We start from the raw sequence: 56,979 nt of genomic DNA, 5'->3' as shown, positions 1-56,979 counted from the left end.
GGGCACGCCGGTCGCGGGCACACCGACCGCAGCTCTGGCGGATGAGGAATCCCTGCTGTGGGTGCGGTCGGGCAGTATCGTGGCCGAGTTGGCGCGGCGCGGCGGCCGCTATGCGGTCCGGACCAGGGATTCACAGTCGCCCACGCTGCGGGCGTTCGACGGCGTTCCCGCCTTCGCTTACCGGCCAGACCTAGTGCTCCCCGGCAGATTCGAGCCGTACCCGGTGGCGCGGCCGGTTCCCCGTAACACCGCCAATCCCCAGGTCACCGCCACCGCCGCCGTGACGGGTGAGGTGACCTTTGACCTGAACGGCCGGACGCACCGTCTTCTGACGGAAGATGGCGGCGACGGCGCGCTGGAAGTTACATTCCATGACTCCACCAACGGCAGCAGCACGGCCGGCTGGCGCAAGCTCACCATCCCGGTCCCCGCAGCGGACGGAAGCGTGCTGCTGGACTTCAACCGTGCGGTCAACTACCCCAGCGCCTTCACGGCCTTCGGCACCTGTCCGATGCCGGTCCGCGGAAACATCCTTGACACCTCCATCGAAGCCGGTGAAAAGACCCCACCCGCCTAAGCTGGCTTCCGCCGCCGCGAAAATGCAGACGCGCTGAACCGGCCCACTGCGCTCCCGCGGCCCCCACCGGCTCAGACGATCGCGGAAACGCCCGTGATCGCCCGGCCGGTGATCAGCGTGTTGATTTCGTGCGAGCCCTCGTAGGTGTAGATCGCCTCGGCGTCGGCAAAAATCTTGGCCATTCGGTAGTCGGTGACAATTCCGTTGCCGCCCAGCAGCGATCGGCCCATCGCCACCGTTTCACGCATCCTGGCCGTGGTGAAGGCCTTCGCCAGCGCGACCTGCCCCATCCGCGCACCGGCACTTCCGCCCGCATCGGCCGCATCGCGAAGCCCAGCAATCCGCACCATCATGGCCAGGCTCGCCGTCGCATTTCCCAGCATTTGGACCAGCTGCTGCTGGATCAGTTGGAAGCGCGCCAGCGGTCGCCCAAACTGTTCGCGTTCGACAGCGTACGCGCGGGCGACGTCGAACGCGGCCAACTGCTGCCCTACCGCCTGCCACGCCACCATCACCCGGGAACCCAGGAGCAGCTGATTGGTATCGGCGAACGCATCGATCCCCGCAAACCGATCCGCCTCCGCAATTGTCACGTTTTCGAGCAGAATATGGGCATTCTGCACCGTCCGCAGCGCAATCTTGTGCTCAATCCTGGTCCGCGTCACGCCGGGCAACTGAGCATCGAGAATGAAACCGCGGATCTGACCGGTGTCGGTGTCCTTGGCCCAGAGCAGCATGTAGTCGCAGAACGTCCCATTGCCGATCCAGCGTTTGGACCCGTTGACGACCCAGCTGTCCGCGGCGCCGCCGGTCCCGCGGAACCGGGTTGCCGTCGTCGTCATTCCACCCGCCACGTCACTGCCATGATCCGGCTCGGTGAGGGCAAAAGCGCCGGTAATCCGCAGTGCCATCGCATCCGCCAGCAGCCGCGATTTCTGCTCGTCCGAGCCGAACTCCTGCAACGACTGAACGAACAAGTCATGGTGGACCAGGAAGAACGTGGCCAGCGAGGTATCCACCCGGGTCATTTCCGCCACCACGAAACCGGCAAAAAGGTGACTGTACCCCTGCTGTGCAGGTGAGCTCAGACCCAGCCCGGCCAGCTTGGGCAGAATATGGGCCGGGAATTCCGCGGCATTCCACCAATCAGTAGCATAGGGCGCCACCTCTGCGGCCAGGAACTCCCGCAGCTGCGCCAGCTTGGCCCGCTCCGCGCCAGAGAGCAGAGCCTCAAAATCGTAGAAATCCGCCGGGGGCAGATCGTCGTGCGGACTCCCCATTATTTGGGCTGCATCCGGATCGCGCCGTCCAGCCGGATCGTCTCGCCGTTCAGCATTTCGTTCGCCACAATATGCTCCACCAAGGCCGCATATTCGGCCGGCTTCCCGAGCCGGGACGGGTGCGGAACCGCAGCTCCCAGCGAATCCTGAGCCGCCTGCGGCAGCCCCGCCATCATGGGTGTTTCGAAAATTCCCGGCGCGATGGTCACCACCCGGATCAGCGAGCGCGCCAGCTCCCGCGCCACCGGGAGCGTCATCGCTGCCACTGCGCCCTTGGATGCTGCGTAGGCGGGCTGGCCGATCTGCCCGTCAAAGGCCGCGACGGACGCGGTATTGATGATGACGCCGCGCTCGGACGTACCGAATCCGCCCTCCAGCGGATCTGTGGCCGCCATCGCCTGCGCGCCCAGCCGCAGCACATTAAAGGTGCCGATCAGATTAATTTGGATGACCCTGCTGAAGTTCTCCAGCGGCAGCACGCCATCGCGCCCCAGCACCTTGCCCGGCGTCGCGACGCCCGCGCAGTTCACCAGCACACGCAGCGGGCCCAAGCGGGTCGCGGCGTCCACGGCGGCCTGCACCTGCTCCTCGTTGCTGACGTCAGCGGCCACAAAAACCGCCCGGTCGCCCAGTTCTGCGGCCAGATCCGCACCGGCAGACTGCGGCAGATCAACCAGCACGACGGCGGCGCCAAGCCCATGCAGGCGTCTGGCCGTTGCGGCGCCCAGGCCGGAGGCTCCTCCGGTAATTAATGCGACGGCATTGCTGATGTCCATAATTCCTCCACGTCGAGGTTGCGATGGTCCGTACTGAAACTGTTAATGAAGCCTAACTGAAATGCCCGTGGGCGGGAACCCGGCGCTGGGGCCCCACCCGCTAGGCCGTCTGCCTGCTGTTGACCAGTAAACGCTTCGTCGGACCCAATATCGGAGTCGCCCCGCTGGCGAGCCGCGCTCCCAGCTGCCGGGCGCCACCCTGCCACTTAGCCACATTTCCGCGGCCCGGCGCCGGGCCGATCATCTGGGGCAATAGAAACGAAACACCGCAGTCCGGGGTCAGCCCAATTCCTGCATCGACGCTCAGAAACGATGCCGTGGGCGAGGCAAGCACGAAGTCGGCATTTAGGACCAGGCCGAGACCGGCACCTGCTGCGGGACCAGCCAATCAAACGTGCCGATGTCGGCCGGAGTGGTTCCCGTCTGTGCGAACAACTTCTCCAGCGCGAGCACGGGCGCGTCGGGTTCCCGGGGAATCACGAGGTGCCGACTGGTTTCGGTTGGGACCACCAGCACGCTCCGAATGCCACGGTAATGTTACGGCCATGAGAACCGATGCGGCGCAGTGGTCATTGCGGGCCCAGGTGGCCGCGGACGCGATTAACACCGGATTTGGACATCGGCTTCTCGGGCTGCCGGGCACGTGGCTGGCCCATTCCCACTGCCCGACCCGTCGCAACTTCTCGCCGTGGGCCGAATGGAATTACTGGTGGCAGGCGCATTATCTGGATGCCCTGGTGGATTCGGCCTGGCGGCAGAGCACGGAACAGTCGGCACGTACCGGCCGGGCAACGCGTGGGGCGTTCCGTGCCGCGGGCCGACCGACGGATCGAGCAGATCCGTTCCTGCAGGCCCGGCGGCTGCTGCGGACCATTCGCCTGCGGAATTTCCTGCGCCTGACCAACAACTATTACGACGACATGGCGTGGCTGGCGTTGGCGGCAGGTCGCATGGACGCCATGTTCAGCATCGTCAATTCACGCTCCCACAATCCCGGCGCCCGGGGCACCGACGGCATGCGCTGCGGCCGACGAGCCGGCAGGGTGCTGGGTACCCAGCTGGCCCGAGCCCACACCAATGATCTGGGCGGGGGCATCTTCTGGTCCCGGAAACGCGACTACAAAAACACACCGGCCAGCGGCCCCTCTGCCCTCTATTTCGCCCGCAACGGCCAGCCCGATCGCGCACAAAGCCTGGTCGATTGGCTCCGGGACACGCTGTACGACCCGGGCCAGGGCCTCTACCTGGACGGAGTCCACCCGCAGGCGGCCGGACCGGAAATCGAACGAACCATCTACAGCTACAACCAGGGTCCCGTGCTCGCCGCGATGCTGGAGCTTGGCGGCGAGCGCAACCTGGCGCATGCTGCCGACTTGATTGACGCCGTCGCCCGTCAGCTGACCGCGAAAACAGTGGAACACGAGGTACTGGAGAACGAGAGCGGCACCCGAAGCCCGCTACGGCTGCACGGCGGAGGCGACGGTGGCCTGTTCACCGGAATTCTCGTCCGGTACCTGGGTTTCGCAGCCCGGCATTCGGCCCTGCCCGAACGAACCCGACGGCTGGCTGCAGACCTGGTCCTGGACACGGCCGACGAACTCTGGGAGGGAAGGCGAACCGATCCAAAGCCTGCTTTCAGCAGCGATATCGGTCTTCCGGCGGAAGTAAGCTATCGGGCCGGGCAGCCGGTGGAATTGTCCACCCAGCTCCAGGCGTGGATGACGTTCGAATCCGCCTTCCAGCTCAGCAGACCGCTCGCTGGCAACTTTGTTGGCGTAGTTGGCTAACTTGGCGTACATCGCGGCAAGAACGCTGAGTGGTCCGTGTCGCAGGCGAGATAAATTTTCCGGTGCGGTCAATCGTGCCGCCTTCGGTGGTGAAGTCACCTATGTGACCCGGGGCCGCAGCCCTGAGAGACCGCCGCCATCGTCCCGCTGAATGGGTTATGAAGAAATGGTTGACTGCGAAGACGGCGGCGTCGCTACTGAAGTTGGAGAGCGCAGCTTAACCCGAGGTGCAGGTGACTCCGGATTTCACATAGTCGTCGTTGAAATGGGCACCACCGCAATGAAATAAGAATTCCGCAACGGAAATGTGCTGTATTTAACGTGATCCTGATCACAAAGGAAGACTTTTGCTTGGATAGTTAGGATTGGCTCACCTAAAGTCGGTTGAGGAAGCCGGGTGACCGACCTTCCCCCCTCCACTTCCCTGATCCACTATGGAAAGGCCCTCCTGACGTGAAGTTCCGCCTTAAGATAGCATCCAAATCTGCGGCCGGCATCGCCGCCGTCACCGTTGCCCTGCTGACGCTGTCTGCCTGCGGGAGCGGCAGTTCCACCGGTTCCGGAAGCAGTGGAGGCGCCGACGGGATCACCGTCTACAACGCCCAGCACGAGACGCTGACCAAGTCCTGGGCCGACGCGTTCACCAAGGAAACCGGCATCAAGGTCACGCTTCGCAGCGGCGACGACTCCGAGCTGGCCGCCCAGCTGACCCAGGAGGGCAAAAACTCGCCGGCGGACGTGTTCCTGACCGAGAACTCCCCTGCCATGACGCAGGTGGAAAACGCGGGCCTGTTCGCGGACATCGACAAGGACACCGTGGCGCAGGTTCCTGAGCAGTTCCGCCCCTCCACCAACAAGTGGACCGGCATTGCCGCCCGCAGCACGGTCTTCGCCTACAACAAGACCAAACTCTCCGCGGACCAGCTGCCCAAGTCCATCATGGATCTGGCCGATTCCGCCTGGAAGGGCCGCTGGGCAGCCTCCCCCTCGGGCGCGGATTTCCAGGCCATTGTCTCCGCCATGCTGGAGCTCAAGGGCGAGGACGCCACACTGAGCTGGCTGAAGTCCATGAAGGAAAACTCCAAGGCCTACAAGGGCAACAGCACGGCCATGAAGGCGGTCAACGCCGGAGAGGTGGAAGGGGCGATCATCTACCACTACTACTACTTCGGCGATCAGGCCAAGACCGGTGAGAACAGCAACAACGTGTCCCTGGAATACTTCAAGAACCAGGACCCGGGCGCATTTGTCAGCATCTCCGGCGGCGGTGTCCTGGCGTCCAGCAAGCACCAGACACAGGCCCAGCAGTTCCTGAAGTTCATTACCGGCAAGGGGGGCCAGACGGTCCTGCAGACGGGCACGTCGTTCGAATACCCCGTGGCCAGCGATGTTCCCGCCAATGACAAGCTCACCCCGCTCGCGGACCTTGACGCTCCCAAGATCGATCCTGCCAAGTTGAACTCACAGAAGGTCAACGAGCTCATGACCAGTGCAGGGCTACTCTAGAACCTGTGGAAAAAACGACGGCGGCGCCGCTGACAGCGGATCCGGCCAAGGTACCCGGACCGGCGGGGGGCAGGGGCAACAGCTCCAGCCCCCCGCCAGCCGTGGTGCTGATCTGCGTTCTGATAGCGGCATTTGCGCTGCTGCCGCTGGGCTATGTGGTGGACATGACCATCGGCGCGGGCTGGGATACTATTTCCACCCTGGTCTTCCGTCCGCGGGTGGCCGCGCTGCTGATGAATACCATTGCCCTGGTGGTCATCGCCGTGCCGCTGTGCGTGGTCCTCGGTGTCGGCGGCGCCTGGCTGGTGGAGCGCACATCCCTGCGCGGGCACAAGGCCTGGTCGCTCCTGCTGGCGGCCCCGCTGGCCATTCCGGCCTTCGTCAACAGCTATGCCTGGGTCAGCGCGGTGCCGTCGCTGAGTGGGATCTTCGGTGGCGTGCTGATCTCCACGCTCTCCTATTTCCCACTGGTCTATATTCCGGTCGCCGCCACGCTGAGCCGGATGGACCCGGCACTGGAGCAGTCCGGCGCCTCCCTGGGCCTGGGATCCTGGCGGGTGTTCGCACGCGTCGTGCTGCCGCAGCTGCGGCTTGCGGTCGCTGGCGGCGCGCTGCTGGTGGCCCTGCATCTGCTGGCCGAATACGGCGCGTTTGCGATGATCCGCTTCGACACCTTTACCACAGCCATTTACGAGCAGTACCAATCCACATTCAACGGCGCCGCGGCCAATATGCTCGCCAGCGTGCTGGTCTTTTTTTGTCTGTTGCTGCTGCTCGCGGAGTCCCGAACCCGTGGCAACGCGAGGTATGCGCGAATTGGCTCCGGCGCGCAGGCCGCACCCACCCGACTGGAGTTAGGACGGTACAGGTTCCCCGCACAGCTGGGCCTGCTCGGCCTCACCGCGCTGGCCCTCGGCGTGCCACTTTTTCACGTGGGCCGTTGGCTGATCGCCGGGGGCGCCGGGATCTGGGTGCGCCCGGAGTTGCTGACCTCGCTGCTGCAGACGCTCGGTTACGGTGTGGCCGGGGCCCTGCTCACCACGGTGCTCGCGTTCCCGTTGGCCTATCTCGCCGTCCGGCACCCGGGTTGGCTGAGCAAAACCCTGGAGGCAGTGAACTACATCAGCAGCTCCATGCCAGGCATCGTCGTCGCGCTGGCGTTTGTGACCATAACGGTGCACGGGCTTCCCGTCATCTATCAGACCTCCGCCGTACTGGTCGGCGGCTACGTGCTGCTGTTCATGCCGCGCGCCCTGGTCAATCTGCGCGCCGGGCTGGCGCAGGCACCCAGGGAGCTGGACGAGGCCGCCCGGGCTCTGGGCAAGACACCGCTTACCGCCTTCCTGAAGGTGACGCTGCGGCTCAGTGCCCCGGCCGCGGCGGGCGGCGCCGCTCTGGTCTTTCTGGGCATTGTGAACGAGTTGACCGCCACCCTGCTGTTGGCACCGAACGGGACAACGACGCTCGCCACCGAATTCTGGACCCTCAGCAGCGAGATCGACTATACGGGAGCGGCCCCCTATGCGATGCTGATGATCCTGCTGTCGGCCCCGATGACCTATCTCCTCTTCTCGCAATCCAAGAAAGCAGCCGGACAGTGACTGAACCGCACCAGACTCAGCAGCGGCCGCGTCACCCTCGTGGTCCGCGGGCCCGGCGGACGTCCCCGCCGGTAGCCGCCACCACGGATAACCATCTGCTGGTTGAGGGGGTCCGCAAGACGTTCGGCAGCACGGAGGTCCTCAAGGGTGTGGATTTGGCCGTCGCGAAGGGACGGACGACGGCGATCGTGGGACCTTCCGGGTCGGGCAAGACGACGCTCCTGCGCTTGATCGCGGGTTTTGAGGCTCCGGATGCGGGCACTGTTTCGCTCGACGGGCAGGTCGTGGCCGGACCGGCGGACTGGGTGCCCGCGCACCGGCGCAACGTTGGCTACGTGGCGCAGGACGGTGCATTGTTCCCGCACCTGACGGTGGGACAGAATGTGGCGTTCGGCCTGGCATCCCGGGGGAAGGGCGCGGCGGACCGCGTCGCGCACCTGCTGGAAATGGTTTCGATGGACCCGTCCTACGCCAAGCGCCGTCCGTATCAGCTCTCCGGCGGCCAGCAGCAGCGCGTCGCCCTCGCCCGCGCACTGGCCCGGGAGCCCGAACTGATGCTGCTCGATGAACCGTTTTCCGCCCTGGATGCCGGCCTGCGGGTGGCAACCCGGCGCGCCGTGGCCCAGACACTCTCCGCGGCCGGGGTCACGACCATCCTGGTCACGCACGACCAGGCGGAGGCGCTCTCCTTCGCGGACCAGGTAGCCGTGATGCGGAACGGCGCGCTGGCGCAGATCGGTAATCCGTTTGTGGTCTACACTCGGCCGGCGGACCGGGCCACCGCGGAATTCCTTGGCGACGCCGTCATTTTGGAGGCCTGGATGGAAGGCTCACTGGCCACCTGTTCGCTGGGCGGAATACCGGTCCGCCGCCCACCGTCCCAGGGCCGCGTGCTGCTGATGCTGCGGCCGGAACAGATCCGCATTGCCGAGGATGGGCCGATCCACGGAACCGTGGTGGACACGGATTACTTTGGGCCCGAAACCACTGTCCGGCTGCAGCTGGAACCGCTCGCGCCCTCCGGTGATCCGCATCAACCCAAGGGCGGAGAGATCATCAGCATCCGGCATTGGAACGCCATGCTGGCCCGACCCGGTGTGCGGCTGAGCCTGCGCGTTGTGGGCGAGGGAGTGGCATTTCCGTTCGACTGATCGGCCTTGCTCGTGCCCCAATGCGGAACTCCGGGTGGGAGCGTTCCGGTAACTGCCCAGGCACCGGCATCAGCGCAAGCACCGGCACCGGCACCGGCACTAGTTCGGCATCCTCTTCTGCGGAAACGGAGTTTCCCCGCGTGCCAGCATCTGCACAAGTCCGTTGATTTTCCTGGTTCGCGCAGCCTCCGATTTCACCGCGTTCACACGATAGATCAGGGCATACCGGTTGCTGGCCGTCAGCACCTCGAACATGGCCTGCGCCTGCGGCTCCGCGGCAATGGCCGCGGCCAGATCCGCCTGAACCTCCGCCGATCCCTGACCCGCATAGGCTCTTTCCCAACACCCATCCGCCCTCGCCGCGGCCACAGCGGCCTCCCCTGCAGTGTGCATTCGGCCGTCGGCCTGCAGCCGGGCAACGTTGAGCACATTGTTCTGGGACCAGACGCTACCGCGGCGCCGCGGAGTGAACCGGGTCAGATAGCTGCCCTCGTCCCGGCGCCCGATTACGCCGTCGATCCAGCCGAAGCAGAGGGCCTCGTCGAGCGCCGCCGCGTAGGTCAGCGCGGTTACGGTACTACCCTTCTTATGCAGCACCAGCCGGATGCCGGGGCTGGTGCTGTGGTTTTCCGCCAGCCATCGGCGCCAGGCTGCGGCATCGGGCAGGAGTAGTTCGGGCAGTTCTGCAACCATGCGCACACCCTAACGCGCCACCCATTCCCCCGCCACCCCTCACCCAACACCCCCTCTCGCCATCGATGTCGCACTACGCGCCCAGTCCGGCCGCGACCATGGGCGCGAAGTGCGTCGCCGATCGCTGTGGATGGGGTAGAACAGAAGGATGAGCGTACGAACACCAGACCCTTATCCAGGCTGGCTTTCCGAGGATGACCTCTTCGAAGCCCGCAACCGGCTGCCGATGGTCTACGTGGAGGCGGTGCCGGTCCGGCTGGACCCGCTGGGCTACGTGAACGAGGTGGGGCTGCTATTGCAGGCGAACGACGACGGCGCCATGGTACGTACGCTGGTTTCCGGCCGCGTGCAGTACCGCGAAACCATCCGCGCGGCGCTGCTGCGGCATCTTGAGAAGGATTTGGGCACCTTCGCGCTGCCCCAGTTGCCCATCAGTCCCGTCCCATGCACCGTCGCCGAGTACTTCCCGGCTCCTTCCCAGACGGGATTCACCGACGAGCGCCAGCACGCCGTCGCGCTGGTGTACGTCATCCCAGTGACAGGCGAATGCAATCCGCGGCAGGACGCCCTGGAACTGAGCTGGATGACCCCGCAGGAGGCACTGAGCCCGATGGTGCAAAGCGAATTCGCAGGCGGACGCGGCGATCTGGTGCGTCAGGCTCTGGCCTTCGCCGGCGTCTGCGGCTGACGAACAACCATCGCCGGCTTCTGCGGCTGACGAACGCGCCAGTCCGGGCTGGCGGTCTTAACCACGCACCGCTTTCCTATACTGGGATAACCACGTGCAACGATTTGAGGGCCATAACATGACGGATTCCGCAGCGCCCGGCACCGGGGAGACCGGTGCCGGGGAGGACTCGAAGACGGTTCCCGTCTCCCTGGTACGACCGGGTCATCTGGTGGCAGCCCCGGATGGGTCCAGCACCAAAATCCTCTCCGTCAGCTGGGAGCAGGACGACTACGGCCAGGCGGCCGTCGCCATCCTCGGCTGCGGCGGCGGAAAAACGATCCGGGTTTCGGCCGCGTCCACGATCCGATTGGCCGGACCGCCGGCCCCGCATGTCTCTCCCGGCGCCCGGACCGGCGGCACAGGGCCGCGTTCCGGCTCCGCTGGCACAGCACCGCGTTCCGGCCCCGCTGGCACAGCACCGCGTCAGCGCGTGGGAACCGCAGTGGTCTCCGGCAACGACGGCACGTCGCGGCCCGGGGCCGGGCGACCCGCGCCGGAAGCCGCACCGAAGATCCCCGCGGATGCCGGAACTCCGGAGGCCGTCGTTGCTGCCGCCGCTGCCGCCCACGGCGGGCACGAGACGGTCCAGCGGCTGGCCGGGAGGCTGGCCAAGGGTCTCAACTACAAGTCCGGGGCGAATCTGCAGGTTGTCCGCGATCTGGTCCAGGTGCTGTTTGTCGAGCTGCAGGACGACAGCAACGCCGTCGCCGTCGCCGGCCTTATTGTGGATCTGCCCTACGACGCCAACCCAGGGCGCTGGAATCCGATCGAGCACTGCCTGGCGGTGAGTTATTACCTTGCACGCAGCAACGGCGACGCGCACCGCGCCGAACAGCTGGCCGAGGCGCTGCGGGCACCGGACCGGGCGGAGCTGGATGCGTTCCGGGCGAAAATCAACGCCACCGTGCGGCAGCGCAGCCTCGATGAGCCGAATCTGTACGACAAGGAAATCAACCGCAGCATCGCCAACGGTGAACGCGATCAGGAGCCGCAGTGGCGTGAGCTGCGCCTGAACACGTTGCTGCATCTGCTGGCCCACGGCGGCTCCCGGACGCACGACGACGCAGAGCTGCTGCGCCGGATCAACAACGAACTGACCGAGATCCGAACCCGCACCAGCCGCTCCGAGCACTCCGGCTGAGCCGGTATTGCCGGAAAGGCGCGCATACGCGTCCCTGCCCTCGGACAGCCAGGCACGGCCGCCGCCGCCGGAACCCTAGCCGCCGGGCGCCGCCTCGGGTAGATTCGGGCCATGGGCAATAACGAGCTTTCAGTGCACATCAACGCCGACGCCGAGCAGGTCTGGCGGATGCTCCGGGAGCCGGCCCGAATCGCCCAGTGGCACGGCTGGGAGTCGGATAGCCTGTCGGATGAGATTGCGGAGATCTACTATGCCAAGGTCAGTGAGAGCACCGATCATCTGACGCTACATTTGGAGATGGGCGACGTCTTCACGCTCACGCCGATGGCAGATGGCACCGTTCTGACCATGACCCGCGGCAAGGCCACCGGGCAATGGGCCGCCTACGACAGCGACATCACCGCAGGCTGGGCGATCTTCATCCAGCAGCTCCGTTTTGCGCTTGAGCGGCACCCGCACGGCACCCGTCGCACGATTTTCGCCGACGGCATGACCGCCTCGTCCCGCTCCCTCTGGGAAGCGCTGGGCATCGATACCGGCTGGCTGCCCGAATCCGGGGAGGACTATGAGCTGACGCTGAGCACCGGAGCCGAGCTCCAAGGCAAGGTCTGGTACCGCTCAGAAACGCAGCTGGGGCTTACCGTACACGGCTACGCCGAACGCGGCGACGGCCTCCTCGTGCTCGCGGAACAGGCACCGCTCGCCGGGATCCGGCCGGCAAAAGGGGCGCAGGTCATCGCTTCCACTTACGACCTCGGCGCCGCCGCCCTCGAGGAAATTTCCGAACAGTGGGACGCTTTCATGGAGCAGAACTTCCCCGAGGGCTGAGGGGCTCACCCCCTTGGGGGTGACGGGGAGTGCGACGGAGAGGTCGACGTGGAGAGGGAGAGTCTCAGGCGATCGGTTCCTTGGGCAGTTCGCGCGCCACCTTCTGCACCTTGGGATCGTCTTCATCCGCACCGTAATCCGAGGCGCGGGTAAGGTCCCGCCCCTCCGCAACCTTCAGCGCCCGCAGGACCAGGGTCAGCACCACCGCCACAATAATGTTCACTGCAAAGGCCACGATGGCGATGTAGACCTGAACGTTTGTCCCCGGAATCGACGCGATGGAGCCGCCGAAGTGCGCCTTCGTCACCGGATTGACCACGCCGTAGGCGGCCACAGTGCCGTAGATAATGCCCGCAGCCCAGCCGGTAAAAAGCGCCCATCGGTGGAACCAGCGCGTGTAGAGACCGGCCACGATGGCGGGGAAGGTCTGCAGAATCCAGATTCCGCCAAGGAGCTGCATATTGATCGCCGCGGACTGATCCATCGCGATCACGAAGATCAGGGCCCCGAACTTCACCACCAGCGAGACGAGCTTGGAGACCTTCGCCTCCTGCCGGGCGGTGGCTTGCGGCCTGAAAACCTCCCGGTATATATTGCGGGTGAACAGGTTAGCCGCCGCGATGGACATGATCGCCGCGGGCACGAGCGCTCCAACGGCGATGGCCCCCAGAGCGATCCCGGCGAACCAGGACGGGAAGTTGTCCAGGAACAGCTGCGGGACCACCAGCTGGGGGTTAATGCTGCCGTTGAGCTCCGTCGGCTTGGTGCCAGCGGCGATGGCGACGTATCCCAGCAGCGCCAGGAATCCCAGCATGAGTGAGTACAGCGGGAGCAGCGCGGCGTTCTTGCGGATGGTGTTGCGGCTCTTGGAGGCCAGCACTCCGGTGACCGAATGCGGGTACATGAACAACGCCAGGGCCGAGCCGAGGGCCAGCGTCCAGTAGGCGGAAAAACTGGAGGCGCCCGGAATCACCGATCCCACAGGCTTGCCGGTGGCAGCGCTCACGGCGCCCAGTTTGGTTTCCGCCGCACCGAAGATGTGCCCCCAGCCGCCGAACTTACCCGGCAGGTAGATGATGGCCACCAGCACGGCAAGGTAAATCAGCACATCCTTGACGACGGCGATCATCGCCGGAGCGCGCAGACCGGAGGTGTAGGTGTAGGCGGCCAGCACCACAAACGCCACAATTAGCGGCAGGTCATTGAGGAACCAGTTCGCACCGCTGCCCACCCCGAGCACCGTTAGCACCGACTTGATGCCGACCAGCTGCAGCGCGATGTACGGCATAGTGGCCACGATGCCGGTCACGGCGATGGCCAGCGTGAGCGTCCTGCTGCCGTACCGTCCGCCCACAAAGTCGGCGGTGGTGACAAAACCGTGCCGGTGCGAGACGGACCAGAGCCGGCTCATCAGCAGGAACACGATCGGATACAGCACCACAGTGTACGGCACGGCAAAGAATCCGCTGACCGCTCCGGTGGCCCACATGGCGGCGGGTACCGCGACAAAGGTGTAGGCCGTATAAAGGTCCCCGCCGAGCAGGAACCAGGTGATCCAGGAGCCGAATTTCCGGCCACCCAGACCCCACTCATCGAGGGTATGCAGCCCCTCCTTGCCCCCGCCGCGCCAGCGGGCCGCATAAAAACCAAGCACGCCGACCAGCACAAAAAGTACGACGACGACGGTCAGCGCCACGCCGTCGACCGGTTTCACCGCGCCCGCCGCCAGGACCGCGGGCGCGGAGAGTGGAGCGGACACAGGAGAGGACAGAGGAGCAGCCAGGGTTGCGGGCAGAGCCCCGGGCAGGAAGCCGGTCGCCAAACCGGTCAACTCGCTCATCGGACTGCGCCGCCGTCGGTTGTACCGCCGCCCGCACTACCGGCAGCTGGCCGCTTCAGAACTTCCCGGCGCCGACGGTCCTCCCTGCTCGTCAGGGCGTAGCAAATGCCGATCAGCACCGCATCAATGGGAACCCAGAGCATTTGGTACCAGTAAAAAAACGGCAGACCGCCTACCCGGGGCGTGGCCCGGGCATACATCGGCACGATCAGCGGGAAGACGATGGCGATGATCAGCAACACCCCGCTGATCAGGTAAGGGACGGGTTTCGCCGGCCCCCGGGTCGGGATATCCTGCGGAAGTTCCGTGTTGTACATGAACGTCTCCTGGATGAGGGGTGCAGCTGAGGGAGTCCAATGCGTTCTGACATACCCAGCGTACTTATCTTCCGGCGCGCCGCCACCCCTGCGGGGCAGGAATTTTCCGGCGACGGGCGTGTGTCGGCGATGCTGGCAAAATGGGGAGGTGCCTTCCTCCGCTAAGCAGTCCCAGTTCTCCTTTACCATCGACCAGCGCCTGAGCGATTCCTGCAGCCCCACGGCGGGGCAGACCGGCGCCAACGGGGGCCGCTTTCACGGCCGCACCGGCACCATGGTGACGCCGCACGGCGAAATCAAGACCCCGGCGTTCATCGCCGTGGGCACGAAGGCCACCGTGAAAGCCGTGCTGCCCGAGTCGATGCAGGAGCTCGGCGCGCAGGCGCTGCTGGCGAACGCCTACCATTTGTATCTGCAGCCGGGGTCCGATCTGGTGGACGAGGCCGGCGGCTTGGGCAGGTTCATGAACTGGGCCGGCCCCAGCTTCACGGACAGCGGCGGGTTCCAGGTGATGTCGCTGGGCTCGGGCTTCAAGAAAGTCATCACCATGGACACCGCGCAGGCCGGCGGGTCCGGTGCGGACAGCGGTTCGGACGATAGGGTCGCGGCGGGCAAGGAGCGGCTGGCACATATTGACGACGACGGCGTCTGGTTCAAGTCGCATTTGAACGGCGACCGGCACCGCTTCACCCCGGAGGTGAGCATGCGCGTGCAGCACCAGTTGGGTGCGGACGTCATGTTTGCTTTTGACGAACTCACCACGCTGATGAACTCCCGCGGCTACCAGGAGATGTCGCTGGAGCGGACCCGGCTCTGGGCCGAGCGCTGCGTTGACGAACATTTCCGGCTGACCGCCGAGCGGGAGGACAAGCCGTACCAGGCCCTGTTTGGCGTCATCCAGGGTGCCCAGTATGAGGATCTGCGCCGGAAGGCCTCGCGCGATCTTGGCGGCATGAACTTTGACGGCTTCGGCATTGGCGGGGCGCTGGAGAAGGAAAACCTGGGCACTATTGTGCGCTGGTGCAACGAGGAACTTCCGGAGGACAAGCCGCGGCACCTGCTGGGCATTTCGGAACCGGATGACATCTTCACCGCCATTGAAAACGGTGCGGACACCTTCGACTGCGTCTCCCCCACCCGGGTTGCCCGCACCTCCGCTTTCTACACGCCGCGTGGACGCCGCAACCTCTCCAATGCACGCTTCAAACGGGACTTCGGGCCGCTCGTGGACGGCTGCGACTGCTACGCCTGCGCCAACTACAGCCGCGCCTACATCCACCACCTGTTTAAGGCCAAGGAGATGGTCTCGGCGACGCTGGTGTCCATCCATAATGAGCGCTTCGTGGTCAAAATGGTCGACGACGCCCGGCTGGGCATCGAGGACGGCAGCTTCTTCGAATTCAAGGCCCGGACGCTGGCGGATTACTACGCCGTCCGCTGACAGGCGTCCTGTCGGCTTGGACGGAGCCGGTATGCCGGTCCAAGATGGAGGATGTCCTCACACAGCTCTGCCCCAGCGGCCCTGCACCGACCGTCCATCGCCCTGACCATTGCCGGCTCGGAAGCCACCGGAGGCGCGGGGGCGCAGGCCGATTTGAAGACGTTTCAGCAGTTGGGCGTATTCGGTATCGCGGCGCTGACCTGCATCGTGTCGTTTAATCCGAAGGACAACTGGAATCACCGGTTCATGCCCTTGGATGCCGAGGTGATCGCGGATCAGCTGGAGGCCTCCTTCGCCGCCTACGGTCCGGATGACCTGGATACCGTGAAAATCGGCATGCTCGGCACGCCCGCCACTATCGGGACCGTTGCGCAGGCCCTACAGGCGCGCCCGTCGAAGAATCTGGTGCTTGATCCGGTGCTGATCTGCAAGGGTCAGGAGCCGGGAGCTGCGCTGGCTACGGACGCGGCGCTGAAGAACCAGATCCTTCCGCTGGCCACCTTTGTCACACCCAACCATTTCGAAGCCCTGTCCCTCTCGGGCATGGAAGCGATCGACGACGTTGAGGACCTCAAGGAAGCGGCGCAGCGCATCTATGCGATCAGCGGAGCCGTGGTGCTGGCCAAGGGCGGCGTCCGGCTGTACGGACCCGACGCCGTCGACGTTTATTACGACGGAGGGACCCTGGAGGTGCTCAGCTCAGCCAAGGTCGGCGAAGCGGCCGTCAGCGGCGCCGGCTGCTCGCTGGCAGCCGCGGTCGCGGCGGAGCTGGCCAAGGGTGCGGCGACGTTGGACGCGGCAAGGACCGCCAAGGAATTTGTTACGGCAGGGATCAAGGCCCGGGTGTCCTCGCACGCACCCTTCGACGCCCTCTGGCAGGGCGGCGTCCGTTAGAAACTTCCGCCCGGCACCGCGGCGGATCCGTCCTCTAAAACGCTCCCGTCCGGGCGTGCGCCGGAAATTCCATACGTCGGCTCGCGCTTCTTGATCCATTTGATGACGACGGTGGTCAGCGGCACGAAGAGGTACTCGACGAGCGTTTTATAAACGAATCCGACCAGAACATAGTTGGCAAACATCCCGAACCCGGTGATGCCGATAATGGGCGCCGCGATGGAACAGAAAATCAGCGTGTCCACGAATTCGCCCACTCCGCTGGAACCCATCAGCCGCACCCACAGCCGGCGTTCACCCTGGCGGGCCTTCAGCCGGACCATCACCAGGGAGTTGATGGTCTGTCCGGCCACGAATCACAGAAGGCTGGCCAGCACAATCTGCGGCACCGGTCCCAACGCGCCCTCCAGTGCCGTCTGCTTCGTCTGGCCGAATTCGTCCGTGAACCCCGGCAGGATGATGATGATCCAGTAGGTCAGCGAGGCGAAGACGGAGAGCGCAAAAGTGGTCAGAATGGCCCGGCGCGCGACTTTGAATCCGTACACCTCGCTGATCACATCACCGAGGATGTAGGCGAACGGGAAGAGGAAGAAACCGCCGTCCGTGGTTATTGGCCCGAATTGGACTCCCTTGGCGCCGCCGATGTTGGACAGGATGACGATGACCGCCATGAAGGCCATCATGATGCCGAAGTAGGGGCTGCCGATCGAGGCGAAGCAGGCGGCGGTGGCGGCTGGCTTGTGCCGGGCAGCGCGATGCGCGGCTGACTCGGCCGGGGAATTTTGCAGTGTCTTTTGTTCCGGTGATGGCATGACAAATCTCAATCTGGAATAGTGGTTGGCTGCCTCGACGGTTCGGTACCGTCCGCGGCGCTGTATTAGCACTGGATCCGTCTGCACCCGGATCGGAATCAATCCTGCCACGCCTTAGTCGTGAATGCCTCCGAGGCTGGCTCTGGCTGGACTGCCGCTGATATGGACGGAGGCCTTGGAAATTTCACCGGCATCTGTCCAAAACGCCGGCATGACGCTCAGCTAAGGGGTGGAGTGCGCCTGCAGGAACCGGTAGACCTCGGTCTCGTCCACCCCAGGGAATGCGCCCTGTGGCATGGCCGCGAGCAGGTGCGAATTGGCGCGCGTGCTGGGCCACGCATTGCCGGCCCATTGCGCGGACAAGCCGGCCGGCGGGCGCCGGCAGCACGACGCGTCCGGGCAGCCGGACTTCGAGCGCTCCGTCGTATCGCGGCCGCGGAACCATTTCACATGCGCATACGGCACGCCAATGCTCAGCGAATATTCCCCCGACGAATGCCGCTCCGTGCGGGCCGTGCACCAGTAGGTTCCGACGGCCGTATCCGTGTATTGATTGAACGCGCGGAACTTGTCCGGGATATCGAACACTGCCCGTGATGTCCAGAACCGGCACACCGCCTGCCCCTCGATGGCGCCGGTGTGATCGGCGGGAAAGTTCACGCCGTCGTTCTCATAGGCCTTATGGATGATCCCGCTCTCATGAACCTTTTGAAAGTGGCAGGTGATGCCCAGATGCTCCGTGGCCAGGTTGGTGAAGCGGTGCGCGGCCGTTTCATACGAGACCGCAAACGCGTCGCGGATATCCTCGATGGCGAGCTCCTTGGCTGCCTTCGCCTCTTTGAGGTACTCCACGGTGGCGCGCTCGGGCATCAGCAGCGACGCCGCAAAATAGTTCGTGTAGACGCGCTGACGCAGGAAGTCCGCATAGTCGACCGGAGTCGTATGACCCAACACGTAGTGACCCACGGCCTGCAACAGCACAGACCGCGGATCATGATCCGAACGCTGGCCCTGGGTGAGATAAATTCGGTGATTCTTTAAATCCGTCACGGACCGGGTGGAATGGGGCAGGTCACCAACATAATGCAGACCGAATCCGAGGTGCTCGGCGATGTCCGCAGCGACATGGTGGGACAGTGGGCCGCGGTCATGACCCACCGCCTGGAGCAGGTTCTGCGCCTCCCGCTCAATATCGGGGTAATAGTTGTTCTGCGCCCGCATCTCGGCCCTCAGTTCGGTGTTGGCCCGGCGCGCCTCCTCCGGTGTCGCGGACTGTTCATCCAGGCGGCGCTCCAACTCGTGCTGCAGACCCACGAGGGATTCCAAAACCTCTGTGGAAAGTCGTGAACTGACGCGGACTTTCGGCAATCCCAGCGACTCGTACAACGGCCCGCGCTGCGCCCGCTCCAACTGGATTTCCAGGGCCGCCCGGCGGCTGGGCGGCTCCGCGCCGAGCAGCTGGTCCATGCCCACGTCCAGCGCCCCGGCGAGATGCTGGAGCAACGTCAGTTTGGGCTCGCGCTTGCCGTTTTCAATCAGCGAAAGCTGCGACGGCGCTGTCCCCACCTTCGCGCCGAGATCGTCCAATGTCATGGACTTTTTTTTGCGCAAATGCCGCACGCGCCGGCCCAGCGCAATGATGTCGAGTTCGCCTTCCTGCCCGGCGCCAGGGTCCTTGCGGGTGCTCGTCGTGCTTCGATTCCAACCTGCATTGTCCATTTCTTGAGCATAAGCGAAGAAGTGGCAATCTTTCCAGTGATTGACACTAGAAAGTCCTTGAAAACCCCGGAATAGTTGTTTTTACGAAGAAGGAACGTGAATCCCGATCCGGAACAGCACTAATCACCAAGTTTGTTCATCCGGGACGGACCACCGCCAGATCGACAGCAGCACCCGGGATTTACCGCAAAGGAGCGAGACCATGACCGCAGAAAACGAATCCGCAATGACGCCGGAGCAGAACAACGAACAAACTGCAGCCGCCCTCGAACTCGAGTGGGCAGCCAACCCCCGCTGGGAAGGCGTGACCCGGGACTACACGGCCGCCGACGTCGTCCGTCTCAGCGGCCGGGTTCGGGAGGAGCAGACGCTCGCCCGCCGCGGCGCCGAGAAACTCTGGGATCAACTGTCGGCGGGACGGGCGGACGGCAGCTACATCCACGCACTCGGCGCGCTGACCGGTAACCAGGCCGTACAGCAGGTCAAGGCCGGCCTCAAGGCTATCTACCTCTCCGGCTGGCAGGTCGCAGCGGACGCCAACACCTCGGGCAACACCTACCCGGACCAGTCGCTGTACCCGGTTAACTCGGTTCCCACGGTGGTCCGCCGGATCAATAACGCACTGCTGCGGGCGGACCAGATCGAATTCGCCGAGGGCATCCAGAGCGTCGAGGACTACCTGGTCCCGATCATTGCCGACGCCGAGGCCGGTTTCGGCGGGCCGCTGAACGCCTACGAGCTGATGAAGTCCATGATCCAGGCCGGCGCCTCGGGCGTGCACTGGGAAGATCAGCTCGCATCGGAAAAGAAGTGCGGCCACCTCGGCGGCAAGGTGCTGATCCCCACCCAGCAGCACGTCCGCACGCTGAACGCGGCCCGCCTCGCCGCGGATGTCTCCGGTACCCCGACGGTGGTCATTGCCAGGACGGATGCGGAAGCGGCCACCCTGATCACCTCCGATGTGGATGAGCGGGATCAGGAATTCATCACGGGCGAGCGTACGGCAGAAGGCTTCTACAAGGTCCGCAACGGAATTGAACCGTGCATCGCCAGGGCCAAGGCCTACGCGCCCTACTCCGACCTCATCTGGATGGAGACCGGCACCCCGGATCTTGCCCTGGCCCGGAAATTTGCAGAGTCGGTCAAGTCCGAGTTCCCCGATCAGATGCTCGCGTACAACTGCTCGCCGTCGTTCAACTGGAAGAAGCATCTGGACGACGCCACCATCGCCAAATTCCAGCGCGAACTCGGTGCCATGGGCTTTACGTTCCAGTTCATCACCCTTGCCGGCTTCCATGCCCTCAACTACTCGATGTTCGATCTCGCCCACGGTTACGCCCGCGACGGCATGAGCGCCTACGTCGAACTCCAGGAACGCGAATTTGCGTCCGAAGACCGCGGCTACACCGCAACCAAGCACCAGCGTGAAGTTGGAACCGGCTACTTCGATCAGGTAGCGACGGCCCTGAACCCCTCCGGCAGCACCCTCGCCCTGGCCGGATCAACCGAAACACAGCAGTTCCACTAACGGGATGGGCGGGCCCTGGCCCGGGCGACACCCGCGCCGGGATAGGGACCGGTCCACCCTCCGCCACCTCATCGACTGTGCACTAGATGTCCCTCTGGCCCTCATTCGGACACCTAGTGCACAGTCGATCAACTCCACAGGAGAAGCTCTCATGAACTCGACCAACAGTCTGAATGGAATCACCTTCAACGGCATCACTTTGACCGCGCAGCCCATCCACCGCCAAGACGAGGTACTCACCCCGGAGGCTTTGGATTTCATTGCCGCCCTGAACCGGGCCACCGCTGGGCGGCGCGAGGAGCTGCTGAAGGCCCGGCAAACACGGCGCACCCGGATCGCCAACGGTGCAGATCCGCGGTTTTTGCCGGAGACTTCCGCCATCCGCGAGGATCCGCATTGGCGCGTTGCTCCCCCGGCCCCGGGCCTGGAAGACCGACGGGTGGAAATCACCGGCCCGGTTGACCGAAAAATGACCATCAACGCCCTGAATTCCGGTGCAAAGGTCTGGCTGGCCGACATGGAGGATTCGTCCACGCCCAGCTGGGGCAACGTTATCCGGGGCCAGCTCAACTTGACGGATGCGTTGGAACGGCGGATCGATTTCACCTCGCCGGAAGGCAAGGATTACACACTGGGACCACAGGACTCGCTGCCCACCATCGTGGTCCGGCCCCGCGGCTGGCACCTGCCGGAGAAGCATATGCTGGTGGGCGGCGAACCGATTGCCGGCGGGATCGTGGATTTCGGTCTGTATTTCTTCCACAATGCGCGCCGGCTGATTTCCCAGGGCAAGGGACCGTACTTCTACCTGCCGAAGATCGAGAACCATCTGGAAGCCCGGCTGTGGAATGACATTTTTATCCTGGCCCAGGACCTGCTCGGTATCCCGCAGGGCACCATCCGTGCAACGGTATTGATTGAAACCATCACGGCAGCGTTCGAGATGGAAGAAATTCTCTATGAGTTGCGCGACCACGGAGCAGGCTTGAACGCCGGCCGTTGGGATTACTTGTTCTCCGTGATCAAGAACTTCCGCGCCCGGGGACCGCGTTTCGTACTCCCGGACCGGAACCAGATCACCATGACGGCACCGTTCATGCGCGCCTATACCGAACAACTGGTGCGCGCCTGCCACCGCCGGGGCACGATGGCGATTGGCGGCATGGCCGCCTTTGTCCCGAACCGCCGCGACCCGGAGGCCAACGCCATCGCCATGGACAAGGTGCGTGCGGATAAGAACCGTGAAGCCAACGACGGCTTTGACGGTTCCTGGGTGGCCCACCCGGATCTGGTGCCGGTGGCCATGGAAGTTTTTGACGCCGTACTCGGCGGGCGCTGCAGCCAGTTGGACCGCCACCGCGATGACGTTGTCCCGGATGACAGGGCGCTGCTGAACATCGCCGGGACCGAGGGGTCGATCACCGAGGCCGGCATCCGGAGCAACCTCTGGGTCGGCATCCAGTACATCGAGTCCTGGCTGCGGGGCCACGGTGCGGTCGCCCTGAACAATCTGATGGAGGACGCCGCCACCGCGGAGATTGCCCGCTCGCAGATTTGGCATTGGATCCATGTCCAGGCCATCACTGACGACGGCGAAATCGTGACGGCGCCTTGGGTCAGCGAACTGCTGGACGAAGAGTTCGACAAGCTGCCTCGCTTCGACGGCGACCGGTTCGACGACGCCCGGGAGATTTTCGAGGAGGTCGCCCTCGGCGATGAGTTCCCGGAGTTCCTGACGGTTCCGGCCTATGCCCGATTCCTGTGCGAAGCCGTGGATGCCGAGCCCGCATGGGAGAAGGATAAGGTCGCCGCCTGAGCGCGGTGCTGGTGCAGGTCGGGCCCGCTGACAGGGCCAGCCGGCGCCAACAACAGATTTGGTTGACCTGCCGGACGCCTTCGCCACAGCAGACCCGATGGTCGGGTCCCGGCAGGCCAACCGAAAATCCGCCATCGATGAGGCAGTTCGCGCCCGTGTTGCTCGACAATATGGGTGCGCACTGCGTCATCGATGCAACGGACGAGAAGTCCCCCGACACGGAGGGAAGGGGAATACCACCGGCGGCGGCGGGGTTTGCCTGACTATGAAGATTGAAATCTGGTCCGACGTCGTGTGTCCTTGGTGTTACATCGGGAAACGCCGTTTTGAGACCGCCCTCGCCGCCTTCGAGCACAAAGCCGACGTCGAGGTGCAGTGGCGCAGCTACCAGCTGGATCCGTCGCTTCCGGAGCACTACGACGGCACGGAACTGGACTACCTGAGCGAGCGCAAGGGTATGGCGCCGGATAATGTGCGGCAGATGTTCGGCCATGTCACGGAGCAGGCTGCCGCCGAAGGGCTGAGCTACGACTTTGACAAGGCCGTTGTCGCGAACAGCTTCAAGGCGCATCAGTTACTGCACCTGGCTGCGGCGCATGGCAAGGGCGACGACGTTAAAGAGGCGCTGCTGTCGGCCCACTTTGAGCACGGTGAGGACATCGGCAGCCGCGACTTCCTCCTCCACACCGGCACCGCAGCCGGCCTCCCCACGGGCGAGATCACCCAGATGTTGGAGACCGACAAGTATGCCGACGACGTGCGGGCCGACTTCGACGAGGCACGCCGTCTCGGGGTCACGGGTGTCCCGTTCTTTGTGATCGACCGCAAATACGGTATCTCCGGCGCCCAGCCGGCGGAGCTTTTCGGCCAGGCGCTCAACGAGGTGTGGGCAGAAGCCCATCCGCTGGTGATGGTGAATCAGCCCGGCGGAAACGGTTACGAAACGGACGATAGCGGCGAAGTCTGCGGTCCGGATGGCTGCGCCGCGACCCCGTAGGGGTCCAGGTCGATAGTCTCGACGGCGGTGCCGCTCAACGTCCGCAACGCCGCCGAACCCAGCCCGACCGTCGTCGGCCCCGCATGCTGACTCAGCAGACCAACGAACTCGCGGCCGTCGTCGTCAGCAAGATACTCAAGCGGATAGGTGCACAAAACGGTCCCGCGCCGTGGTTCTTGACGATCACCGCCGGATTTCCCTGTCCGTCAATGGCCACCACGTTTCCGTCCGTGGGCCGGACCGGCAGGAACGCCCGGGCATGCTCATTGCCCGCCGCTTTGAAACGCAGCACTCCGCCTTTGGCCAGAGTGCCGAAATCCTCCGCAAAGGTCAGCTCCACCACGTCATCGTCAATCGGGTTGTCCAGGCCGTGGTGCCCTGGTTGCTGGCCCAGCAGGTGATGCTTCCGCCACCGCCGGAGCTCTCCGAAGAACTGGCCGATTTGTTGCTTCCGCCGCATGCGGACGCAGTCAGCGTGCGGCGCGGCGATAGCCGCCGTGGCGGCGAGGGTACGAATTTTCACTGTATGGCTTACTTGTCTATGTGCGCCTGTAAAGCCAGGGATCCGGCCTAGGCACCAAACTAGGGGGCCTTCTGCCGGCTGTCAATCAAAAGTCCGTAATTGATCGGCAAATTCTTTTGGGGCGGTAGGACGGCAGGGAAGACTGAGAGGTGGGATGGCGCCCTAGGCCTGCCTCAGGAGCAGGGCTTCCACGCTGGCGGGGGCAAGGACATGGTCAATTACCATGCGGCTTGCCCCCAGGACGCCCGCCTGGTCGGCCGCCATGGACTGGACAATACGCAGCCGGGCGGTGGCCAACGGCAGCGACCGCTGGTAGACAATTTCGCGCACGCCGGCCATAAGGTAGTCGCCGGCCGTCAACAGCCCTCCGCCGATGACGATGATGGAGGGGTTGAGGAGGTTTACACAGCTCGCCAGCACGTCGCCGACGTCCCGCCCGGCCTGCCGCATGGCCGCAATGGCGGGAAGGCTCCCTCTGTGCGCCAGCTCCAGCACGTCCTCGCCGGTCGCCGCCGGAATACCGCCGGCCGTCAGGGCAGCCGCAACGGCAGGGCCCGAAGCCAGCGCTTCCAGGCAACCGTAGTTCCCGCAACGACATAACACGTCATTCCCGCGCGGCACGCGAACGTGCCCGATGTCCCCCGCAGTACCGTCGGACCCGCGCTGTAAAAGTCCACCGCTGATGAGTCCGGCGCCGATTCCGGTCGCCACCTTGACGAACAACAGATCCTGCGCATGCGGCCAATACATCGCGCGCTCCCCGAGCGCCATAATATTCACGTCGTTGTCCACCAGCACCTCGGTGGCAAAGGACCGCTGCACGTTTCCTGGGACGTCGAAGCCATCCCAGCCGGGCATGATCGGCGGGTTTGCCGGGCGTCCGGTGGAATGCTCCACCGGCCCCGGCAGCCCGATCCCTATCCCTGCCAGTTCCCGTCCCTGCCGTCCAGCCTGTGCCAGGAGCTTTCCGCAGTCTGCCACGACCAGATCGAGCACCGTCTGCGGACCCGCCGAAATCTCAATGGAGGCACGGGATTCGCACAGCACCCGTCCGCCCAGATCTGTTAGCGCCACGAGCATGTGGGTTGCGCCGATGTCCGCGGCAAGAACCACGCGGGCTGTGGGCTGAAAAGCCAAGCGCGACGGCGGTCTGCCGCCGGAGGAGACTGCCTCGCCTGCCGGGCCAATCAGCCCGGAGGCCGCGAGGGCGTCTATTCTGCTGGCCACCGTGGACCGGGCAAGCCCGGTGATCTCCGCCAATTCCGCCCGGGTGCGCGCATGTCCGTCGCGGAGCAGCTGAAAAAGATCTCCCGCGCGTGAAAAGCTTGTACCTGAGCCCGCAGGTACAGCCGGCCAAGCGCCGGTCAGAGGTGGCATTAGCATGCCTAATTGATAGCACGCCGCACTTATCGCTGTCACAATCAAATTGCTGATGGCCATTTCTCCACTTTTGCTTGACGTTCGGCAAAAGGCGTCCTACGTTGATCAGGACGCTCCCGCGTCGATGCAAAATGTATTGATGAATGATGTCCTTAGTTGGGGATGCGTCGATCAAGGATGCATCGACCTGGAGCAGACAGTCCCTTCATACCTGTCAGGAGAACCCGTGACTTACTCTCTTCAGCTTTACACCGTCAGAGGCCCCCTGGAGAAGGATCTTCCGGGAACCATCAAGCGGGTGGCCGCGATCGGCTATACCGCCGTGGAGCCCTACAACTTTGTGGCGACTGCCGGTCAGCTGGCGGCGGCACTGACGGCCAATAATCTCACGGCGCCTTCCGGCCATGCACCGTTGCTGCGCGAAGACCAGCACCAGATTTTTTCCGCTGCGCAGCAGCTCGGCATTTCGACCGTGATTGATCCGCATGTGGACGCCAGCCGGTGGAGAAGCGAAGAAGGCATCATCGCCACGGCCAAGGCGTTGAACGCCGCGGCCGCGAAGGGCGCCGGGTACGGTATCCGAGTGGGCTACCACAATCACGAGTTTGAATTGCAGTCCCGGATCAATGGCCGCTCGGGGCTGGAGGTCCTGGCGGATCATCTTGACCCCTCGGTGGTACTGGAAGTGGATACCTACTGGGCCGCCGTGGGTGGCGAGGACCCGGTGGAGCTGCTCGGCCGGCTCGGGGACAGGGTCAAGCTGATTCATCTCAAGGATGGCCCGCTGACCAAGGAAAATAAGGACCAGGTGGCCCTCGGACAGGGCAGCGTGCCCATCTGGGATGTCATCGCGGCCGTCCCCGGGCTGGAGGTCGGCGTCGTCGAACTTGATGACTTCAACGGCGACATCTTCGACGCCGTGACCGAGAGCTTCAGCTACCTCAAGGCGGGACGGAACTAAATGGGTCAGCAACCGAACCAGCGCAGCAGCCGCCCAACGGCCGAACGGACGGGTCCCGTGGGCATCGCAGTCATCGGCGCGGGGGTCATCAGCAAGGAATACCTGACCAACCTGACCAGCTTTCCGGACGTGAAGGTCCACATCGTGGCCGACATGTTGGAGCAGGTCGCCGCTGAACGCGCCGCGGAATTCGGCATCGGCGCCTCCGGAGGCGTGCGGGCGGCGCTGGACCACCCGGACGTGGAGATCGTCGTCAACCTGACCATTCCCGCCGCCCACGTCGAGGTGGCGACGGCTGCAGTCAACGCCGGCAAGCACGTCTGGAGCGAGAAGCCCTTTTCGATGGACCGGGACAGCGGACTGGGCCTGCTCAAGGCCGCTGATGCCGCAGGCCTGCGTCTCGGTTGTGCGCCGGACACTTTCTTGGGCGCGGGGATGCAAACCGCTCTGCGCATCATTGCCCGAGGGGACATCGGCGCGCCGCTCACGGCGCTGACCCTCATGCAGTCTCCCGGGCCCGAGTCCTGGCATCCCAACCCTGCGTTCCTCTTCCAGGAAGGTGCGGGTCCGCTGTTCGACATCGGCCCGTACTACCTCACTGCGTTGGTGCAGACCTTTGGTGCCATCACCAAGGTGGCCGCCTTCGGGTCCACATCCCGCAAAACCCGGATCATCGGCTCAGGCCCGAAGGCAGGCGAGGAATTCGCAGTCACGGTCCCCAGCCATGTCAGCGCGATTGCACAGTTTGCCGGCGGCGAGTCATCACAGAGCATCTTCAGCTTCGACTCGCCCCTCAAGCGCGCCGGCTTCGTGGAGATCACCGGGACCGAGGCGACCATTGCCATCCCGGATCCCAACATGTTCGACGGCGACATCGTCCTGACCCGCCGCGGCCGGGACGAGCCGGAGACTATCCCCGCCGTGGGCGCCACCAGCACCCGTGGCTCCGGTGTCCTCGAAATGGCGCGCGCCCTCCGGGCAGGCCGCCCGCACCGGGCGCAGGGAGCCGCTGCGTATCACGTGCTCGATGCCATGGTCTCCATCGCCGAGTCCGTCGACACCGGTCAATTCGTTTCCCTGCAGAGCAGCGCAAATGCCGCGCAGCCGCTGCCGGAGGACTGGAACCCCACCGCCGATACGCTCCAAGAAGCGCTATGAGCTCCACCATGAGCGGTTTGTCCAGTCCGGGCTCCCCCGGTGCGGGCTCGCCCGGGGCAGGCTCGCCCGGGGCAGGCTCGCCCGGGGCAGGCTCGCCTGGTACGGGCCGCCCGCTGGGCGTGGCCGTAGTCGGCTACGCCTTCATGGGTAAGGCGCATTCGAACGCCTGGCGCAACGTGGGTGCTTTCTTCGACGTGCCCGCTTTTACGCAAAAAGTGCTGGTCGGCCGGGATGCGGATGCCGTTGCGGCCGCGGCGGCACGCTACGGCTGGGCCGAATCAGCCACCGACTGGCGGCAAGTAATAGCCCGCGATGACATCGACATCGTGGACATCTGTGCGCCGGGGGCCCTGCATGCCGAGATTGCCGTTGCAGCGCTGGCGGCTGGAAGGCACGTGCTGTTGGAGAAGCCGCTGGCCAATTCGCTCAGTGAGGCCGAGTCCATGGTTGCCGCGGCGCAGCATGCCCGTGACCGCGGCGTCCGGTCCATGGTCGGGTTTACCTACCGCCGCGTTCCCGCGCTGGCACTGGCCCGCAGCCTGATTGCCGGCAGAAAACTGGGCGTGGTCCGCCAGGTCCGCGCGGCCTATCTGCAGGATTGGCTGGCCGATGACGAATCCCCCATGACCTGGCGGCTGCGCAGGGAATCGGCCGGTTCCGGGGCGCTCGGTGACATCGCCAGCCACGCAATCGATCAGGTGCAGTTCCTGCTCGACGATACCGTCACCGAGGTCTCCGGCCGGCTGCACACCTTTGTCAGCGAACGGCCCGGTCCGCACGGCCCGGAACCGGTAACGGTCGACGACGCCGCCTGGGCCACGCTGTCCCTCGCCGGCGGCGCGGTGGCCAGCGTCGAGGTCTCCCGAATGGCCCTGGGCCGCAAAAATGCCCTGCAGATCGAGGTCTTCGGCAGCAAAGGCAGCCTCCGGTTCGATCTGGAGAACCCCAACGAGCTGTCCTTCTTCGACGGTACGGATCCCATCCCGGAACAGGGGTTCCGCCGTATCCTCGTCACGGAACCCGAGCACCCTTACCTCAATGCCTGGTGGCCGCCCGGACATGTGCTTGGCTGGGAGAACAGCTTCACACACGAGATCATGGACTTCCTGCTGGCCGTCGGCGCCGGCACGGACCCGTCGCCGTCGTTCGAAGACGGACTGGCCGTCCAACGCGTGCTGGCTGCCATCGAGGAATCGGCAGCAGCCAACTCCCTCATCCAGCTAGCCCACCGCTGACCAGCAGCCGATTCCAAGGAGCCAGCTATGACCCGTCCGTATACCCTTTTCACCGGTCAATGGGCCGATCTGCCCTTCGAGGAGGTTGCCAGACTCGCCTCCGGCTGGGGCTATGACGGTCTGGAAATCGCCGTATCAGGGGACCATCTGAATGCCTCCCGATGGGACGACGACGACTACGTTGCCGGCAAACTGGCCGTGCTGGAAAAGTACAACCTCAAGGTCTGGGCCATCTCCAACCACCTCAAGGGTCAGGCGGTCTGTGACAACCCGATCGACTTCCGGCATCAGGCAATCGTAGGCACCAGGGTGTGGGGCGACGGCGACCCCGAGGGCGTGCGGCAGCGTGCCGCCGAGGACATGAAGGACACCGCACGGCTGGCCAGGAAGCTCGGCGTGAAGACCGTCGTCGGCTTCACCGGCTCTTCCATCTGGCAGTACGTGGCCATGTTCCCGCCGGTTCCCGAATCCGTGATCGACGCCGGCTACCAGGACTTTGCCGACCGCTGGAACCCGATCCTGGACGTCTTTGATGAATGCGGCGTCCGCTTCGCCCACGAGGTCCACCCCTCCGAAATCGCCTACGACTACTGGACCACGGTCCGAACGTTAGAGGCCATCGGACACCGGGAAGCCTTCGGCATCAACTGGGACCCCAGCCATTTCATGTGGCAGGGCACCGATCCGGTCTCCTTCATCTGGGACTTCAAGGACCGGATTTACCACGTCGACTGCAAAGACACGAAGCTGCGGCTGACCGGGCGGAACACCGTCCTCGGCTCGCACCTGCCGTGGGGGGATCCTCGCCGCGGCTGGGACTTCGTCTCCGCCGGGCGAGGGGACGTGCCGTGGGAATCGAGCTTCCGGGCGCTGACCGCCATCGGCTACGACGGACCCATCTCCATTGAATGGGAAGACGCGGCGATGGACCGGCTCGAGGGCGCCCCCGAGGCCCTGGCGGCCCTGAAAAAGTTCAACTTCTCCCCCTCCGGCCAGTCTTTCGACTCCGCCTTCAGCAATCAGGACTGAGCGCGAATCGGCTGCCTTACGGCCCTGGCAATTGGCCACGACAAGTGGGGGTACGCTGCGCCTGGTCTGTGAGGGCATCGCGACTTTTACTGACGCTTCGCGGTAAAGTGTCTGTATGCCTCGAATAGCCGCCCCGACCAACGCGGAGCAGCGCGAACAGACCCAGCGCAAGATCCTGGATGCCTTCGGCACGCTGCTCTTCACGCACGGCCTGCCCGGGCTCACCATGACCGACGTCGCCCGGCAGGCCGACGTCGGCCGGACCGCCGTCTATAACTATTTTACTGATCTGGAGCAGCTCCTGGTTGCCTACGCGCTCGATGAAACGGAGCGCTTCGTCACCGACCTGAAGACCGAGTTGACGCTGCTGGACAACCCGGTGGACCGGCTGGCCCTGTACATCCAGGTGCAGATCCAGGATTTGGCCCGACGCCATCTGCCACCGGGACCCGCCATGCGTTCGGTCCTCTCGCCCGAGTCCTTTGCCAAACTCGGTGTCCACGTGGGGGAACTCAACGCTCTGCTGCAGGACATTCTGCGCGACGGCAGGGAGCAGGGCTATCTTCCGCCGGCCGACGTCGACAGCCTGGCCCCGCTGATCCACGGCTCCCTCACGGCGAGCGCGTCCCGCGGAATGGATCAGTCAGGCGCAGATCAGTCGGGCGCGGATCTGCCGGGCGCGGATCAGCCCGGCGCGACGCGGCTTGACGCCCACATTGCCGGAACCGTCAGATTTATCCAGGCCGGCGTCGGAATCCGGTTCGATGGCGAAGGACGTCCTGTCAGGCGGTTCCCGGCGGCAGTTCCGGCAGCAGCCCCTGCTTCAGGCCCGGCGCCGGGCCTGGTTTCAGGCCGGGCGGACCGCCAGGGCTAAGCCAACCGCCCGCGGGTCATGGCGCCGTCGTCGTCGTTGCGGTTGAAGAAATACCGGCGGTCGGCGTTGCACTAGGGCTCAGGTGCGGGCAGGAGAGCAGCCCCGGCGTCTGGTCCACAATTCCCGCGTCCACGAGAACGGTAAAGCCTCCGGTCAGATAGACGTCGACGCTGGCATCCGTGCGGTCGTCCTGGACGTAATCCGTGCCGGCCAGATTCCGCTGTAGATTAAAGGCTGCGGACTGGCCGGCGGCACCGGAAACAATCACTGCCGAGCCGGTATAGTTGGTGACTTTGTTGGCTATAGTATCCACCTGAAAACCGCGGCCTTTCAGCTCCGCCGCCACGGACGCAGCCAGCCCCTCACGCCGCGTGCTGTTGTAGACATTGACATGCATATCTTTGTTCGCGGGATAGTCGAACGTGGCAGCCGGACAGCACCGCACCGCCGGCGCACTGGCCTGTCCGGAAGGGAGGGTGATAGCGCCGCGCCAGAGCAACACCGCGAAAATAACCCCGGCAATCACCACAGCTGACAGGAGAGTCAGGATCACGCCGTGCACCAGCCGGTGGCGGAACTGCACGGCGTTGTCGGCATCCTCCACCGGCGTAAACACCCGCTGCAGATCGGGTCCGCTGACCACATGGTGGCCGTGAAATACAGCGATATCCTTGGACCGCCGCAGTTCACGCCGGTGTGCCCGAAGCGCCCGCTTGTCCTCGTGGCGCTCTAGTTTCGCAGACTTCCGCGTCTCGCTGGCGCGCTTTCGTTCCAGTTCCTTCGACGGCGCAGCCGTCCTGGATGAGGACGGACCTGTTTTGGATGACGGGGCCGCCCTGGACGACGGCCCTGTTTCGGTCAACGCCGCTTTAGTCGACGGCCCTGTTATGTACGGCAGCCCGTGTCTGGACTGTCGCCCGTGCCGCGGGGGCAGCCCGGACGTCGGCGTGAGAGCGGGCCGGGCCGGAATATCCGGCGCAGGCGGATCATCAGTCATCAATTACCAGCACGCGGGCATGGAGAATTGTCCGCTGATGCAACGCCGTCCGGACTGCCCGGTGCAGACCGTCTTCCAGGTACAAAGTATTCCGCCACTGCACTACATGCGGGAACAGATCCCCGAAAAACGTCGAGTCCTCAGCCAGCAGCGCCTCAAGGTCCAGAGTGGTTTTCGTGGTGACCAGCTCGTCCAAACGGACCTGCCGGGGGGCGACCGCGGCCCAGTCCTTGGGCGAGACGTAGTCATGCTCCGGGTACGGGCGTCCGTCGCCAACGGCTTTGAAGATCACTTGTCCAGCCTAGAGAAAAGCATCGGGCATGGGAACTCGACGGGCCAATGCGTCGTGGAGGGCCTGCCAATGGTTGTCGCCCGGCTGGTCAAGCGGGCGGGTGGACTGCAACTATGAACTCATGGTTTCCGCTGCTGTCCCCCTGGCCCTGCTGCTCGACGTCGACGGTCCGATCGCCAGTCCGGTAACCCGCGATGTCCGGCCACGCATCATCAAGGATCTGCTGCGGCTCGCGCATGCCGGCGTCCCTGTCATCTTCAATACCGGCCGCTCCGATACGTTCATCAGGGAACAGGTGATGGCGCCAATGATCGCCGAGGGAATGCGCCCGGAACGTTGGTTCACGCGATCTGCGAGAAGGGCGCGGTATGGTTCAGTTACACGGCCGACAGCGTTGGACCATTGCACGTGGACGGCTCGTTGGCGGTGCCGAAGGCGTACGCCGATGACATCCGCCCACTTGTTGCGGAAGGTTACGCCGCGCACATGTTTTTTGACGAGACCAAGCACGCCATGGTGTCGGTGGAACAGCGCCTGGACGTCACCAACTCGGACTACAAGACGGAGCAGGCGCGCTTCGATGCGCAGGCGCTGGAGCTGATGGCCCGGCACGGGCTCGGTGGAGTGCGGCTGGACCGGCACGGGATGGACCAGCCGGAGACGGACGGGGCAGAGAAGGACCGGTACGACCTGGACCTGCCGGGGACGTCCGCACTTGAAACAGGCCGGACAATGGACTACCCGAGACCTGCGTTCCGGGTGGATCCGACCATCATTTCCACGGATATTGAATCCGTCCGACTCGGCAAGGACTTGGGTGCCAGCCGCGCCGTCGAGCTGTTGGCCCGTGAGCACATCGTCCCGCAAGCGTGGCGGACCGTGGGCGACTCGCGCACGGATTATGCGATGGCTGACTGGCTGCACCACAACAACCATGAGGTCAAGCATGTCGACGTCCGTCCCGCTGACGGTGTCCCGGAAAAGCCCTACCAGATCCTGACGGCTGCGGATCTGGGTCTGAGTCCAGACGTGATTCACGACGACGCCGGTGCGGCATTCTTAGCTAAGTGGCTGGATACTGTGGTCGGTTAAAGACCGGCGTGTTCGGCTGAAGACTGGCGTGGCAGTGGAATTCCGGCGTGGCCGGCTAAAGACCGGCGTGGCAGGATGAGTCCATGAGTCCCGTGAGCCGCCGCCGGAAGCCGGCGAAGAAGAACAAGTCCAAGGCCTCGAATAGTCCGCTGTCCGCCCTGGTGCGGCGCTATGCCCCGATCTTCAATTCCTTCAGCGCCGGCCCGGAAACCTATGACGTACTGGACCCGTGGTTGCTGGCCTCCGCCCTGCACGACGATCTGATCGGGCCGGACCATGCGGCTGGATTGGATCCGCGGCAACTGGAGAAACTTATGTCCACCGCCGGCCGGCTGAAACTCCCCGGGAGCGGCACCATGCTGCTGACGCTGGCCCTACTACAGGGCGCCACGGAGACCACCCGGGAGCTGCTCTCCGTGGGCGTTCACCTCTCCATCGAGATAGGCCATGAAAGAGAACTGGACAGTGCGCTGCTGACCCCGGAGCTGGTTTCGGCAGTCGAGCTAAAGGATGTTTTCGATGAGCAGAGCAGCTTCCTGCTCACCCTCCGCGCCGCTGATTTCGAGTACGGAATATTGCTGCACACAGCGCGCGAGGCGTATGGCGATGCGGCAACCGGGGGCGGCGTCACAGCCGCTCCGCAGGCCACGGCCCTGGATCTGCAGGCCGTCGTCTCCGCGGAACCGGGCCTCTGGGAATTCGCGGAAATACCCGTCGATGACGCGGGCGGACTCATGCTCGATGCCATGGAGACAACGGATTCGGTTCCGGAGGCTTCCGACGATCCTCATTACTGGCAGGCGCGCCAACTCGTCATGACGATACTCGAGAACGCACTCGAAGACACCGATCCAGACCTGTGGGACGACGACGAAGCCACCTGGGCCGCCCTCGCGGGCGAACAGGCAGGAAACCAGACAGGAGATCAGCCAGCAGGCACTGCGGGAGATCAGACACGAGACCCAGCAGGTAATCCGGCGGCCCCAGCAGTGAACAGCGCACTCAAGGCCGACCTTGCACTGGACCCCGTCGCCGGTGAAAAGCTCCGGACACATCTCGCCGACCTCGAAGCGACTGCACGGGGTGCGCTGGCACAGGCCGGTGGTGCAGTTATCCAACGCTTCATCAACTCATCTGACGGGACCCAGTCCGGCGCAGCAGCAACGAATCCCGAAGCGTGGCTTGCCTTGGCCAACCACTGGACGAATTACAGCATCAGCTACGACTACTCCAGCTTCATGCGGGTCGGGCCCCTGAAGCTGGACACCTTCGTGAGCTGGTATCTGCGCCGCGAGGTCACATTATCGCAGGCACAGCGACAAGAACTGCCGGCTTTCCTCCGCGGATGGGTCCGCTGGTGCGCGGATACTGCCTCCCTGGCTGAGCCAGCCAGGGCCAAGCTCGTCAGCACGTTGGACGAGCTTCTCCCCCTACCCTGAGCCGGACGACGACGACGGCTACGTTTGCGCCGTCGTCGTGCGCGGTCCAGACCCGTCACCCAAACGCTGCTTCGCCGTGCTCGATCCCGGACTGACGCGCACACGCGTTGTCGCCTTGGCGAGACCGACAAGCGGCATATCTCCGTATATGCACTCACGGGCCTTTGCCGCAACGCGGTACGTTTCATGCCAGATGCCAACGTCGCCGCTGCCGCTGAGGTCCTTCATGAAGGCCCGCCAGGGTCCCGCGTGTGGTGACTGCGGATCGGCGGCGAACGAGCGCAACTGCTCCGGGCTCCGCCAGTACGACACGATCACCGTGGTGCGCCCAAACACCGTCACCTCCCCGCCGTCGGCCGGAACGGTATACCTGCCAGGGAATATTTCGCTTGCCATGATTTTTCGTTTCCTCGTGCCTATGGTTATCATCGGTTCGCATAGCGTAACAATGTTATGAAACAATGTTATGCAATAATTCGGAGATGGCAAGACCCAAAATCCATGACCATGAACTCCGTCTGAAACTGCTCGCTGCTGCCGCCGAGTTGCTCGCGTCGCAGGGCGCCGAAGCCTTCTCACTGCGGCAGCTGGCATCCGTCGCGGGGACGTCCACCACCGCCGTGTATTCGCTCTTCGGCGGGAAATCCCAACTGTTGGAGGCGGTCGTCGTTCAGGGGTTTGCGGACTTTGGCGCCGCGCAGGCCAGCGCTGCAGACGGCGCCGGACCGTCCGCCGTCGTCCGTCTGAGCGCCCTCGGGAGGGCTTACCGCCGGTGGGCGCTCGACCATCCTGCACTGTTTACACTGATGTTCAGCGGAGCCTTAGAGGCCTACATCCAGTCCCCCCAGTCGCAGGCCTCCACCCAGCAGAGCATCCTGCCGCTGGTGGACACCATAGTGCTGGGCCAGAATTCGGGCGAACTGCGGCCGGACGACCCGGAAACCGTTGCGATGAGCATTTGGGGAACCGTCCACGGGCTGGCAACCCTGGAACTGGCCGGAATGAAGTGCAACCGGCCGGATTGGGACAGCGTTCACCAGGCATCGCTGGAGGCCGGCCTGCGGGCCTGGCGGTCGGAGTGAGAGACACTGTTACATGGCCAACTTCCTGAAGACGTGGCGCGTCGAGCTCAAAAGGGCACTCACCGGATCTCCCGACGCCGTCCCGGCATGGGTGCCGAAACTCGCCGAAGGGGAGGACGCCGGCTACTTTCAGCCGGGCTCCGCGACCTGGGCCGTCCACGGCTCCATGGCAACGATCGTGGCGGGGATCCGGGCACTGCTCATGCAGGCACTGCACCCCGGGGCATTGGCCGGTGTGTACGACCATTCGGACTTCAGGGAAGATCCGCTGGGCCGCTTGGCGCGGACGATTCAATGGATCTTCACAGTCACCTACGGTTCCACCCACGACGCGAAGTCCGCCTCAGACAGGGTGCTTCGGATTCACGAACGGGTCAACGGCCGCTTCATCGACGGCCATGGCGTGGAGCGCGGCTATTCCGCCAATGACCCCGAACTGCTGCGCTGGATCCACATCGCATTCACCGATGCCTTCCTCAGCACGCATAGAGTTTGGGGCCGTGCCATCCCCGGCGGCCCCGACGCCTATGTCCGTGAGTGGGTCCGTGCCGGAACGCTGATGGGCGTCAACGATGCACCCACCAGCGAGGCAGAAATGCGCCGCATGCTGGACAAATGGTACGACGACGGCGATCTCAAGTTCGACGCGCGGGTGGCCGAGGTGGTGGCGTTCCTCCGCAGACCGCCGCTGCATCCGACGCTGATGCCGGGCTACCGCGTACTGTTCGCCGCCGCAGTGGCAACCCTGGAGCCGAAATACCGGGACATGCTCGGGCTGCAGAAGGCACGCCTCGGCCGGATCCCATTACCCGTGGCCACCGCTACGAAGGCGGTGCTCGGCATCGTGCATCTGGCCCTGAGCCGCGTGGGGCCGAGCGAGCTCGCCGCCCGGAGCCGGCTGCAGCGCCTGGGTCTGCTCGAGCGCTGAGCGAGCATGTCGGGAGCGGCCTCTCAGCGGGCCCAATGACGAAGCCCCTCAAGATCGCCCCTCCTTGTATCCCCGACTGCCGGTGGACCGGCTGCCTGTGACCCAGCTGACGGCGGACCCGACTGCCTGTGGAAAACCTTGGACGCCCGACTGCGATCTGCGCTACCTTTAACCAACCTTAGGCATTGGCACATCACCGACTCGGTTGGGAATTCGATGCTCACATTCTCCGAACGCAGCAGAAAAGTCCGCGTCGCAGCCATGCTGGCCGGCATAGCATTCACTTTTGTCCTGACCGGTTGCGCCGGGTCTCCCAAAGCGACGCCTACTACTACCGGCACGGCTCCGCCGGCGGCAAGCACGAGTGCCGCGGCGAGCCCTGTAATCAGCCCGACGGCATCGGCCGCAGTGTACAAGCCCGCAGATGCCAGTGGGCCGGCTCAAAATGTCCCGCTGCCGGTGAAACCGCCCTTAGCTGACGAGTTTTCGAAGGCCGGAATCGAAGCCTTTGCCCGGTACTGGTACGAAACGCTGTCCTACGCCTACGAAACCGGGGATACAACGCCAATCGACGCTATCACGGATCCGAGCTGCACAACTTGTGCCAACGCTAAAGAAGTCGCGACGGGATGGCATGAGGGAGGCCGCTGGCTCGTGGGTGGCAAGATGGTGGTCCTCGACATTCAGAGCACTTTTGTCCTGACTCCGTCCGGAACATACCAAGCTACGTCGTTTGTCAAACAAACGGCCCTCGATTACTACAATGGCGATGGGACCCTCAACGAGGCAACAAGCGCTGCGCCGGCAATCGCGGACATATTAGTCGCGGCGCGGCAGAACGAAGTCTGGGTTGCCCTTACAGTGGAGCACTTGGGTGGGCCTCGCCCATGATTCGGGCATGGAATCGAAATCGAAGCCGCTTGCTCCTATGCCCATTACTACTCGCGTTCGTAGTTACCAGCGTCATTACAAATTCTACGTTTGCAGATGAGCTGGATCGGATCAAGAATAACTGGGATGGATCGGGCATCGGCACTCAGGTCTGGACGCTTACGCCGGACGGAGGCTTCTGGGGGATCTACCCCGCAGCTCTTCCCAATGACCCGTACCAATATGACTTTAAGCTTGTCTGCCAAACCGGCGGCGATGAATTCCTGACAGTGTGTCTAGCAAACGCCGCTAGCCGTTGCACCGAGGCACCCAACGGGCAGCTCGTCAACTGGTATAGGGCCCTCAAAACCAGCCCTTCCCCGGTCTGGGACTTCCTGATGGGCCCCACATGCGTGTACTCCGAAAAGCCCCGGGACATCCTCGCCGAGATAGCCGCTAGCATCGAACACGAATTTCAGAACTCCCCAGTCGTACCCGCGACAGTGGCCAGCCAGCCGGGGCCCAATACCTTGCGCGGCGCGGAGACCAATCTCTATGCCGACGCGGTCGAGCAGGCATTCGACATCAACCTGCTGGGTCAGAAAGTCCATATAAAGGCCAGACCGCTCTCCTACGCCTGGGACTACGGGGATGGCATCTCCCTTGGCCCCACCCCAAACTCCGGTGCACAGTTGCCGCAAGACCGGTGGGGCGAGAAGACTCCCACCAGCCACATCTACACAATAACGGGCGATTTCGCGGTCACCGTCGCAACTCATTTCCGCGGCACCTACTCGGTAAATGGCGGAGCGCCGCTGGCAATTCCCGGGCAAGGGACGTTCACTTCCGCTCCGTTGCCGGTCAGCGTTTGGCGGTCCGTGACGAAGACCTATGCCGATGATTGCCACCAAAACCCGCTGGGCGTGGGTTGCTGACGGACTGTGGAAACGGTGCCGCGGGAACGCGGAGCCGGTCCTCGGCGCCGGGAAGACGCCGGCCCCTTCGGGCAACGAGAAAGCCCCGCCAATCTGCGTAGAGGCAAAACAACGGGGCTTTACACTGGCGGAGGATGGGGGATTTGAACCCCCGAGGGCGTTAACCCAACACGCGTTCCAGGCGTGCGCCATAGGCCGCTAGGCGAATCCTCCAGTGTTTGCTCGCAATGAGCAGGTTCCAGAGTACCTGTTTGTTTCGCATTGTGCCTAATCGCGGCTCCGTTCCAAAGGACACGTTGCCGGACAGCCAGTCGTAATACTCAGGAAGATCGACGGCAGCGGTTGACACAGCGGAGTGGCCGCAAGGTTGGCGCGGTCGCAGGGGTGGCTGCGACTGGGCTCTAAAATGTCGGACCCCTCTGGTTGACTTGGTTTCATGGAAGGCCAGCAGAAACCCCGGGCTCAAACCCCGGGGACCGCGGAAGCCACGGGCGCGCCGGAAACCCCGGAAGCCACGGGCGAACAGGGAGCACCGGATGCCACGGGCGCACCAGGGATGCCGGATGCCGGCGCGGCAGCAGCCACGGCGTTGCTGATGGATACGTTGTTCCCGCGTCTGGTCAATGCGCACCCGATGGCGTATCTCGCCCGGGACCTCACGACCGTCATCCCCGATGACCTGGATACCGCCGGCGCGGTGACCGCCCTCGCCGACGCCGGCCGGCTCGAAGCGTACGCCGGCGCGCTTAAGGCCCGGCTGGCTGCCCGGATCCAGCAGACCGTCCTGGATGAAATGCCAGAACCGGTCCGCAGCACCATCGGAGGCCAGTCCCTGGCCCACGCCACCGCGGTCAGCGAAATAGGCTGCGCCCTGCACCTGGCCGAACGGACCGCCGGATTCCTCCTCAACGAATCCTGCACCCTCGTCGAGAACTTCCCTGCAACCCTGAACGCCTTCACCGTCGGGGACCTGGACTACCAACGCGTGCGCACCATCCTCCACCAGAGCGAGGGCATCCCCGCCATTTGCCTGCCCCGATACGAAAGCGCCGTACTGAAACGCGCCGCGGAGCAGAACAACCCGCAGCTGTCCTCCCGGGCCCGGCGGCTGCGCGAGACCCTGCACCCCGAGGCGTTCATCACCCGCAAAACCAAGGCCGCGCAGGACAGATCCCTGAACTTCCGACCGGCGCAGGACGGCGTGGCCTACCTCGAAGCGTACCTGCCGGCCGAAACGGCCCTCGCCGCGTACAACACCATCACCGAAGCGGCGACGAAAGCCCAGGGACCGGCCGAACCCCGCACCCTGACCCAACTGCGCGCGGACCTCACCGCCGGATACCTCCTCGGCACCCACTGCCCCCACGGCACCAACGACGGCAGCAGCGAGGACGGCACAGGTGGGGGCCGCACAGGTGAGGGCCGCACAGGTGGGGGCGGCACCCGCGGGGCAGGGGCCTGTGGGCCGGGGCAGGGTCACGGTAAAGCGCCGAAGATTAAGGCGCAGATCATGATCATGATCCCGCTGTTCTCCCTGCTCGGCATCACCGACGAGGCAGCCGAACTCGATGGCTACGGGCCCATGCCAATCGAAACGGCCCTCGACCTCGCCAAGGACCAACCGGTCTGGTACCGGATGCTCACCGACCCCGTCACCAAAATTCCCGCCAAACAAGACCGAAACCCCTACAAAATCCCGCAGAAAACCCGTAAATGGTTGCAAATCAGGGACGGGACCTGCCGCTTCCCCGGCTGCACCCGCCAAGCCCGCTTCACCGACACCGACCACACCCTCCCCTGGCCACAAGGACCATCCGAGATAGAGAACCTCGCATGTCTCTGTAAACGGCACCACCGGCTTAAACACAAAATGGGCTGGAAAGTCACCCAAACCGGCAACGGCACCCTCACCTGGAAAGCACCCTCCGGCCAGACCTATACCACCCACCCCAAAGACACCGGATAACCAAGCACGACCATCGGATGCGCCCGCGTCCGAGCCTGCCGGGATAAACCATCTGGTCTCGGCAAGCACGACCGACAGGCCCGCCCAACCGAAGGTTAAATCCCGGCGCGAAACTTCGGGTAAGCTGATTCCCGGCCCCTCATGTGGCGTCACCCTGTTGAACTCCCCCAGGACCGGAAGGTAGCAAGGGTAAACGGGCTCTGGCGGGTGCATGAGGGGTCTTTACGTTAAGGGTTCCACAGGTCTCCGACGTTGCCTGCGGAATGTCAGTTGCACCAGATAGGGTTTCACCTGTGACCGCTCCTACCGCTCTATACCGTCGATACCGTCCCGATTCGTTCGCGGACGTTATCGGACAAGAGCATGTCACCGAGCCGCTGATGGCCGCGTTGCAGAAAAACCGCGTCAATCACGCCTACCTCTTCTCCGGACCCCGCGGCTGCGGCAAGACGACTTCGGCACGCATTCTGGCGCGCTGTCTGAATTGTGCCGCGGGGCCAGCCGCTATCCCCTGCGGCAAGTGCGACAGCTGCATCGAGCTGGCGCGCGGAGGCCCGGGATCACTCGATGTGATCGAGATTGATGCGGCAAGTCATGGCGGCGTCGACGACGCCCGTGATCTGCGTGAACGAGCAACCTTCGCGCCCGTCCGGGACCGCTACAAGATCTTCATAATCGACGAGGCGCACATGGTCACTTCGGCCGGTTTCAACGCACTTCTGAAGATCGTCGAAGAGCCGCCGGAGCATATTAAGTTCATCTTCGCGACAACGGAGCCGGATAAGGTCATCGGCACCATCCGGTCCCGCACCCACCATTATCCCTTCCGTCTGGTCCCGCCCGAGCCCTTGATGGAGTATCTTGGCCTGCTATGCCGGCAGGAAAATGTCCCCGTTGCACCGGGAGTACTTTCCCTGGTGATCAGGGCCGGCGGCGGCTCCGTCCGCGATTCGCTGTCGGTGCTGGATCAGCTGATGGCCGGCGCCGGTCCGGCCGGCCTGGACTACGAACTGGCGGTTTCGCTGCTCGGCTACACGCATGCCTCTCTTTTGGACGATGTAGTCGATGCCCTGGCTGCCTCGGATGCCGCGACGGTTTTCAAAGCCGTGGACCGCGTCATTCAGACCGGTCACGATCCGCGGCGGTTTGTCGAGGATCTGCTTGAGCGTTTCCGCGACCTGATCATTGTGCGGGCCATGCCGGAGAGCGCGCATGCGATCCTGCGAGGTATGCCGGACGATCAGATCGCCCGGATGCAGACGCAGTCCACCCAGCTTGGTGCCGCCGAGTTGTCCCGCGCGGCAGATGTCACCAACACTGCGCTGACGGAAATGACCGGGGCCACGTCGCCACGACTGCATCTGGAACTGCTCAGCGCGCGGCTGCTATTGCCGGGCGCCGATCAGTCGGAGCGCGGCATGGCGGCACGCTTGGACAGGATTGAGCGCCGGCTCAGCTACGGCGGCGCGGAAGCTGCTTCGGCTGTTGAACAGCCCACGGTGGCCGGTCGGCCAGCCGGTTCCATGAACGACGGCGGCAATCAGCTTAGCCGCCCGCGCGTCAGCACCGACGACTGGCCAGTTGACGACGCAACGGCACCGGCGACGGCAACGGAACGCAATGCCACAGACTCGAGACGCGTTAATCCCGCACCCGTTCAGAAGGATGCGTCCGGACGCGATGCTGGACAGGGGAACAAGGCACAGGTAGAGGGTAGCCAAGCCGGGTCCCGCCAGTCCCAAGACGACTTCCAAGGGGTTCACACGTCAGAATCCCCCGGCCCCCAACCTCCGGAAACGTCTCGGACGCAGGATTCGGTTTCTGTCGCGGCTTCGGTTGGCGCGGACGCACCGGCTTCCGGAACTGTTGCACCCCCAGGCGCTCCTGCGTCAGGTGCGACCGGTGTCGAAGTACTCCGCCGCGCTTGGCCTGAAATTCTGGATAATCTGACTACGGTCAAGCGCAGCAGCTGGGCCCTGGTCGCACCGAATGCCACGCCGCAAAGCTTTGATGGTGAGACGCTGCAGCTGGCATTCAGAACCGCGGGGCTTGCCGGCGCCTTCAGCCGAGGAGACCATTCGGACAACCTTCGAGCGGCCATCAACAAAACGTTGGGCATGAACTGCCGGATCAACGCTGTCGCGGAAGAATTTTCCGCCGCTGGTTCGAGCTCTGAACCAGACCCAAAAGCATCTACTAGCCGGGAATTCCCGGCCGGTTCTCCCCGGCCTGCTCAAGGTCCGGTAACGGCGACGGAACCGGTGTCGGAGAAAACGTTCGGGGACCGCCACGGAGCTGCACCACAGCCTCAGTCTCCGGCGTCCCAGGCTCCGGCGTCCCAGGCTCCGGCTCCGGCTCCGGCAACCCAGCATCAGTCTCATCCCACGGAATCGGCCGGAATCGGCGGCCTTGCGGAAGCCGGCGGGCTCGGTTCCCCTGTTTCCGACGGGGTCCAAGCTAATCCACAGCCCATTCAGCCTGATGGAAACCCGCCGTCGTCCTCATCCGTCTGGTCCGCACCGGTTCCAACGTCCTCAAACGGGCAGGGCGGCGGCCTCACTTCACTGAGCGACGGACCCCGGAGTTCAGCGCCGTCCGCGCGGACGGTCCGTCCTTCAGCGTCCGCGGCCTCCCGGCCGCACGATATGGCTCCTTCCGCTGGATCGCCCGCAGCAGGCCGGGGGAACGGGACCATTTCTTCCGCAGCCCCCGGGGACGGCCAGCGGACGGGGACCATTCCTGCTGAAGGCACCGCCGACGGCCAGGGGAACGGGACTATTCCCGCGGAAGCCCCCGCGGAAGTCACGGCTCCGGGACCAGCCCCGAAGCCCAATACTGCCCTTTCGTCATGGGGGTATGAGCTGGAAGAGCCCCCGTTCCCGGACGATGAACCAGCCCCGGAATGGGATTACCCTCCAGCAGACCTGGCGGACGCTTCTGCCACCGCTCCACGACGCCACGAGCAGGACCGCCTGGCAGGGCTGCAGAACTCGAACCGTCGGTCGCAGGAGCGCGCCTCTTCCCCCGCTGCCCGACGGCGCGGCGAGGGTTCGCCCGGGATTCCGGGGCAGCAGAGCACTGCGGCCGCTGGTCCGCGGCCCGCTCAGCCTGCGGAACCGGGCTGGGGCACATTAGCGGACGCGCCCGACTGGGCTACGGCGGCGCCCGGAGTGGGATCAGCGACCGTACCTTCCCCGGCACGGGAATCCTCGGCCGCTTCATCGCGGGCGCCTTCGTCGGCACCCGGGTCTTCGCCGACGACATCGCGGGCCCCTGCTCAAGTCCCCGCGGCTTCGCCCACGCCATCGCCGCCCCCCGGGTCTTCGGCTTCGGCTTCGGTCGGAGTTTCCGGGTTCACTGGTTTCGCCGGCGCGCATACCGGTGTCGTGACTACTCAGACCAGCAACGGCATTGCGCCCGACGCCGTCGCGGTTAAGCCGAAGATGAGTCTTTACGAGCGGCTAAAAAACAGTCCCGAGGCCCAAGCTGGGCGCATCGCAGCGCCTAAGCGCAAAGTAGACTTGCCATACGTCGAGGACATTCCGAGCGCGGATGATGAAACGATCGAGAGTTCGGGCCTGGTGGGCCGGGCTGCGGTGGAGCGCATCCTCGGTGGACGGTTGGTTGAAGAAAGAAGCATCGGAGGCTCCTAGGCCAGCACGCCGCCTGTGCGTGACAGTGCTCGTGAAGCAGCTTTCCAGCGCGATCTTGCACCGCTTGGCGGCGGTGGTCACAACAGCGGTGACATAACCCGCAATGACTTTAACAGCAGTGACCCGACAGCAGTGAAACTAACAGCAGTGCAGCTAACAGCAGTGACAACGACAGAACGAGGCAACGGTGTACGAGGGAGCAGTTCAGGAGCTCATTGATGAGCTGGGACGCCTGCCCGGGATTGGGCCGAAGTCCGCGCAACGGCTCGCCTTCCATATCCTCGAAGCCGATCAGGACGACATCAAGCGGCTCGTGACGGCTCTCGTGACGGTGAAGGAACGAGTGAAGTTCTGCTCCATCTGCGGCAACGTCACGGAGCAGGACACGTGCAATATCTGCCGTGATTCGAGGCGGGATCCTACAGTGATCTGCGTTGTCGAGGAGTCCAAGGATGTGGTCGCGGTCGAGCGCACTCGTTCCTTCAGGGGCCGTTACCACGTGCTCGGCGGCGCCATCAATCCGATTGCCGGAATCGGGCCGGAGCAGCTGCGCATTCGCGAGCTGCTGACGCGGCTCAACGACAATCAGATCGAAGAAGTCATTATCGCCACGGACCCCAATCTGGAAGGCGAGGCGACCGCAACATATCTGGCCCGGATGCTCAAATCCATCGGTATTCGCATTACCCGGCTGGCGTCCGGGCTCCCGGTCGGTGGCGACCTCGAGTACGCGGACGAGGTCACGCTCGGCCGGGCTTTCGAGGGCCGTCGCAGCGCCATCGGCTGAGGGAAACAACAAGTTAGGCGGTTCGCGTCTCCACAGCCTAGAGCCGGCTGATCCGTTCGATATCCTCTCGGAATTCCTGAGCCACCTCGGCCGAGACGGTCGCACGGGTTTGCTGCAATGGCTTCCAGATATTCCGCAGTCGACGGTCCCGCCTTGGCGCTAACCTGAGTCCCGTCGTCGTCAGTGGCTTCTGCCGCGCCATCAGCGCCGTCCGAGACGCCCGCGCCATGAGCTGCACCAGCGGCACCGCTTGGTTGTCCGTAGACCGCCCGTTCCAGCGCCCGCTGCGATGCCTTCCGGGCAGCAAACTCGATGTCTGCCGGGGAAAAGCCGTCGGTCCCGCCGACGAGCAGGTCCAAATCAACGTCGTCAGCCACGTCCTGGGGGACGTATCGCTGCCAGATGGCGTACCGGGCGGCTTCGTCGGGCAGTCCGATCGGAATGACGTAGTCGAAGCGGCCGTGGCGCAGGAACGCCGAGTCGAGGGCGCGGATGAAGTTGGTCGCGCAGACCAGCAGCCGCCCGGGCTGGTCCCGGAACGCTGGGATGATTTTGAGCAGTTCGTTCGTGACTCCCTGCAGCGGCGACGGTGGCTCCCCCTGACGCTGGGCCGCGATCTCCTCGACTTCGTCGATGAAGACGACGGCATGCTCCAGTTCGGAGATCTCGAGGAATGTTTCCCTCAACGCCCCGGCCAGACCCTTCGGATCCGAGGCCAGCCGGGATGGGAAGACCTCCACAAACGGCCACTCCAAGCGGGAGGCGATCGCTTTTGCAAATGTAGTTTTCCCCGTTCCGGGAGGGCCGAATAACACCACCGCCCGGGGTGGCACGACGCCGTACTGATCTGCGAGATCCGGAGAAGCCAGCGGCAGCACCAGCCGGCGCTCCAGCAGTTCCTTCTCCTTCTGCATGCCGCCGACGGCGTTCCACAAGTGCCGCGGCAACAACCGGCCGCCCAGCTCACTCAGCAGTCCCATTTCCTGGCGCTGCACCGGAATTTCCCGCTCAAAGTAGCGAAGATGCTTCTTATCCTGGAAACCGGCATGCAGCAGCGCATCCACCCGGCCTTCGGTTTCCGGCATCAGCGTCGACAGCTTCGTCAACCCCCGCGGCGCCATGCGGCTTTCGATGGCCGCCACCAGTCCGCTGCCGATCCCCTGGTCTCTGGAATCGTCGTCGATCGCAAAGAAAACTATCCAACCCTGATCATGGGCGGCCCGCGCAACCGCGGCGCCGACCACTACTTCGCCCTGAACGGCGATCACGGCATGGTCCTTTTCACAGGAGGCAAGGACCTCCGACAGCGCGTAGACAGGCTCGACGCCGGCCGTCCGCGACCGCTCCCACAGACGCAGTACGGCATCCATGTCGGACGAATGAAAATCCCTGACGCGCCAAGCTGGCATGCTGCTTTCCTCCCGGTAAAACGCTTCCGTGAACCGAGAACAGCATGGCATAGACCGTCGCCGTGTCTTACTGCCGCCACAAATTCAGTTCATCGAAGTATGAGCGATAAACTAGACCCACCCGCCTGACGCGCCGCAGATGTCGCATGGCCTCTAAGAATCAACCAGGAGATTGTCAGTGGTTAGCCGATGAGTAGGCACGCATGAGCTTAATTGTTCAGAAATATGGTGGATCCTCTGTGGCCGACGCCGCCGGGATCAAGAGGGTTGCCCGGCGCGTGGTGGAGACTCAGCGCGCCGGCAACGAGGTCGTCGTCGTCGTCTCCGCGATGGGCGACACCACCGACGAACTTTTGGACTTGGCGTCCCAGGTCGCCGGACGCCCCCCGGCCCGCGAGCTGGACATGCTGATGACCGCCGGCGAGCGCATCTCAATGGCGCTGCTGGCCATGGCGATCCATGACCATGGCGGCGTGGCGCAGTCCTTTACGGGCAGCCAGGCTGGCATGATCACGGATGGTATCCATGGCAAGGCCCGGATCATCGACGTCGATCCGCACCGGGTGCGCACGGCTCTGGACAAAGGCAATGTCGCGATTGTGGCCGGTTTTCAAGGAATGAGCCGGCAGACACACGAAATCACCACCATGGGACGCGGCGGTTCCGACACGACAGCGGTTGCCTTGGCGGCGGCGTTGGATGCGGATGTCTGCGAAATTTATACGGATGTCGACGGCGTTTACACAGCGGACCCGCGGGTGGTTGCCAGCGCCAGAAAAATCGACAGAATCTCCAGCGAGGAAATGCTGGAAATGGCAGCCTCCGGAGCGAAGATTCTGCACCTGCGGTGCGTTGAATATGCCCGCCGTTTCGGCCTGCCGATCCATGTGCGATCCTCGTTCAGCGACCATGAGGGGACCTGGGTCCTGCCCAGCCCCGACGACAAAATCAAGTTCTCAGAGGGAGTTGCCTTGGAGCAGCCAATCATCTCCGGCGTCGCGCACGACCGGTCCGAAGGCAAAGTCACGGTTGTCGGCGTCCCGGACATTCCGGGCAAGGCGGCGGAAATCTTCGGGATCATTGCCGGCGCACATTCCAATATCGACATGATTGTGCAGAACATTTCCACAAGGGGAACGGGGCGGACGGACATTTCCTTCACCCTCCCGATGGTGGAAGGCGCCGAGGCACTTGATGCCCTGCGTGCCGCCCAGGAGTCGGTCGGCTTTGATTCTCTGATTTACGACGACGAGATCGGCAAGCTGTCGCTGATCGGCGCGGGCATGCGGTCCAACCCGGGCGTTTCCTACCGGTTCTTCAAGGCGCTGTCCGACGCTGGCGTCAACATTGACTTGATTTCCACATCGGAGATCCGCATTTCCGTGGTTACCCGGGCGGATCTGCTGGACACGGCCGTCCGTGCTGTGCACCAAGCCTTTGACCTCGACGGCGACGATGAAGTGACCGTGTACGGCGGCACCGGCCGCTGACTCGGTCGGCGGATTGCGCCCCTCGAACAAGGTGGGCAGGTTAAGCCCCGCCTACCGGATGGGCGGCTTTCGATCTGACAACAAGGCGGGCGGCTTACGCCGTCCGCCTTGCCGCCCCGCCATTTTTGCCCTGCCTTTACGCTGGGACGAACTTCGCCGTGCTACCCTTCGTGCGGCTTGCGCACCGCATAATGATGGCCTTCGGAGTCTGTCTCAACCTCGAACTGGGCCAGATCATCTTCGGAGGCCTTCTCGAATTGATCATGCCGATGAACCACCGGCGTATCACTATCCAGATGATCCGCCGGTCCGAAAACGCGCTGCAGATGATCGGTGAACCGCATAAAACGGCCAACGAATGGCTGCTTCTCTGCCACGGCCAACACCCCCCTTCTAAATACGCCCGAGTGATGCTCCTATGCGCCAATTTTACGCTTCATGGCCGGAAATGGAACCGCGCGCGTTGACGGACCCGTCCAGCCGGATCAGCGTAGTGACTGACCGTTCCCATCCCTGGGAACCAAATAGGTGCTGCCGTCGGGGCGCCGCGCGGTTTCCCACTGCAGGGCGTCGACTTGCTGCTGTGCCAGGAGCCGTTTATTGTCCTCGGTCATCTCGTGATCGAGCGAGCTGCTGTTGGCGGGGCCAAAAATTGCCCGGAGTTTGCCCGTTGTCCTCATGAACTTCGCTACGAAGCTATCGTCCTGCATGTCGTCCCTCATCCCTGCAACGGCCATTCCTGATCAATAGTGGGCTGACTATTAGTGCACTAATGAAACAGCAGCCGGTCCGCTCACGGATCTGGGTAGGAGCGCCATGGAGTCAAGCGTGGACAGCCTGTTGCTCGAAAGGCAGCTCTGCTTCGCGCTCAGCGTGGCCTCGCGAAGTGTGGTGAGTGCCTACAAACCGGTGCTGGCACCGCTCGGACTGACGCATCCGCAGTATCTGGTGATGCTCGCCCTGTGGGAACGGAACCCGCGGACGGTCAAAGACATCAGCGCCGCTTTGCTGCTGGAGCCAGCCACATTGTCACCGCTGCTGAAGCGGCTGGAATCCGCCGGATTCATCAGCCGCAGCCGTTCCCGTGACGATGAACGCGCCTTGGCCATCGAGTTGACGGACGTTGGGCGGGCGCTGCGGGCGAAGGCCCTTACGGTACCGGGGACCATGGCGGAGAAACTGGGGCTGAGCGCGACGGACATCGAAGCGCTGCACGTGACAATGACCAGACCGATTGCCGCGACGCAGGGCCGGTAAATCCGGACCCGCACGAGCGGCACCCGGGGCCGGTTAATTCGGACCGCACGGGCCGGACACCGCAGGACGCATTGGGCTGGGACAATGGGAGGGTGATGACCTGCGACCAGCTTCCCCCGCTTGTGCTGGATCCGTCCCGGTGGCTGCCGCGGCAGGAGGCCCACGAGCTTCGCGTGGCGCAGTATGCGGATCCGTATCTGAAACGGCGGTCGGCTGGGCTCAAACATCCGGTTGAGGACTTTCTGTTCACCTACTACTCGCACAAACCAGGCCAGCTCAGGCGCTGGCATCCCGGTGCCGGCGTCATATTAACAGGGCAGGAGGCCATGTGCCGGTTGGACTGGAAGCACTACCGCCAGGCCAACGACGAAGAATGCCGGGCCGCGGGGTTGCCCCTAGGCCGCTTGGGCATCACCTTCGACGGCGAAGCCTTCCGGGCCGACCGGCGCGAAGCCATCGACTTCGCCCGGATTATTTTGGCCCGCACCGCCACACGCCCGGCCCAGTTCGGATGCTTCGGTCTGCACGAATGGGCGATGGTTTACCGGCAGGAGGCCAACCAGGTAAGGCACGAATACCTTACCTTGCGGCTGGGTTCCGCCGGCACGGATGAGGTTGTGGAGGGAAGCCGGATCCGTTGTTCCCATTTTGACGCTTACCGTTTTTACACTCCGCAGGCCGTACCGCTGAATGAGCTGTCTCCAACACGGGCGAACCAGCGCGACCTCGAGCAGCCGGGCTGCCTGCACGCGAACATGGATCTCTACAAGTGGGCCTACAAACTTGTGCCGGGGCTCTCCAGCGAGCTGCTCATGGACTGCTTCGAATTATCGTGGCAGATCCGCGCCATGGACATGAAGGCCTCGCCCTATGACCTTTCCGACTGGGGCTACCCGCCGATCGCCATCGAAACCCCGGCGGGAAAATCTGAGTACGTCGCCCAGCAGCGGCATTTCAGCACCCGCTCCGCGCAGCTGCGGACAAGGCTGCTGGACGCGCTCGCGCCGCTGCTTTAGGCTCGCGCCCCTGCCTTGGCCCGCGCCGCTGCCTTAGGCCGCGCCGTTGCCTTAAGCTGCCGCGAGGGCCGTCGTCGGGGTTATGCCGACGGCGGCCCTCGCTGCCCGTGTGCCGGGCGCTAACTGCGTCTATTTGCTGCCGGAAGGCGTCACCTGCAGGGCTCCGAAGGAGAGCTGACGTCCTGCCGAATCCAGCACGACAAGGTCGTCCATGCCGTTCTTGGCATCGGCCGGCAGCACAAACTCGAAGCTGTTCTGCTGGTTCGGAAAGTACCAGCCGATCGGCGTGCTGCGCTTGTTCAGGTAGACGTAGTACCACTGGCCGAACTCAGCGTTGTGCACCGTCACCGTCTGACCCGTATGGTATTTGTCCGTCCCCAGTCCCAGATCAACCGGCGGAGCTCCCTCCAGCTTCTGCACGGACAACGCGGGGCTGAAGTCGGGCTTCGCGGGCTGCACCTTCAGGTCGGTCGGCTGTCCCGTCAGCTGCAGTGCCGCCGGCTTGGCCCCATTCCCGGCAGTCACGGCGATCGAAACTCCGGCTACGTGCCCGGCGGCAATGTCCGCAGCCGTCAACGTGTAGCTGCTCGCGGCGGTGGCGGATTCTCCGACCCCAAGAGCGGACTGGGAGAAGCTGATTCCACCGGCGGCCAGGTTGCTCAGGGCCACGTTGCCGGTGTTGGACGCCGTGTAGCTGTAGTTGATGGTGTCCCCGGCTACGGCGTAGGGCCAGCCCGGCGTCCCCGCTGTCCATTGGGCGCTGACGGTGCCGGACAGCGCCGGGTTACGGACCAGCAGGTCTACTTCGTCTCCGGTGACGGCGAAGGTATGGTCCACCGAGTTGTTGTCCACGCCGGTGACCCAGCTTGACGTCGGCACGAAGTAACCCTGGGCGGCTTCGGCCGCCGTCACCGTGTGCTTGGGGGTTGAGCACAGGTAGGAGGCGCCCACGGCGAGGGCACCGAAACGGCAGTTTCCGGCGCCGTCGGCCGGAATAAACGGAAAGAAGTTCCCGGAAATCGGCCGAACTGATTCCGTGATGTTCCCGGCGCTGTAAACCTTGAATTGGTAGGGGACGGCATCGCCTGTCCCGTAGGGGCTCGTTGCCAGGTCACGCCCGGCGTCATTGCGCTGACCGTATACGTAGGCTCCCGTGACGTTGGCGGTGGCACCGCCGGTGATGGTCACGATCGCCGCCGTCTGGATTTTGCCGGTTCCGGTGTCGAGCACGCCGGTCAGCGTCCGGTTACCGGCTTTCAGGTACGACGGCGACGTCACCGGCAGCTGGATCGTCACCGTCGTACCGCCCGGGACAGCGGGAACCTGGACCGGCTCGGATGCCCAGTCCACGGCGTCCAGCAGCGATAACGTACTGGCTTGGAGCGGCTGGGAATCCTTGTTTGTCACCGTGAAATTAAGCTCCGTGGTCCCGCCGTTCGGCACCGAAGCGGGAGCTGCCGTGACGCTGGCGCACAGCGGGGCAAGCCACGCCTCGTCGAATTTGCCGAACGTGATGGTGTTGTTGTCGCCCTCATACAACACGCCGAAGGTCCCGTCACTCAGGGCTGTGATGGTGGAATACGACATGGCACCGGACTTGAACTGGCGTGCGCTGCTCCAGCTGGCGCCATCGTCACAGGAATACCGGACGGTGCCGTTGCTGCGGCTGGATGTACTGGCGGCGTTGGAAAACAACAGCTTCTTCGCATCCGCCGAGCCCGAGGCAGCCCCGGGGTACATCCGCGTAAGGCCCGCGTTGTTGGTCGGGTCAATCAGCGACGCGTTATTGGTGACCGCACCGTAGGTGACGCCGCCGTCGGTCGAGATAGCCGTTTTGCGCCCGTGTCCGCCGGCATTGTCCCGCGAGTTCAGCATGACGTTACCGTTGGAGAGCTCGACTGACTTGTTTTCGTCCATCGCGGTTCCGGTTGGCGCGCCCATCTGCCAGGTCCTGCCATGGTCGTCGGAATAGACACTGTAGGCCTGGATGGTGCTGCTGCCGCTGGGCTGGATAATTTTTCCGGCAAACTGCTGGATTAGCCGTCCCGCGTGGGCCCCGTATTTAAGTTGGATGCCCTCGCCCGAGCTGGCGAACATGCTGACAACGCCACCGACGTTATTGACGCCGGCTACAGTCGTGCCGTTGGGCTTGACCACGTTCGTAATCAACGGTCCGGCGAAGTCAGCGTATTTGGAGCCCGCTAAATAGCTCGACGGCGTCGGCAGGGCAGGCTGATTGGCCGGGTCCGTTGACCAGCTCAAACCGCCATCGGTCGAGACCGAGACCTCGCTGCTGATCACGTTCAGATTTGCATCATCGTTGCCGATAACACTGCCGCCGAAACCTTGATTCTTGGAGTACACGTGGAAGTTAAAGACGGCGCCGGTCGTCTTGTCCACCACATAGCTAGGGTCGCTGAAGCCGTACCGCTGCGACCCGCCGGAACTTGCCTGTCCGCGGGCGATGTAGGTCGGAGCGCCCCAGGTCACACCGTTATCGGTGCTGCGCCGCTGCACGATCGAGTTGGCGGACGGGGCGTCAGCGCCGTCGGGCCGTCCGTCGTAGGCGGCGAGCAGAACGCCGTTTCCCAGATCGGCCATCCCGACAATGCGGTAATACCGGCCCAAGACCGGATCGATGGCATTGTCGCCGTTGCTGGCCAGCACCTGCTCGGTGTAGCTGCCCGGTGGAGATGTCGGTGTCGTGCCGTTCGCCGGAAAGGGGTCCAGTGCCGCGCTGGCCGGGACGGCCACGGAAGCCAGCACGGCCGCAGCAGCAATGCCGGCCGCAGCCGCCTTCCCGGCCCACCGCCATCGGCCTGTTCTTCTCAGGGGTGTGGCACTGAATGGTTGCTTCATCGGGATACCTCTCGTGGCGTGGCGGCTGGACGTATTACATAGAACGTCCTACAACCATATTGTGGCGGTGCTCACTTTTCAAGAAGTCGGGAAATGTTTCAGTCATCGGCGCCGTTGGCGAGCCGCCGCCGCGCGCTGAGAAGCTCCATTTCCGGATGTGCGGCGACAAGCCGCTCCGCGGCATCGAGCACCTCCACCAGGTGTGCCCGGTCTCCGGTCACCATGGCAATGCCGATCTGTGCCCGGCGCAGCAGGTCCTGGCAGCCGGTCTCAGCTGCCGAAAGCTCGAAGCGGCGTCGCAGCTCGTTGACAAGCGGACGCAGCACGGAGCGTTTTTGCTTGAGCGAATACGTCTCGCCGAGCAGAATGTCGAACTCAATCCAGCCGATCCACATGAGTGCATCCTGCCGCGGAGGGCCGGTCATGGCAAGGAACCGATGATGTCCGTACGACGACGGCGGTCCAGTTCAGTCATCCGCGCACCTCCCGGTAGAATGGACAGGCAAGCTCGCGGAGCGCTATCTTCACCGGCGGGGAGACCCGGCACCACAGCGTGAGACGGCACCTTCCGCGGCCACCTCTTTAACATCAGGAGTTCGACGGATGCCCAGGATCGTTGTCGATGTCATGCCCAAACCCGAGATCCTCGACCCGCAGGGGAAGGCCATCGTCGGGGCGCTTCCCCGGCTGGGCTTCACCGGTTTTAGTTCCGTGCGGCAGGGCAAGCGCTTTGAACTGACCGTCGACGGTGAGGTGACGCCTGAGATTCTGCAGCAGGCCCGCGAAGCGGCCGAGAGGATGCTCTCCAACCCGGTCATCGAAGACGTGGTCAACGTCGAAGTTGTGGCGGACTGACCATGACCGAAACTCCTCTCATTGGCTCTGCCTTGCTTGACACGGCCTTGGCCGAGGCTGCCGTATCCCCTCTTGCCGGGGCCAGGATCGGCGTCGTCACTTTTCCCGGTTCTCTCGATGACCGCGACGCTGCCCGCGCCGTGCGCATTGCCGGCGGGACCGCCGTCGAACTCTGGCACGCTGACACCGGCCCGGACGCCTTGCGCGGCGTGGACGCCGTGATCATCCCGGGAGGCTTCTCCTACGGTGACTACCTGCGGGCCGGCGCGATCTCGCGCTTTGCACCGTTGATGCAGGAGATCGCCCGGGCCGCGGACTCGGACAAGGCGGCAAGCCTGCTTCCGGTGCTGGGCATCTGCAATGGCTTCCAGATCCTCACCGAGTCGCATCTGCTCCCCGGCTCCATGCTCAAGAACGATCATCTGAAGTTCATCTGCCGCGACCAGACGCTCCGGGTGGAGAACAACACCACGTGGTGGACGTCCGAATATGCGGCCGGCCAGGAGATCACCGTCCCGCTGAAGAACCAGGACGGCCAGTACATCGCGGACGAAAAGACGTTGGATGCGCTCGAAGCGGAGGGCCGGGTGGTGTTCCGTTACGTCGGCATGAACCCGAATGGTTCGCGCCGCGACATAGCCGGCATCAGCAATGCCGCCGGAAACGTCGTCGGACTGATGCCGCACCCGGAGCACGCGGTTGAGGCCGGTTACGGCCCGGAATCCGCCGGCGGCCGCAGCACCGGCACGGATGGTCTGGGTTTTTTCACCTCGGTGCTTAATAAGCTTGTTGGAGGCACAAAATGAGCGGGGAGCGCCAAACCGTGGAGACCAGGAAGTTCAACATTGACTCGGTGGAACACGCGGCCGGCACGCCGGACACGCCGCTCCCGTGGGCCGAGCTGGGCCTGAAGGAAAACGAATACAACGAGGTCGTGAAGATTCTGGGCCGCCGTCCCACCGCGGCGGAGCTGGCCATGTACTCGGTGATGTGGAGTGAGCACTGCTCCTACAAGTCCTCCAAAAACCACCTGCGCCAGTTTGGCGACAAGGTCACCGATGAGATGAAGGAACATCTCCTGGTGGGCATCGGTGAGAACGCCGGCGTGGTGGACATCGGCGACGGCTGGGCGGTGACCTTTAAGGTCGAATCGCACAACCATCCCTCTTTCGTGGAGCCCTACCAGGGTGCGGCAACAGGCGTGGGCGGCATTGTCCGCGACATTATTTCCATGGGCGCGCGCCCGGTTGCGGTGATGGATCCGCTGCGTTTCGGCGCCATCGACCACCCGGATACGGCCCGCCTGGTGCACGGCATCGTCTCCGGTATCGGCGGATACGGTAACTGCCTTGGCCTGCCGAACATCGGCGGCGAGGTGGTTTTTGACGCCGTGTATCAGGGTAACCCGCTGGTGAATGCGCTGGCCGTGGGTGTGATGCGGCACGAGGACATCCGGCTGGCTAATGCCTCCGGAGTCGGCAACAAGGTGGTGCTCTTCGGCGCCCGCACCGGTGGAGACGGCATCGGCGGCGCATCGGTGCTGGCCAGCGAATCCTTCGATTCCAGCAAACCGTCCAAGCGCCCCGCGGTGCAGGTGGGCGATCCGTTTGCGGAGAAGGTGCTCATTGAATGCTGTCTGGAACTGTTCAAGGCTTCCGTGGTGGAAGGCATCCAGGACCTCGGGGCTGCCGGCATTTCCTGCGCCACGTCGGAACTGGCCTCCAACGGCGACGGCGGCATGCACGTCGAGCTGACGAAGGTGCTGCTCCGCGACCCGAGCCTGACGCCGGGTGAAATCCTGATGTCCGAGTCGCAGGAACGCATGATGGCAGTGGTCACGCCGGAGAACGTCGCGGCATTTGAAGCGATCATGGACAAGTGGGCCGTGGAACACTCCTGGCTGGGCGAGGTCACGGACACCGGCCGGCTCATCATCGACTGGGACGGCGAGACGATCGTGGACGTGGATCCTCGCACGGTGGCCCACGAGGGCCCCGTGTATGACCGCCCATATCACCGCCCGCAATGGCTCGACGGCGTCCAGGCGGATTCGTTTACCGCCTCCCCTGCCGCTGCCCGACGGCCGGCCGACGGCGCCGCCCTGGCAGCCGCCGTCGTCGAACTCATGGCGTCCCCGAACATGTGTTCAAAGGACTGGGTCACCGACCAGTACGACCGCTATGTGCAGGGCAACACGGCCCTGGCGATGCCCGACGACGCCGGCGTGGTCCGCGTTGACGAGTCAACCGGGCTGGGGGTGTCCATTTCCACGGACGCCAACGGCCGCTACTCGTACCTGAACCCGTATGAGGGCGCGCGGTTGGCGCTGGCGGAGTCCTACCGCAATGTCGCCACGTCCGGCGCCCGTCCGCTCGCGGTCACGGACTGCCTGAACTTCGGCTCGCCGGAGGACCCCGAGGTCATGTGGCAGTTCGCCGAGTCCGTCCGCGGCCTTTCCGACGGGTGCAGGGAGCTCGGCGTTCCGGTTACCGGCGGCAACGTGTCGCTGTACAACCAGACCGGCGGCATTGCGATCCACCCGACTCCCGTGGTCGGCGTGCTTGGCGTGTTCGACGACGTCGCCCGCCGCACGCCGTCGGGCTGGGTTGAGGACGGCCAGGCAATCTACCTGCTGGGCACCACGGCGGACGAGTTGGACGGTTCCGAGTGGGCCAACCTGCGCGGTCACCTGGGCGGTCAGCCGCCCAAAGCCGATCTGTCGCTCGAGCGCCAGCTCGGCGAGATCCTGATCAACGCTTCCCGCGACGGCATGGTCGATTCCGCCCATGACCTGTCCGAGGGCGGTCTCGCGGCGGTGCTGGTGGAGTCCTCGCTGCGTTTCAATGTGGGCGCACGCGTAGGTCTGGATGAGGTCTGCCAACGCGACGGCGTGGATGCTTTTACCCTGCTGTTCTCCGAATCCCAGGCGCGCGCCGTCGTCGCCGTACCGCGGTCGGAGGAAATCCGATTCACTGACATGTGCACCGCACGCGCCTTCCCGGCCATCCGGATCGGCATTGTGGACGCGCAGTCCGGTTCACTTGAGGTGCAGGGGCAGTTTGAACTGTCCCTGCACGAGCTCCGGGAAGCCCATGAGGGAACGCTCCCGCGCTACTTCGACTAACCTGCCATCGACTGTGCGGCAGGTGTCCCTTTCCGGCCGGGATCGTACACCTGCAGCACAGTGGATGATGGACGGTAGGGCGTCCAATGAGGTAGGACGACAGCGTGACGCCCTTTGCGCCGTCGGCTCGATTTACGTGACTACCCTTGCGCCGTGGGTCCGGTTTATCCGGTTCTGCGGTTGTTTCTAGCCCCGGGGCAGCGCGGAGGCGATGTGCCGGGCCGCCTGCAGATATCGCCGGGTGACCAGCCGCTGGGAAACGGCCGCGACAGGAGCGGCAAGACGGAAAATCAGATCCGCTGGCCTGCTGAACGCAAGCACATCAAACCGGACA

General features: G+C 64.2%; 51 protein-coding genes, 1 tRNA gene, 1 other RNA gene and 3 pseudogenes (2 of these 56 running past the window's edge). 34 read left to right on the top strand and 22 right to left on the bottom strand.

The genetic code is table 11. The features are described from left to right. Window positions 1-577, top strand: partial view of a DUF1684 domain-containing protein gene (locus ACLLJI_RS01940; RefSeq protein ID WP_434617299.1) — the 3' portion only. Its footprint begins 230 nt before the window's first position; 577 of the gene's 807 nt are visible here — the last part of the coding sequence; its start codon lies off the left edge, out of view; it ends in the stop codon at window positions 575-577. A 71-nt stretch (window positions 578-648) separates the two neighbouring features. Here the strand turns inward: ACLLJI_RS01940 and ACLLJI_RS01935 are convergent, their stop codons facing one another. The 4 genes from ACLLJI_RS01935 to ACLLJI_RS01920 form a co-directional block, all read right to left on the bottom strand. Then, the gene (locus ACLLJI_RS01935) at window positions 649-1,857 is read right to left on the bottom strand and encodes an acyl-CoA dehydrogenase family protein (RefSeq protein ID WP_434617296.1); all 1,209 of its coding nucleotides are present in this window, start codon (window positions 1,855-1,857) and stop codon (window positions 649-651) included. Then, entirely contained in the window at window positions 1,857-2,633 is a 777-nt protein-coding gene (locus ACLLJI_RS01930; protein ID WP_434617293.1) for a 3-hydroxyacyl-CoA dehydrogenase, read from the bottom strand. Before ACLLJI_RS01930 ends, ACLLJI_RS01935 begins: the two co-directional genes overlap by 1 nt. A gap of 100 nt (window positions 2,634-2,733) precedes the next feature. Continuing rightward, on the bottom strand, window positions 2,734-2,967 hold the full coding sequence (locus tag ACLLJI_RS01925; RefSeq protein ID WP_434617291.1) for a hypothetical protein: 234 nt from the start codon (window positions 2,965-2,967) through the stop codon (window positions 2,734-2,736). An 11-nt stretch (window positions 2,968-2,978) separates the two neighbouring features. Then, window positions 2,979-3,143 (bottom strand): hypothetical protein, encoded by a 165-nt coding sequence (locus ACLLJI_RS01920; protein WP_434617288.1) that lies wholly within the window; start codon window positions 3,141-3,143, stop codon window positions 2,979-2,981. A gap of 35 nt (window positions 3,144-3,178) precedes the next feature. Between ACLLJI_RS01920 and ACLLJI_RS01915 the strand changes: the two genes are divergently transcribed. The 4 genes from ACLLJI_RS01915 to ACLLJI_RS01900 all read left to right on the top strand — a co-directional run bounded on the left by ACLLJI_RS01915 (window position 3,179) and on the right by ACLLJI_RS01900 (window position 8,678). Continuing rightward, window positions 3,179-4,420, top strand: a complete 1,242-nt coding sequence (locus ACLLJI_RS01915; RefSeq protein WP_434617284.1) for a glycoside hydrolase family 76 protein — start codon at window positions 3,179-3,181, stop codon at window positions 4,418-4,420. Between the two features lie 453 nt (window positions 4,421-4,873). Further along, complete coding sequence (locus tag ACLLJI_RS01910; RefSeq protein WP_434617281.1) at window positions 4,874-5,926, top strand: iron ABC transporter substrate-binding protein; 1,053 nt, start codon at window positions 4,874-4,876, stop codon at window positions 5,924-5,926. 101 nt (window positions 5,927-6,027) lie between these two features. Then, entirely contained in the window at window positions 6,028-7,527 is a 1,500-nt protein-coding gene (locus ACLLJI_RS01905) for an ABC transporter permease (protein WP_434621078.1), read from the top strand. Continuing rightward, the gene (locus ACLLJI_RS01900; RefSeq protein ID WP_434617278.1) at window positions 7,524-8,678 is read left to right on the top strand and encodes an ABC transporter ATP-binding protein; all 1,155 of its coding nucleotides are present in this window, start codon (window positions 7,524-7,526) and stop codon (window positions 8,676-8,678) included. Before ACLLJI_RS01905 ends, ACLLJI_RS01900 begins: the two co-directional genes overlap by 4 nt. A gap of 99 nt (window positions 8,679-8,777) precedes the next feature. Here the strand turns inward: ACLLJI_RS01900 and ACLLJI_RS01895 are convergent, their stop codons facing one another. Continuing rightward, on the bottom strand, window positions 8,778-9,371 hold the full coding sequence (locus ACLLJI_RS01895) for a YdeI/OmpD-associated family protein (RefSeq protein ID WP_434617275.1): 594 nt from the start codon (window positions 9,369-9,371) through the stop codon (window positions 8,778-8,780). A gap of 148 nt (window positions 9,372-9,519) precedes the next feature. On the opposite strand from ACLLJI_RS01895, the gene ACLLJI_RS01890 reads away from it, so the two are divergent. The 3 genes from ACLLJI_RS01890 (at window position 9,520) to ACLLJI_RS01880 (ending at window position 12,070) form a co-directional block, all read left to right on the top strand. Next, window positions 9,520-10,059 (top strand): NUDIX hydrolase family protein, encoded by a 540-nt coding sequence (locus ACLLJI_RS01890; protein WP_434617271.1) that lies wholly within the window; start codon window positions 9,520-9,522, stop codon window positions 10,057-10,059. A 118-nt stretch (window positions 10,060-10,177) separates the two neighbouring features. Next, on the top strand, window positions 10,178-11,242 hold the full coding sequence (locus ACLLJI_RS01885) for a DUF6707 family protein (protein ID WP_434617268.1): 1,065 nt from the start codon (window positions 10,178-10,180) through the stop codon (window positions 11,240-11,242). Between the two features lie 111 nt (window positions 11,243-11,353). Further along, window positions 11,354-12,070, top strand: coding sequence for an SRPBCC domain-containing protein (locus ACLLJI_RS01880; protein WP_434617265.1), 717 nt, complete (start codon window positions 11,354-11,356; stop codon window positions 12,068-12,070). 64 nt (window positions 12,071-12,134) lie between these two features. Here the strand turns inward: ACLLJI_RS01880 and mctP are convergent, their stop codons facing one another. Both mctP and ACLLJI_RS01870 read right to left on the bottom strand, forming a co-directional pair. Beyond that, window positions 12,135-13,910 (bottom strand): monocarboxylate uptake permease MctP, encoded by a 1,776-nt coding sequence (gene mctP, locus ACLLJI_RS01875; RefSeq protein ID WP_434617262.1) that lies wholly within the window; start codon window positions 13,908-13,910, stop codon window positions 12,135-12,137. Beyond that, the gene (locus ACLLJI_RS01870; protein WP_434617259.1) at window positions 13,907-14,227 is read right to left on the bottom strand and encodes a DUF3311 domain-containing protein; all 321 of its coding nucleotides are present in this window, start codon (window positions 14,225-14,227) and stop codon (window positions 13,907-13,909) included. The genes mctP and ACLLJI_RS01870 overlap by 4 nt, the downstream gene beginning before the upstream one ends. Before the next feature lie 148 nt (window positions 14,228-14,375). Here ACLLJI_RS01870 and tgt point away from each other — a divergent pair, with 148 nt between their 5' ends. Beyond that, window positions 14,376-15,668 carry a tRNA guanosine(34) transglycosylase Tgt gene (gene tgt / locus ACLLJI_RS01865; RefSeq protein ID WP_349361639.1) on the top strand — a complete coding sequence of 431 codons (1,293 nt, stop codon included), beginning with the start codon at window positions 14,376-14,378 and terminating at the stop codon, window positions 15,666-15,668. A 51-nt stretch (window positions 15,669-15,719) separates the two neighbouring features. Further along, entirely contained in the window at window positions 15,720-16,562 is an 843-nt protein-coding gene (locus tag ACLLJI_RS01860; RefSeq protein ID WP_434617256.1) for a hydroxymethylpyrimidine/phosphomethylpyrimidine kinase, read from the top strand. Here the strand turns inward: ACLLJI_RS01860 and ACLLJI_RS01855 are convergent. Together ACLLJI_RS01855 and ACLLJI_RS01850 are read right to left on the bottom strand one after the other, a co-directional pair. Continuing rightward, window positions 16,559-17,374, bottom strand: a pseudogene (locus tag ACLLJI_RS01855) (queuosine precursor transporter). The gene ACLLJI_RS01860 and the pseudogene ACLLJI_RS01855 overlap by 4 nt on opposite strands. Window positions 17,375-17,596: 222 nt before the next feature. After that, a complete protein-coding gene (locus ACLLJI_RS01850) occupies window positions 17,597-19,093 on the bottom strand; it encodes a helix-turn-helix domain-containing protein (protein WP_434617254.1) in 1,497 nt (498 codons plus the stop codon). A gap of 226 nt (window positions 19,094-19,319) precedes the next feature. Here ACLLJI_RS01850 and aceA point away from each other — a divergent pair, with 226 nt between their 5' ends. From aceA to ACLLJI_RS01835, 3 genes are all read left to right on the top strand, one after another. Beyond that, complete coding sequence (aceA, locus tag ACLLJI_RS01845) at window positions 19,320-20,621, top strand: isocitrate lyase (RefSeq protein ID WP_434621075.1); 1,302 nt, start codon at window positions 19,320-19,322, stop codon at window positions 20,619-20,621. Between the two features lie 151 nt (window positions 20,622-20,772). Then, on the top strand, window positions 20,773-22,437 hold the full coding sequence (aceB, locus tag ACLLJI_RS01840) for a malate synthase A (RefSeq protein ID WP_434617251.1): 1,665 nt from the start codon (window positions 20,773-20,775) through the stop codon (window positions 22,435-22,437). Window positions 22,438-22,702: 265 nt separating this feature from the next. Continuing rightward, entirely contained in the window at window positions 22,703-23,434 is a 732-nt protein-coding gene (locus ACLLJI_RS01835; protein WP_434617248.1) for a DsbA family oxidoreductase, read from the top strand. Window positions 23,435-23,525: 91 nt separating this feature from the next. On the opposite strand, the gene ACLLJI_RS01830 is transcribed toward ACLLJI_RS01835, so the two are convergent. Together ACLLJI_RS01830 and ACLLJI_RS01825 are read right to left on the bottom strand one after the other, a co-directional pair. Further along, window positions 23,526-23,957 (bottom strand): hypothetical protein, encoded by a 432-nt coding sequence (locus ACLLJI_RS01830; protein ID WP_283558716.1) that lies wholly within the window; start codon window positions 23,955-23,957, stop codon window positions 23,526-23,528. A gap of 162 nt (window positions 23,958-24,119) precedes the next feature. Continuing rightward, window positions 24,120-25,334 carry an ROK family transcriptional regulator gene (locus ACLLJI_RS01825; RefSeq protein WP_434617244.1) on the bottom strand — a complete coding sequence of 405 codons (1,215 nt, stop codon included), beginning with the start codon at window positions 25,332-25,334 and terminating at the stop codon, window positions 24,120-24,122. 229 nt (window positions 25,335-25,563) lie between these two features. Here ACLLJI_RS01825 and ACLLJI_RS01820 point away from each other — a divergent pair, with 229 nt between their 5' ends. From ACLLJI_RS01820 to ACLLJI_RS01800, 5 genes are all read left to right on the top strand, one after another. Then, a complete protein-coding gene (locus ACLLJI_RS01820; RefSeq protein WP_434617241.1) occupies window positions 25,564-26,298 on the top strand; it encodes a sugar phosphate isomerase/epimerase family protein in 735 nt (244 codons plus the stop codon). Next, window positions 26,299-27,456, top strand: coding sequence for a Gfo/Idh/MocA family protein (locus ACLLJI_RS01815; RefSeq protein ID WP_434617238.1), 1,158 nt, complete (start codon window positions 26,299-26,301; stop codon window positions 27,454-27,456). A gap of 143 nt (window positions 27,457-27,599) precedes the next feature. After that, on the top strand, window positions 27,600-28,691 hold the full coding sequence (locus tag ACLLJI_RS01810) for a Gfo/Idh/MocA family protein (protein ID WP_434621072.1): 1,092 nt from the start codon (window positions 27,600-27,602) through the stop codon (window positions 28,689-28,691). A gap of 27 nt (window positions 28,692-28,718) precedes the next feature. Continuing rightward, window positions 28,719-29,720, top strand: coding sequence for a sugar phosphate isomerase/epimerase family protein (locus ACLLJI_RS01805; protein WP_434617234.1), 1,002 nt, complete (start codon window positions 28,719-28,721; stop codon window positions 29,718-29,720). Window positions 29,721-29,835: 115 nt separating this feature from the next. After that, entirely contained in the window at window positions 29,836-30,594 is a 759-nt protein-coding gene (locus tag ACLLJI_RS01800) for a TetR/AcrR family transcriptional regulator (RefSeq protein WP_434617231.1), read from the top strand. A gap of 16 nt (window positions 30,595-30,610) precedes the next feature. Here ACLLJI_RS01800 and ACLLJI_RS01795 read toward each other — a convergent pair whose 3' ends face one another. The 3 genes from ACLLJI_RS01795 to ACLLJI_RS01785 form a co-directional block, all read right to left on the bottom strand. After that, complete coding sequence (locus tag ACLLJI_RS01795; protein ID WP_434617228.1) at window positions 30,611-31,456, bottom strand: LytR C-terminal domain-containing protein; 846 nt, start codon at window positions 31,454-31,456, stop codon at window positions 30,611-30,613. Between the two features lie 127 nt (window positions 31,457-31,583). Then, the gene (locus ACLLJI_RS01790; RefSeq protein ID WP_283558724.1) at window positions 31,584-31,883 is read right to left on the bottom strand and encodes a type II toxin-antitoxin system VapB family antitoxin; all 300 of its coding nucleotides are present in this window, start codon (window positions 31,881-31,883) and stop codon (window positions 31,584-31,586) included. Window positions 31,884-31,971: 88 nt separating this feature from the next. After that, the gene (locus ACLLJI_RS01785) at window positions 31,972-32,121 is read right to left on the bottom strand and encodes a hypothetical protein (protein WP_434621789.1); all 150 of its coding nucleotides are present in this window, start codon (window positions 32,119-32,121) and stop codon (window positions 31,972-31,974) included. Here ACLLJI_RS01785 and ACLLJI_RS01780 point away from each other — a divergent pair. Both ACLLJI_RS01780 and ACLLJI_RS01775 read left to right on the top strand, forming a co-directional pair. Next, a pseudogene (locus ACLLJI_RS01780) lies at window positions 32,056-32,975 on the top strand (hypothetical protein). The gene ACLLJI_RS01785 and the pseudogene ACLLJI_RS01780 overlap by 66 nt on opposite strands. 83 nt (window positions 32,976-33,058) lie before the next feature. Beyond that, entirely contained in the window at window positions 33,059-34,414 is a 1,356-nt protein-coding gene (locus tag ACLLJI_RS01775; RefSeq protein ID WP_434617225.1) for a hypothetical protein, read from the top strand. An 18-nt stretch (window positions 34,415-34,432) separates the two neighbouring features. On the opposite strand, the gene ACLLJI_RS01770 is transcribed toward ACLLJI_RS01775, so the two are convergent. Continuing rightward, window positions 34,433-34,810, bottom strand: a complete 378-nt coding sequence (locus ACLLJI_RS01770; protein WP_434617222.1) for a monooxygenase family protein — start codon at window positions 34,808-34,810, stop codon at window positions 34,433-34,435. A gap of 86 nt (window positions 34,811-34,896) precedes the next feature. Here ACLLJI_RS01770 and ACLLJI_RS01765 point away from each other — a divergent pair, with 86 nt between their 5' ends. The 4 genes from ACLLJI_RS01765 (at window position 34,897) to ACLLJI_RS01750 (ending at window position 38,229) form a co-directional block, all read left to right on the top strand. Next, the gene (locus tag ACLLJI_RS01765; RefSeq protein ID WP_434617219.1) at window positions 34,897-35,496 is read left to right on the top strand and encodes a WHG domain-containing protein; all 600 of its coding nucleotides are present in this window, start codon (window positions 34,897-34,899) and stop codon (window positions 35,494-35,496) included. Between the two features lie 13 nt (window positions 35,497-35,509). After that, the gene (locus ACLLJI_RS01760) at window positions 35,510-36,424 is read left to right on the top strand and encodes an oxygenase MpaB family protein (protein ID WP_434617216.1); all 915 of its coding nucleotides are present in this window, start codon (window positions 35,510-35,512) and stop codon (window positions 36,422-36,424) included. Between the two features lie 408 nt (window positions 36,425-36,832). Further along, window positions 36,833-37,315, top strand: a complete 483-nt coding sequence (locus tag ACLLJI_RS01755) for a DUF6318 family protein (protein WP_434617214.1) — start codon at window positions 36,833-36,835, stop codon at window positions 37,313-37,315. A gap of 392 nt (window positions 37,316-37,707) precedes the next feature. Beyond that, window positions 37,708-38,229: a hypothetical protein gene (locus tag ACLLJI_RS01750; RefSeq protein WP_434617211.1), complete on the top strand. Its 522-nt coding sequence runs from the start codon at window positions 37,708-37,710 to the stop codon at window positions 38,227-38,229. Between the two features lie 125 nt (window positions 38,230-38,354). Here the strand turns inward: ACLLJI_RS01750 and ACLLJI_RS01745 are convergent. After that, window positions 38,355-38,442: transfer RNA gene (locus ACLLJI_RS01745), tRNA-Ser, on the bottom strand. Between the two features lie 223 nt (window positions 38,443-38,665). Between ACLLJI_RS01745 and ACLLJI_RS01740 the strand changes: the two genes are divergently transcribed. From ACLLJI_RS01740 to recR, 4 genes are all read left to right on the top strand, one after another. Then, the gene (locus ACLLJI_RS01740; RefSeq protein WP_434617209.1) at window positions 38,666-40,195 is read left to right on the top strand and encodes a DUF222 domain-containing protein; all 1,530 of its coding nucleotides are present in this window, start codon (window positions 38,666-38,668) and stop codon (window positions 40,193-40,195) included. A gap of 130 nt (window positions 40,196-40,325) precedes the next feature. Continuing rightward, an RNA gene (ffs, locus tag ACLLJI_RS01735) (signal recognition particle sRNA small type) lies at window positions 40,326-40,422 on the top strand. A 36-nt stretch (window positions 40,423-40,458) separates the two neighbouring features. Next, window positions 40,459-43,848 (top strand): DNA polymerase III subunit gamma and tau, encoded by a 3,390-nt coding sequence (locus tag ACLLJI_RS01730; RefSeq protein ID WP_434617207.1) that lies wholly within the window; start codon window positions 40,459-40,461, stop codon window positions 43,846-43,848. Window positions 43,849-44,035: 187 nt separating this feature from the next. After that, entirely contained in the window at window positions 44,036-44,635 is a 600-nt protein-coding gene (gene recR, locus ACLLJI_RS01725; protein WP_434617204.1) for a recombination mediator RecR, read from the top strand. Between the two features lie 37 nt (window positions 44,636-44,672). On the opposite strand, the pseudogene ACLLJI_RS01720 reads toward recR, so the two are convergent. Then, window positions 44,673-46,044: pseudogene (locus ACLLJI_RS01720) on the bottom strand (ATP-binding protein). A 203-nt stretch (window positions 46,045-46,247) separates the two neighbouring features. Here ACLLJI_RS01720 and ACLLJI_RS01715 point away from each other — a divergent pair. Next, entirely contained in the window at window positions 46,248-47,534 is a 1,287-nt protein-coding gene (locus ACLLJI_RS01715; protein WP_434617201.1) for an aspartate kinase, read from the top strand. Between the two features lie 161 nt (window positions 47,535-47,695). Here the strand turns inward: ACLLJI_RS01715 and ACLLJI_RS01710 are convergent, their stop codons facing one another. Together ACLLJI_RS01710 and ACLLJI_RS01705 are read right to left on the bottom strand one after the other, a co-directional pair. Continuing rightward, the gene (locus tag ACLLJI_RS01710; RefSeq protein ID WP_434621069.1) at window positions 47,696-47,878 is read right to left on the bottom strand and encodes a hypothetical protein; all 183 of its coding nucleotides are present in this window, start codon (window positions 47,876-47,878) and stop codon (window positions 47,696-47,698) included. A 141-nt stretch (window positions 47,879-48,019) separates the two neighbouring features. Further along, on the bottom strand, window positions 48,020-48,244 hold the full coding sequence (locus ACLLJI_RS01705; RefSeq protein ID WP_434617197.1) for a hypothetical protein: 225 nt from the start codon (window positions 48,242-48,244) through the stop codon (window positions 48,020-48,022). A gap of 106 nt (window positions 48,245-48,350) precedes the next feature. Here ACLLJI_RS01705 and ACLLJI_RS01700 point away from each other — a divergent pair, with 106 nt between their 5' ends. After that, a complete protein-coding gene (locus ACLLJI_RS01700; protein WP_434617195.1) occupies window positions 48,351-48,791 on the top strand; it encodes a MarR family winged helix-turn-helix transcriptional regulator in 441 nt (146 codons plus the stop codon). A gap of 95 nt (window positions 48,792-48,886) precedes the next feature. Next, window positions 48,887-49,807 (top strand): 3-methyladenine DNA glycosylase, encoded by a 921-nt coding sequence (locus ACLLJI_RS01695; RefSeq protein WP_434617192.1) that lies wholly within the window; start codon window positions 48,887-48,889, stop codon window positions 49,805-49,807. A 129-nt stretch (window positions 49,808-49,936) separates the two neighbouring features. On the opposite strand, the gene ACLLJI_RS01690 is transcribed toward ACLLJI_RS01695, so the two are convergent. Further along, window positions 49,937-52,666, bottom strand: a complete 2,730-nt coding sequence (locus ACLLJI_RS01690) for a sialidase family protein (RefSeq protein WP_434617189.1) — start codon at window positions 52,664-52,666, stop codon at window positions 49,937-49,939. A gap of 98 nt (window positions 52,667-52,764) precedes the next feature. Beyond that, window positions 52,765-53,061 carry a DUF503 domain-containing protein gene (locus ACLLJI_RS01685; protein ID WP_434617185.1) on the bottom strand — a complete coding sequence of 99 codons (297 nt, stop codon included), beginning with the start codon at window positions 53,059-53,061 and terminating at the stop codon, window positions 52,765-52,767. A 208-nt stretch (window positions 53,062-53,269) separates the two neighbouring features. Between ACLLJI_RS01685 and purS the strand changes: the two genes are divergently transcribed. The 3 genes from purS to purL are packed head-to-tail and all read left to right on the top strand — an operon-like array spanning window position 53,270 to window position 56,645. After that, on the top strand, window positions 53,270-53,521 hold the full coding sequence (purS, locus tag ACLLJI_RS01680) for a phosphoribosylformylglycinamidine synthase subunit PurS (RefSeq protein WP_434617182.1): 252 nt from the start codon (window positions 53,270-53,272) through the stop codon (window positions 53,519-53,521). Window positions 53,522-53,523: 2 nt separating this feature from the next. Beyond that, complete coding sequence (gene purQ / locus ACLLJI_RS01675) at window positions 53,524-54,327, top strand: phosphoribosylformylglycinamidine synthase subunit PurQ (RefSeq protein ID WP_434617179.1); 804 nt, start codon at window positions 53,524-53,526, stop codon at window positions 54,325-54,327. Then, entirely contained in the window at window positions 54,324-56,645 is a 2,322-nt protein-coding gene (gene purL / locus ACLLJI_RS01670) for a phosphoribosylformylglycinamidine synthase subunit PurL (RefSeq protein ID WP_434617177.1), read from the top strand. The genes purQ and purL overlap by 4 nt, the downstream gene beginning before the upstream one ends. Window positions 56,646-56,831: 186 nt before the next feature. Here the strand turns inward: purL and ACLLJI_RS01665 are convergent, their stop codons facing one another. Next, a protein-coding gene (locus ACLLJI_RS01665) for a DUF1990 family protein (RefSeq protein WP_434617174.1) crosses the window boundary here: on the bottom strand, window positions 56,832-56,979 show its final stretch. Its footprint extends 539 nt past the window's final position; only the last 148 of its 687 coding nucleotides appear in the window; its start codon lies beyond the right edge, outside the window — the gene reads right to left on this strand; the stop codon is at window positions 56,832-56,834.

Source organism: Arthrobacter sp. A5, from assembly GCF_051131705.1.
Lineage (GTDB): Bacteria > Actinomycetota > Actinomycetes > Actinomycetales > Micrococcaceae > Arthrobacter_M.
This window is presented reverse-complemented; position numbering and strand designations above follow the sequence as displayed.

Coding starts and splice junctions, on each gene's coding strand:
- ACLLJI_RS01810 (WP_434621072.1), top strand. CDS start 27,600: ATGGGTAAGGCGCATTCGAACGCCTGGCGCAACGTGGGTGCTTTCTTC.
- ACLLJI_RS01805 (WP_434617234.1), top strand. CDS start 28,719: ATGACCCGTCCGTATACCCTTTTCACCGGTCAATGGGCCGATCTGCCC.
- ACLLJI_RS01860 (WP_434617256.1), top strand. CDS start 15,720: ATGTCCTCACACAGCTCTGCCCCAGCGGCCCTGCACCGACCGTCCATC.
- ACLLJI_RS01770 (WP_434617222.1), bottom strand. CDS start 34,810: ATGGCAAGCGAAATATTCCCTGGCAGGTATACCGTTCCGGCCGACGGC.
- ACLLJI_RS01715 (WP_434617201.1), top strand. CDS start 46,248: ATGAGCTTAATTGTTCAGAAATATGGTGGATCCTCTGTGGCCGACGCC.
- ACLLJI_RS01695 (WP_434617192.1), top strand. CDS start 48,887: ATGACCTGCGACCAGCTTCCCCCGCTTGTGCTGGATCCGTCCCGGTGG.
- ACLLJI_RS01880 (WP_434617265.1), top strand. CDS start 11,354: ATGGGCAATAACGAGCTTTCAGTGCACATCAACGCCGACGCCGAGCAG.
- ACLLJI_RS01800 (WP_434617231.1), top strand. CDS start 29,836: ATGCCTCGAATAGCCGCCCCGACCAACGCGGAGCAGCGCGAACAGACC.
- ACLLJI_RS01895 (WP_434617275.1), bottom strand. CDS start 9,371: ATGGTTGCAGAACTGCCCGAACTACTCCTGCCCGATGCCGCAGCCTGG.
- ACLLJI_RS01690 (WP_434617189.1), bottom strand. CDS start 52,666: ATGAAGCAACCATTCAGTGCCACACCCCTGAGAAGAACAGGCCGATGG.
- ACLLJI_RS01935 (WP_434617296.1), bottom strand. CDS start 1,857: ATGGGGAGTCCGCACGACGATCTGCCCCCGGCGGATTTCTACGATTTT.
- ACLLJI_RS01815 (WP_434617238.1), top strand. CDS start 26,299: ATGGGTCAGCAACCGAACCAGCGCAGCAGCCGCCCAACGGCCGAACGG.
- aceA (WP_434621075.1), top strand. CDS start 19,320: ATGACGCCGGAGCAGAACAACGAACAAACTGCAGCCGCCCTCGAACTC.
- ACLLJI_RS01705 (WP_434617197.1), bottom strand. CDS start 48,244: ATGCAGGACGATAGCTTCGTAGCGAAGTTCATGAGGACAACGGGCAAA.
- ACLLJI_RS01700 (WP_434617195.1), top strand. CDS start 48,351: ATGGAGTCAAGCGTGGACAGCCTGTTGCTCGAAAGGCAGCTCTGCTTC.
- ACLLJI_RS01785 (WP_434621789.1), bottom strand. CDS start 32,121: ATGCGCGAGCCGCAGCAGATCCTTGATGATGCGTGGCCGGACATCGCG.
- purL (WP_434617177.1), top strand. CDS start 54,324: ATGAGCGGGGAGCGCCAAACCGTGGAGACCAGGAAGTTCAACATTGAC.
- ACLLJI_RS01740 (WP_434617209.1), top strand. CDS start 38,666: ATGGAAGGCCAGCAGAAACCCCGGGCTCAAACCCCGGGGACCGCGGAA.
- purQ (WP_434617179.1), top strand. CDS start 53,524: ATGACCGAAACTCCTCTCATTGGCTCTGCCTTGCTTGACACGGCCTTG.
- purS (WP_434617182.1), top strand. CDS start 53,270: ATGCCCAGGATCGTTGTCGATGTCATGCCCAAACCCGAGATCCTCGAC.
- mctP (WP_434617262.1), bottom strand. CDS start 13,910: ATGAGCGAGTTGACCGGTTTGGCGACCGGCTTCCTGCCCGGGGCTCTG.
- ACLLJI_RS01850 (WP_434617254.1), bottom strand. CDS start 19,093: ATGGACAATGCAGGTTGGAATCGAAGCACGACGAGCACCCGCAAGGAC.
- ACLLJI_RS01730 (WP_434617207.1), top strand. CDS start 40,459: ATGTCAGTTGCACCAGATAGGGTTTCACCTGTGACCGCTCCTACCGCT.
- ACLLJI_RS01685 (WP_434617185.1), bottom strand. CDS start 53,061: ATGTGGATCGGCTGGATTGAGTTCGACATTCTGCTCGGCGAGACGTAT.
- ACLLJI_RS01885 (WP_434617268.1), top strand. CDS start 10,178: ATGACGGATTCCGCAGCGCCCGGCACCGGGGAGACCGGTGCCGGGGAG.
- ACLLJI_RS01915 (WP_434617284.1), top strand. CDS start 3,179: ATGAGAACCGATGCGGCGCAGTGGTCATTGCGGGCCCAGGTGGCCGCG.
- ACLLJI_RS01710 (WP_434621069.1), bottom strand. CDS start 47,878: ATGCGGTTCACCGATCATCTGCAGCGCGTTTTCGGACCGGCGGATCAT.
- ACLLJI_RS01870 (WP_434617259.1), bottom strand. CDS start 14,227: ATGTACAACACGGAACTTCCGCAGGATATCCCGACCCGGGGGCCGGCG.
- ACLLJI_RS01930 (WP_434617293.1), bottom strand. CDS start 2,633: ATGGACATCAGCAATGCCGTCGCATTAATTACCGGAGGAGCCTCCGGC.
- ACLLJI_RS01825 (WP_434617244.1), bottom strand. CDS start 25,334: ATGCCACCTCTGACCGGCGCTTGGCCGGCTGTACCTGCGGGCTCAGGT.
- aceB (WP_434617251.1), top strand. CDS start 20,773: ATGAACTCGACCAACAGTCTGAATGGAATCACCTTCAACGGCATCACT.
- ACLLJI_RS01835 (WP_434617248.1), top strand. CDS start 22,703: ATGAAGATTGAAATCTGGTCCGACGTCGTGTGTCCTTGGTGTTACATC.
- ACLLJI_RS01760 (WP_434617216.1), top strand. CDS start 35,510: ATGGCCAACTTCCTGAAGACGTGGCGCGTCGAGCTCAAAAGGGCACTC.
- ACLLJI_RS01765 (WP_434617219.1), top strand. CDS start 34,897: ATGGCAAGACCCAAAATCCATGACCATGAACTCCGTCTGAAACTGCTC.
- ACLLJI_RS01775 (WP_434617225.1), top strand. CDS start 33,059: ATGAGTCCCGTGAGCCGCCGCCGGAAGCCGGCGAAGAAGAACAAGTCC.
- ACLLJI_RS01890 (WP_434617271.1), top strand. CDS start 9,520: ATGAGCGTACGAACACCAGACCCTTATCCAGGCTGGCTTTCCGAGGAT.